Here is a 56,741-nt window from a genome sequence, read left to right as displayed (position 1 = left end):
CGACCGAGGCGTCCCCGGAGACCGTCCTGATCTGCACGGCGCCGCCGGTCGCGGCGCCGACGGTCGCGTCCCCGGACGCCGTGTTGATGGTGACGTGCTCGGCGGTCTGGTCCACCGAGGCGTCGCCGGAGGCGGTGCGCACCTGCAGGTCGCCGCGGGCCCGCCCGATCCGGACGTCGCCGGACGCGGACCCGACCGAGGCGCGGCCGTCGATCGTGCCGATCCGGGTGTTGCCGCTCGCGCTGCGCGCGTGCACGTCGACACCGTGCTCGACGTCGAGGTCGCCGCTGGCACTGGTGAGCTCGAGGTCGCCGAACCGGCCGGTCAGCTCGGCGTCGGCGGAGGCGACGGCGATCCGGGCCGCCGCCCGGGGAGGTGTGGTGATGCGGACCGCGAACGCCGGCGTGCGCAGCAGCCGGCGCTCGGGCACGACGACCCGCAGCCGGGTGGGGACGTCGTCGGACTCGGCGTCCCGCACGTCGATCTCCACGCGGTCGAGCAGTTCCTCGGCAGCGGCGTCCAGCGGCTCCACGCGCACCTCCAGCTGCTCGGCGCCCTCGACGGCGGCGACGGTGACCGAGCCGGCGTGGTTGCGGACCTCGATCCGTGGGGGCGGGCCGGGGACGGCGGCGACGTGCGTGCGAACGGGCATGGCGGTTCTCCTTCGGACGGGGGTGCGCGGTCAGCTGCGGGCAAATCCGGTGTAGCGGCGGGGCCCGCGGCCGGACGGCGGCGGGGCGGGCTCGCGCACGGCGGCGGTCACCGCGCGGATGAGCCAGGTGTTCAGCGAGCTGCCGGCGGTGGCCGCGGCGGCCTCGGCGCGGGCCTTGAGCCCGTCGGGCAGCCGGAGACTGATGCGGGCCGTCGACCCGTCGTCGGCGGCGTCGTCCGCGGGGTCGGGGGAGGCGCCCGTGGTGGGGTGCCGGCCCGGGTCGTGCTCGGCCGGGACGACGACGACCTCGGGGTCGCGACCACGCAGCCGGATGTCCACCAGCGGTCCGTCGAGCGCCGCCGTGACCTCCGCGGCCAGGGCAGAGAGCGCGTCGATCAGGGCGAGCCGCACCGCCGGCTCCATCGTGTCGGCGAGCAGCCGGGCCGTCTCCTGCGCCTGGGGGCCGCCGGCAGCCGCCGCCGTGGTGAGGGAGCCGCGGAGTGCGTCCACGTAGTCGCTGAGGTCCATGACACCACTGTGGCATCACGATGGTGTCAAATCAAGGCGTCAGATGACATCACGCTGAATCGCTGGGCGCGGGCGGCGCCTGCGGCCCGACGTAGGCTCGCCCCCGTGCCCGAGATCGTTCCGCTCCAGGTCCAGGTCATCGCCCAGACCCAGTTCACCCCGCCCGCCGACGTGCCGTGGGAGACCGATGTCGACGGCGGGCAGGCGCTCGCCGAGTTCGCTGGGCGGGCCTGTTACCAGTCGTGGAACAAGCCGAACCCGGCCACCGCCACCAACCAGGGGTATCTGCGGCACATCCTCGAGGTCGGTCATCTCTCCGTGCTCGAGCACGGCACGGTCACCATGTACCTCACCGGGGTCTCCCGGTCGCTCACCCACGAGCTGATCCGGCACCGGCACTTCTCCTACAGCCAGTTGTCGCAGCGGTACGTGCCCGAGCGGGACGCCGCCTTCGTCGAGCCCGCCGTCATCGCCGAGGACCCCGAGCTGCACGAGCGCTTCGTCGCCGCCACCGAGGCCGCGGCCGGCGCCTACACCGACCTGCTCGAGGGACTGGAGAAGCGCTTCGCCGACGTCCCCAACGCCACGCTCCGGCGCAAGCAGGCCCGGCAGGCCGCCCGGTCGGTGCTGCCCAACGCCACCGAGACGCGCATCGTCGTCACCGGCAACTATCGCGCCTGGCGGCACTTCGTGGCCATGCGGGCGAGCGAGCACGCCGACGTCGAGATCCGCGAGCTCGCCATCGCCTGCCTGCGCGAGCTGCACCGGGTGGCCGGCAACGTCTTCGACGACTTCCGGATCAGCACGCTCGCCGACGGCACCGAGGTCGCCGCGAGCCCGTTCGTCACCGAGGGCTGACCGATTCCGTCGGTCGCTCCCCGTACCCTCGGACCCGTGGACGGCGCACCGATCGACACCCAGTACGAGGACCTCCTCCGGCGCATTCTCGAGCAGGGGACGCCGAAGCAGGACCGCACCGGCACGGGCACCGTGAGCCTGTTCGGCGAACGGCTCCGGTACGACCTGTCCGAGCGATTCCCGCTGGTGACGACGAAGAAGGTGCACTTCCGCTCGATCGCCGTCGAGCTGCTGTGGTTCCTCCGCGGCGACAGCAACGTCGGCTGGCTGCAGGACAACGGCGTCACGATCTGGGACGAGTGGGCCTCGCCCGAGGGCGACCTCGGTCCGGTCTACGGCGTCCAGTGGCGGTCGTGGCCGGCGCCCGGCGGAGAGCAGATCGACCAGATCTCGTCGATCCTGTCGACGCTGCAGAAGGACCCCGACTCGCGCCGGATGATCGTCTCGGCCTGGAACGTGGCTGCGATCCCCGACATGGCCCTGGCGCCGTGTCACGCGTTGTTCCAGTTCTACGTCGCCGACGGCAAGCTCTCCTGCCAGCTCTACCAGCGCAGCGCCGACATGTTCCTCGGCGTCCCGTTCAACATCGCGAGCTACGCCCTGCTGACGCGGATGGTGGCCGATCAGGTCGGGCTCGCCCCGGGCGACTTCATCTGGGTCGGCGGCGACTGCCACGTCTACAGCAACCACACCGCGCAGGTGACCGAGCAGCTCTCCCGCGAGGTGCGGCCCTTCCCGACCCTGGAGCTGGCGCCCGCGCCGTCGTTGTTCGACTACACCTACGAGCACTTCACCGTGCACGACTACGACCCGCACCCGGCGATCCGGGCAGCCGTGGCGGTGTGATCGGGATGGTGTGGGCGCAGGCCCGCGACGGCGTGATCGGCGCCGAGGGAGCGCTGCCCTGGCACCTGCCGGAGGACCTGGCGCTCTTCCGCCGGCTGACCATGGGCTCCACCGTGGTCATGGGCCGGCGCACCTGGGACTCGCTGCCCGAGCGGTTCCGTCCCCTGCCCGGGCGGACCAACGTCGTCCTGACGTCGGACCGGCGGTGGTCCGCGGACGGCGCCACCCCGGCGGCGTCGGTGGCCGAGGTGCTCGCCGGGCACGAGTCCTTCTGGGTGATCGGCGGGGGAGCGGTCTACACCGCCTTCCTGCCGCACGCCCGGCAGCTCATGGTCACCGAGATCGACGCGCAGGTCGACGGCGACACGTGGGCGCCGCCGCTGGACGACGGGTGGCAGCTCGAGGCGCGCACACCGTCCGACGGGTGGACGACGTCGTCCTCGGGCCTGCGGTTCGCGGTGTCCCACCACGTGCGGTCGAACGGTGCGCGCTCGGACGCCGTCGGTCGGGCTCGGTAGATTCCTCCCATGACCACCACCGACCCCGCCCGGCCGTTCGGGCGTGTGCTGACGGCGATGGTCACCCCGCTGACGGAGGACGGCACCGTCGACCTCGCCGGCACGCAGGAACTGGCCGCACACCTGGTCGACCGGTGCGCGCACGACGGGCTCGTGATCGCCGGGACGACGGGGGAGTCGCCGACGCTGAGCGACGCCGAGCAGCGGTCCGTGCTCGAGGTCGTGCTCGACGCCGTCGGTGACCGTGCGACCGTCGTCGCCGGGGTGGGCACGAACGACACCGCGCACTCGATCGAGAAAGCCCGCGACGCCGAGCGCCTGGGCGCACACGGCCTGATGGTCGTGACGCCGTACTACAACAAGCCGCCGCAGGCCGGTCTGCTGCGCCACTTCACGTCGGTGGCCGACAGCACCGATCTGCCGGTGATGCTCTACGACATCCCCCCGCGCACCGTCGTCCCGATCGAGGTCGAGACCCTCGTGCGCGCGGCCGAGCACCCCCGGATCGTGGCGGTGAAGGACGCCAAGGGCGACCTCGGTGCCGTCGCCTGGACCCTCGCGCGCACCGACCTCGCGTACTACAGCGGCGAGGACATGCTGAACTTCCCGCTGCTCGCACTCGGGGCCGTCGGCGTCGTGAGCGTGGTGGGCCACGTCGTCGGCCCGCGGCTGGCCGAGCTGGTCGCCGCCGTGGAGTCCGGCGACCTGGTGAAGGCCCGGGCGGTCAACGAGAGCCTGCTGCCGATCTACACCGGCATCTTCCGCACCCAGGGCGTCATCCTCGTGAAGGCCGCCCTGCGCGAGCTGGGCCTGCCCTCGGGGCCGGTCCGCCCGCCGCTCGTCGACGCGACCCCCGAGGAGGTCGCGCAGCTGCGGATCGACCTCACCGCCGGCGGCGTCGCGCTGTGACCGCGCAGGTCACCCAGCCACATCTGGACCTGCAGGCGCCCCCGCCCCTCCCCGCGGGTGGCCTGCGCGTCATGGCGCTGGGCGGTCTGGGCGAGATCGGCCGGAACATGGCCGTGCTGGAGTTCGACGGCCGGCTGCTGGTCATCGACTGCGGCGTCCTGTTCCCCGAGGCCGAGCAGCCCGGCGTCGACCTGATCCTCCCGGACTTCGGGGTGATCGAGCACCGCCTGGGCGACATCGACGCCGTAATCCTGACCCACGGGCACGAGGACCACATCGGGGCGATCCCGTACCTGCTGCGGCTGCGGGAGGACATCCCGCTCGTCGGTTCCCGGTTCACCCTCGCGCTGGTCGCCGCCAAGCTCCGGGAGCACCGCCTCGATCCCCCGATGGTCGAGGTCGCCGCAGGCGACGAGCACCGGGCCGGGCCGTTCGACTGCGAGTTCATCTCGGTCAACCACTCGATCCCCGACGCCCTCGCCGTCGCCGTGCACACGCCCGCCGGCACCCTCGTGCACACCGGCGACTTCAAGATGGACCAGCTCCCGCTGGACGGCGTCCTGACCGACCTGGGCGCGTTCGCCCGCCTGGGCACGGCCGGCATCGACCTGCTCCTGTCGGACTCGACCAACGCCGAGGTGCCCGGCTTCGTCACGCCCGAACGGAGCATCGGCCCCGTCCTGGACGACGTCTTCGCACGGGCGTCCCAGCGGCTGATCGTCTCCAGCTTCGCCAGCCACGTGCACCGCATCCAGCAGGTGCTCGACTGCGCCGAGACGCACAAGCGGAAGGTCGCGTTCGTCGGACGCTCGATGGTCCGCAACATGGGGGTCGCCCGCGATCTCGGGCTGCTCCGGGTCGCGCCCGGCCTGATGGTCTCCCTCGACGAGGCGGCCGCGATGCCGCCCGAGCAGGTCGTGCTGGTGTCGACCGGGTCGCAGGGCGAGCCGCTGTCCGCGCTCGGTCGCATGGCCCGCGGGGACCACTCCCAGGTCACCATCACCGCCGGCGACACCGTCGTCCTCGCGTCGTCCCTCGTGCCGGGGAACGAGACTGCGGTGTACAAGGTGATCAACGGTCTGGCCCGGCTCGGGGCGACGGTCGTGCACAAGGAGACCGCCCGGGTGCACGTCTCCGGGCACGCGCCGGCGGGCGAGCTGCGCACGCTGCTCAACGTCGCCAAGCCGCGCTACCTGATGCCGGTGCACGGCGAGTGGCGGCACCTGCGGGCGCACGCCGCGCTGGCGGAGGAGACCGGCATGGCCCGCGACCGGGTGCTGCTCGCCGAGGACGGCGTGGTGGTCGACCTCGTCGACGGCAAGGCGTCCATCGTGGGCAGCGTGCCCATCGGCAACGTGTACGTGGACGGGCTCAACGTCGGCGACGTGGGGGAGGAGTCGCTGCAGGCGCGGCGGATCCTCGGCGACGAGGGCTTCGTGGCGCTCACCGTGGTCATCGAGCTGTCGACCCGGACGATCGTGCGGGACCTGCACCTGTCCACGCGCGGGTTCTCCGACGACCCGGCCGCCTTCGACGACGCGCTGCACCTGGTCGAGGAGAACCTCCGCCGTGCGCTGCAGGACGACGAGGTCGACCCGCACCGTCTGTCGCAGGTGATCCGCCGGACGATCGGCAAGTGGGTGTCCGACACCTACCGCCGGCGCCCGATGATCATCCCGACGGTCCTCGAGGTCTGAGCGGGTCGTCCTACGCGGCGGACGTCTCGCCCGGGGTGCACACCGTGTGCGCCTTCGCGATCGACAGGAGCGGGCCGGTCTCTGGAGGTCACGAGGTGATCCGCTGCTGAGCGGGCCGGGACGCCGCGCCCGGAACCGTCCCGCGAACGGCCTGGTCGGGCTAGCTTCCGCACGCCAGATGCGGCGCTCCGCCGACCCAGGGACCAGCGATGACCCAAGCACGGCGAAGCCTCGTCGCCTCGGCGGTGCTCGTGCTCGTGCTGTCGACGGCCGCGGTGATCTCCGCCGCCGCACCGGCGGCCGCCGCCCTGCCGGCGGGGTTCACCGAGGTCACCGCGTTCAGCGGGCTGGTGAATCCGACGGCGATCCGCTTCGCCCCTGACGGCCGGGTCTTCGTCGCCGAGAAGCGCGGCACGATCCAGATGTACGACTCGGTCGCCGACACGACCGCGACCCAGGTCGCCGACCTGCGCACCGAGGTGCACAACTTCTGGGACCGCGGCCTGCTGGGCCTGGCGATCGACCCCGGCTTCCCTCAGCAGCCCTACCTCTACGCCCTGTACACGTTCGACGGTCCGATCGTTCCGGTTCCCGGCGGCAGGGTGCCCACGTGGGGCACGGCGGACACCGACAGCGACCCGTGCCCCGACCCGCCCGGCGCGACGAGCGACGGCTGCGTGGTGAGCTCCAAGCTGGTCCGGCTCACCCTCACCGGGACGACGACGGTCAAGACGGACCTCGTCCACGACTGGTGCCAGCAGTACCCGAGCCACAGCACCGGTGACCTGGTGTTCGGCCGGGACGGGGCCCTGTACGCCTCGGCGGGGGACGGCGCCAGCTTCGAGTTCACCGACTACGGCCAGGACGGCGCGCCCGTGAACCCGTGCGGCGACCCCGGTGCGGTGAACGGCGTCATGAGCCCGCCCTCGGCCGAGGGCGGCTCGCTGCGCGCGCAGGACCTGCGGACCGCCGGCGATCCGGTGTCGCTGGACGGCACGGTCATCCGGGTGGACCCGGCCACCGGCAATGCCGCGCCGGGCAACCCGAACGCCGGCGCTGCGGACCCGAACGCCGCGCGGATCGTGGCCCACGGCATGCGGAACCCGTTCCGCATGGTCCTGCGCCCCGGCACCGACGAGGTCTGGGTGGGCGACGTCGGATTCGTGACCTGGGAGGAGATCAACCGTCTCCCGCTCCCCGGCCAGCCCGTTTCCAACTTCGGCTGGCCGTGTTTGGAGGGGAACGGCCGGACGAGCACCTTCGACTCGGCCGACCTGAAGATCTGCGAGGACCTCTATGCCCAGGGCGGCGACGCCAAGCCCTACTTCGTCTACCCGCACGGGCAGAAACTGAGCCCCTCGGACACGTGTGCCACCGCGGGCGGGGCATCGATCTCGGGCCTCTCCTTCCAGTTCTACGCAGGCGGCCCGTACCCGGCCGCGTACGACGGCGCGCTGTTCTTCTCCGACTACGCCCGCAACTGCATCTGGGTCGTGCCGAAGGGAGCCAACGGCCTGCCCGACCCGGCTCAGGTGACGTCGTTCGTGTCCGGCGCCGCGGGACCCGTGGACCTCGAACTGTCCCCGGCCGGGGAGGTCTTCTACGCGGACTTCAACGGGGGCACCGTCCGGCGCATCGTGTACACCGGCACCGGCCCGGTGTCGTGCCCGGCCGGCCAGTACCGGGCGGAGTACTTCCCGAACACCACCCTGGCCGGCACCCCCGCCGTCACCGCGTGCGAATCGACGCTCGACCACCAGTGGGGCGCGGGTGGCCCACCCGGGCTCGGGGCCGACAACTTCTCCGCCCGCTGGACGGGTGCCTTCGACTTCCCGACCGCGGGCACGTACACGTTCACCGCGGTGAGCGACGACGGCATCCGCGTGTGGGTGGACGACGTGCTGCTCATCGACCAGTGGCGGGCGCAGGCCGCGACGACCTTCACGGCCTCCCGGGCCCTGACGGCGGGGTCGCACACGGTGCGGGTCCAGTACTACGAGGCGGCCGGCTCGGCGGTCGCGCGGCTGAGCTGGACCGCGGGCGGGTCCCCGCCCCAGCCCCAGATCACCGCACCGGCGACCGGCACGACCTGGCAGGTCGGCACGCCGATCGCCTTCAGCGGGTCGGCGACCGATCCCGAGGACGGCGCTCTGCCGGCCGGCGCCCTGACCTGGGAGATGGTGCTGCAGCACTGTCCCGCGGCCTGCCACGCGCATTCGCTGCAGACCTGGACCGGGGTGTCCGGGGCCTCGATCACGGCGCCCGACCACGAGTACCCCGCCTATCTCGACCTGCGGCTGACCGCCCGGGACTCCAGCGGCCGGACGACGACGGTCACCCGCCGGCTGGATCCGCGGACCGTGCCCGTCACCGTCGCCTCCGAGCCGAGCGGCCTGTCGCTGGCGTTCGGTTCACGGACCGCGACGACGCCGTTCACCACCACGGTGATCGCGGGCTCGACGGCCACCCTCGCGGCGCCGTCCCCGCAGACCCTGTCCGGGGCTACGTACGCGTTCAGCCGGTGGTCCGACGGTGGCGCCGCCTCGCACAACGTCACGCAGGCGTCGACCGCGCGTACCTACACGGCCACCTTCGCCGGAGCGACCGGCTGCCCGGCGGGGCAGTACAGGGCGGAGTACTTCCCGAACTCCACGCTCGCCGGAACCGCCGTCCGGACCGCGTGCGAGGCCGCGCCGCTGGACCGCACCTGGGGCAACAGCGGGCCGACCGGCCTGCCCGTCGACTTCTTCTCCGCCCGCTGGACCGGCAGCTTCACGTTCCCGGCCGGCAGCCGGACCTTCACGGCGGCCACCGACGACGGAGTGCGCGTCTGGGTGGACGGGGTGCTGATCATCGACCGCTGGAGCACGCCCGGGACGACGCGAGCCACCCGGACGATGACCGCCGGCACGCACACCGTCCGGGTCGACTACGTCGAGCGGATCTCCTGGGCGTCGGCCCGGCTCACCTGGTAACCACCTCGATCGGGGTGATGCCCTCGTCTGCCGGCAGGTCGAAGCCCCACACCTGGGCGTAGAACGACAGTTCGCCGTCCAGGGCCGCGCGGATGTTCTCCGCCTTCCGGAAGCCGTGCTGCTCGCCGGGGAACAGCAGGTAGGCGTGCGGCACGCCCTTCTCCCGCAGCGCCGCGACGATGGCCTCGGCCTGGTCCGGCGGCACCACCTCGTCCTCGTCGCCCTGGAACACCGCGAGCGGGGTGCCGAGGGCGTCCACGTGGTTGATGGGCGACCGCTCGGCGTAGACGTCGGCGCCCGACGGCCCTGCATCTGAGTCACGGGGCGCGACCAGGCCGTCGAGGTACCGCGACTCGAACTTGTGCGTCTCGGCGGCGAGCGCCGCGAGGTCCGCGACGCCGTAGTGGCTGGCGCCGGCGGTGAAGACGCCCGGGCGCATCGTCAGCGCGGCCAGCGTCGTGTAGCCACCGGCCGAACCGCCGCTGATCGCCATGCGGGCCGGATCCACCCGGCCGCTGTCGGCGAGGTGCCGGGCGCACGCGACGACGTCGTCCAGGTCGAGGACGCCCCACCGGCCCTGCAGCGCGTCGCGGTAGCGGCGGCCGTAGCCGGTCGAGCCGCGGTAGTCCACGTCGGCCACGCAGAAGCCGCGGGAGGTCCAGTACTGGACCTCCACGTTCAGCACCGGGACGGCGCTCGCGGTCGGACCGCCGTGCACGAACACGATCAGCGGCGGCAGGTCGCCCTCGGGCGCGGCCGCCCCGGGGTTGGTCGGCGGGTAGACCAGCGCGTGCGCGACGTCGATCCCGGTGCCGCGGTCCTCGGTCGGGAACGTCACGTGCTCCGGCTGCGCGAACCACGTGGGATCCAGGCCGAGCTCGCGGGCCGGGCGGAGCACCTCCGGCTCCCCGCCGTCGACGTCGACCCGCAGCACCACCGGTTCGTGCGCCGGGCCGCCCGCCACGCAGACGACCGACGTGCCCTGCACGGTCACGTAGCGGTAGGCGGCGTAGGGCAGCGCCAGGTCCCGCAGCGGCTTCCCGATCTCCAGAACGGCGAGCCGGTCGGCGCCGGCGCGGCCGTAGGCGAGCACGATCCGGCCGTCGGCCAGCAGCGCGTAGCGGCTCTGCCCGAACACCCACTGGGGGCCGGCGATGTCGCTGCCCGCGTCCAGCACCAGCTGGATCTCCCCGCCGGGCGCCCGTCGGTACAGCGACCAGAAGTTCGTGCGGTCGCTGAGGAACCACAGGCTGCCGTCGGCGTCCCAGGTCGGCTGGACGACGGACTCGCCCGCGCCGCCGGCGACCACCGTCTCGGTGCCGTCGTCGGCCCGGATCACCAGCTGGGCGGCGTCCCAGGGCATGTCCGGGTGGTTCCACTGCAGCCAGGCCAGCGTCGTGCCGTCGGGGGAGAGGCGCGCATCGGAGACGAAGTCGGGACCGGAGACGAGCACCTCGGTGCCGTCGGGACCGACGCGGACGAGTTCGTTGACGACCTCGGCCGGCCGGTCTCCCTCGGCGTGCGTCTCGCGGACGGCGAGCAGTCCGCCGGGCACGACGCGGACGTCGGCGTGCCGCAGCCCGGCGGGCACCTCGGGCTCCGGGGTCACCGGCACCGGGGTGTCGCTGCCCGGGTCCAGTCGGTACAGCCGCTGGTCGCTGAACTCGGCGAACCAGAGCGTCCCGTCCGACACCGTCCAGGCGCCGCCGCCGTACTCGTGCACGCGGGTGCGGGAATTCCACGGTGCGGGCAGGACGTCGGTCACGGTGCCGTCGGCCGCGCGCCGGACGATCACCGACCGGCCGCCCTCGGCGGGCCGTGACTCCGACCACCAGACGTCGTCCCGGTCGATGATCACCTCGCCGAGGCGGGCGGCGGCCCGGACCACGCGCTCCGAGGTGATCGGGGTCGTCCAGCTGCCCGTCGGGGACGCAGAAGTCATGTCTGTGACGTTAGGGCCCCTACGTCCGGCGCGGGACACGAGCCTCGGCCTGCCCGATCCGCAGGCCTCGGGCGATTACCGTCCGACGCATGCCTGCCCGCTCCACGTCGACGCGACGGCCGGCGTCCTCCCGGGGGCGCTCCGGTTCGACGGCTGCGAGCAAGAAGCGGCCGGCCGCGAAGCGCTCCACCGGAAACCGTCGTCCCGCCGCCAAGAAGAAGAAGTCGCCCGGTCTCTTCGGGATCGTCGCCGGCGGCTGGAACCTGCTCGCCCGCGGCGCCGGCGGCCTGGCCCGGTCGGTCGCGCGCCCGGAGGAGGCCGAGCCCCTGGCCCCCGAGCACCGCAGGGACGGTGTCGGCCTGGCCGTGCTCGGGCTGGCGATCGTGATCGGCGCGGCCGCCTGGAGCAACGGCATCGGTCCCGTCGGGGCGGGCCTGGCCCAGGGCGTGCGCTGGATCATCGGCTCGCTGGTCATGGTCGCGCCGGTCGTCCTGTTCTTCGTCGCACTGCGGCTGCTGCGCCGTGGCCCCCGGCCCGAGGCGCGCGGTCGGCTGGTCATCGGCTGGGTGTGCACCGTCGCGTCGGTGCTGGGCATCGCCCAGATCGTCGGCGACGGCGCCGACCCGGAGGCCGGCATCCCGGGCTCGGGCGGTCTGCTCGGCTGGGCCGTCGGCACCCCGCTGAGCGCGGGAATCGGCGCGATCGTCACCGTCAGCCTGCTGGCTCTGCTGGCCTTCTTCGGACTGCTGGTCATCACGGCCACCCCGGTCCACCAGATCCCCGAGCGGCTGCGCGAGCTCACCGACCGGCTGCTGGGCCGCGACGACTACGACGAGTACGACGACGACGAGTACGACGACGAGGAAGCGGACGACGAGGAGGCGCCGCCGAAGGGGCGGCGGTTCGGCCGCAAGTCGCTGTCGGAGGACCTGCTCACGACCGGCCCGATCGACCTCGGCGCCGCCGACGCCGCCGTCGACGTCGCGATCATCACCCCGCCGGTGCACACGTCGCTGCGCCCGCCGGTGGTCGACCGGACCAACCCGCCGGAGGACCTGCCGCCGATCGACGAGCCGCAGCAGCTGACCATCCAGCCGGTCGCGGGCAACTACGTGCTGCCCTCGCTGACCGTGCTGCGGCCGGGTACCCCCCCGCGGGCGCGCTCGAAGTCCAACGACGTGGCCATCGAGGCGATCACCGGCGTCCTCGAGCAGTTCAACATCGACGCGGCCGTCACCGGCTTCACCCGTGGGCCCACGGTCACCCGCTACGAGGTGGAGCTCGGCCCCGCGGTGAAGGTCGAGAAGATCACCGCGCTGACCCGCAACCTGGCCTACGCCGTCGCCAACGACAACATCCGCATCCTGGCCCCGATCCCCGGCAAGTCCGCCGTCGGCATCGAGGTGCCCAACACCGACCGCGAGACCGTCAGCCTCGGCGACGTCATGCGCTCGACGGCGGCCAAGCAGGACCCGCACCCGATGCTGGTCGGCCTCGGCAAGGACATCGAGGGCGGCTTCGTCGTCGCCAACCTCGCCAAGATGCCGCACCTGCTGGTGGCCGGCGCGACCGGTGCCGGTAAGTCCAGCTGCATCAACTCGGTGCTGACCTCGCTGCTGCTGCGGGCCACGCCCGACCAGCTCCGGATGATCCTGATCGACCCGAAGATGGTCGAGCTGACGCCGTACGACGGCATCCCGCACCTGATCACGCCGATCATCACCGACCCCAAGAAGGCCGCCACCGCGCTGGCCTGGCTGGTCGAGGAGATGGAGCAGCGCTACCAGGACATGAAGTCCACGGGTGTGCGGCACATCGACGACTTCAACCGCAAGGTCGAGAAGGGCGAGATCACCGCCCCGCCCGGCAGCGAGCGGGTCTACACGCCCTACCCCTACATCCTCACGATCGTCGACGAGCTCGCCGACCTGATGATGGTCGCCCCGCGCGACGTCGAGGAGTCGATCGTCCGCATCACCCAGAAGGCGCGTGCGGCCGGCATCCACCTCCTGCTGGCCACCCAGCGTCCGTCGGTCGACGTCGTCACGGGCCTGATCAAGGCCAACGTGCCGTCCCGGCTGGCGTTCTCCACCTCCAGCCTCACCGACAGCCGGGTCATCCTCGACCAGCCGGGCGCGGAGAAGCTCATCGGCATGGGTGACGCCCTCTTCATGCCGATCGGGGCCGGCAAGCCGGTCCGCGTGCAGGGCGCCTTCGTCTCCGACACCGAGATCGAGGCGGTCGTCGAGTTCACCAAGCGGCAGGCCGAGCCCGAGTACCGGGAAGAGGTCTTCACCGCCGCGGCCGCGGAGAAGAAGGACGTCGACGAGGACATCGGCAACGACCTCGATCTGCTCCTGCAGGCCGTGGAACTCATCGTGACCAGCCAGTTCGGGTCCACGTCGATGCTGCAGCGCAAGCTGCGGGTCGGCTTCGCGAAGGCCGGCCGGCTGATGGACCTGATGGAGAGCCGTGGCATCGTCGGTCCCTCCGAGGGATCCAAGGCGCGCGACGTCCTGATCAAGCCCGACGAGCTCGAGAACACGCTGTTCAGTCTCCGCGGCGGACCGGGTCCCGAGGCCTAGGGGCGGGTCACACCCTCGAGCGGCCGACGTGAGGGGATCGGGCAACTACGATGGCCCGGTGACACCCGTGCCCCGCCCTGCCCAGCTCGTCCCCGACGGGGCAGTCCCCCGGGGACGGCGGGTGGCGATGGTCACCCTCGGGTGCGCGCGCAACGAGGTGGACTCCGAGGAGCTCGCCGGCCGGCTCGCCGCCGAGGGCTACGACCTGGTGGACGACGCCGACGACGCGGACGCCGTCCTAGTCAACACCTGCGGCTTCATCGAGACGGCCAAGAAGGACTCGGTGGACGCGATCCTCGCCGCCACCGACTCCGGGGCCTCCGTGGTCGCCGTCGGCTGCATGGCCGAGCGCTACGGCTCCGAGCTCGCGGGGGCATTGCCGGAGGCAACGGTCCTCGGCTTCGACGACTACGGGGCCATCGGCGACCGGCTCGACGACGTGCTGTCCGGCCGTCCGCTCGTCCCGCACACGCCCCGCGACCGGCGCACCCTGCTGCCGATCAGCCCCGTCCAGCGCACGGCCGCGACGGCGGCTGCGGACGCGCCGTCCATCCCCGGCCACGACTGGCTGCGCCGCAAGCGCCTGGCCTCCGGCCCGGTCGCCGCCCTGAAGCTGGCGTCCGGCTGCGACCGCCGCTGCGCGTTCTGCGCCATCCCGACCTTCCGCGGCGCGTTCGTCTCCCGCCCGCCGGCCGAGGTGCTCGGCGAGGCGCAGTGGCTGGCATCCCAGGGCGTCACCGAGCTCGTGCTGGTCAGTGAGAACTCGACCTCCTACGGCAAGGACCTCGGCGACCTCCGCTCGCTGGAGAAGCTGCTGCCGCAACTGGCCGCCGTCGAGGGCATCGCGCGCGTGCGGGTGGCCTACCTCCAGCCCGCCGAGCTGCGCCCGGGCCTGCTCGACGTCATCGCGGGCACCGAGCGGGTCGCCCCCTACTTCGACCTGTCCTTCCAGCACTCCTCGCCCACGCTGCTGCGTCGCATGCGCCGGTTCGGCGGCACCGAGGACTTCCTGGCCCTGATCGAGCGCGCCCGCTCGCTGGCCCCCGCGGCGGGGTTCCGGACCAACGTCATCCTCGGCTTCCCGGGCGAGACCGAGGACGACGTCGCCGAGCTCGAGCGCTTCCTCACCGCCGGCCGCCTGGACGCCGTGGGGGTGTTCGGCTACTCCGACGAGGAGGGCACCGAGGCGATCGGTCTGCCCGGCAAGCTCGACCAGGCCGAGATCGACGCGCGGGTCCGCCGGGTGACCGACCTGGTCGAGGAGCTCACCGCACAGCGTGCCGAGGACCGCGTCGGCGAGCGGGTCGAGGTCCTGCTCACCGAGGACCTCTCCGACATCGAGGGACCCGGCGTCTGGCTCGGCCACGCCGCGCACCAGGATCCGGACTCCGACGGCACCACGACGATCTCCGGCGTCCCGGTCGACGCCGTCCCCGGCGGGCTCCTGCACGCCGAGGTGGTCGGCACCGAGGGCATCGACCTGCTCGCACGGGCCTCCGTCCTGGCCCCGGCTCCGGCCGGGCGGTGACCGCCATGACCGACGTCGCCCCGGACCCGGCTGCCACGCCCCCGTCGTCGGTGAAGCTGCTCAACCTGCCGAACGCCCTGACGGTGCTGCGGCTGGCCGTCGTCCCGGTGTTCGCCGTGCTCCTCCTGCAGGACGGCGGGCTGGACGACAACGGCCGCTACTGGGCGACGCTGGTCTTCGCGCTGGCGATCATCACCGACCGCTACGACGGGATGATCGCTCGCCGGACGGGCCAGGTGACCGAGTTCGGCAAGCTGGCCGACCCGATCGCCGACAAGGCGCTCACCGGCACCGCCCTCATCGCGTTGTCGATCCTCGAGCTGCTGCCGTGGTGGGTGACGGTGGTGATCCTCGTCCGCGAGGTCGGCGTCACCGTGCTGCGCTTCTGGGTCATCCGGCACGGCGTCATCGCGGCCAGCCGCGGCGGGAAGGCGAAGACCGTCGTCCAGGCGCTGGCGATCGGCCTCTACATCCTGCCGCTGACGGGCTGGATGGCCTCCGGCCGCTGGTGGCTGATGGCCGTCGCCGTCGTCCTCACGGTGCTCACGGGGATCGACTACGTGTACCGCGCCCTCACCCTGCGCCAGACCAGCGCCCGGGCGATGAAGGCCGCCGCCGCGCGGCGGGCGGCGGGCCCCAGCGGGGGCAGCGGCGCACGCACCGACACCGCCGCCTAGGCGTTCACCGACGGCCGGTCCCCCGGGCGACCGCCGTCAGCTCGGGACTCGGTTCCACCCCGATCTCCCGCCGCAGGATGCTGCGGAACGCGTCGTACTGCCGCCGGGCCGCGAGCCAGTCGCCGGCCGCCTGGTGCGCCTCGATGAGCGCGAGCTGGCCGCTCTCGCGGAGCGGTTCCGCCAGCACCGCCACGTGCATGGCCTCCACGGCGGCGGCCGGCCGGCCGGCCCGGCGCAGGAGCCGGCTCAGCGCCTCGAGCGCGTGCAGCAGCCGAAGCTGCAGGCGTTCGCGCACGGTCAGGACCCAGTCGTCGTACCACCCGGGCAGCAGCTCGAGGTCGGCGATCGGCCCGGGATCGACGCCGAGGTCGCCCGGTGCGGGCGTGTGCGCCAGCACGCGGGTGGCCCACGCCTCCAGGCGGGCGAGGTCGACCTCGACGTCCTCGTTCAGGCCGAGCCACGACTGCTCGGCGGACACCAGCGGGCAACCGACCTGCTGCAGCCGCCAGAGCGCCGACCGCAGGTTCCCGGCGGCCCGGCAGTCCTCGACGTCGGGCCACAGGACGCCGGCAGCCACCCGCCGGTCGACGCCGTCGGGGTGCAGCGCCAGGAAGGCCAGCAGTCGACGGCTGCCCGGCGGGATCGGGATGCGACGTCCGTCGCAGCTCAGGGACAGGCCGCTGAGCACGCGGACGAGCGGGGTCGAGGGAGATGTCTCGACGTGCATCCCGCGCCTCCCCGATGGGGCTCGCTGCCGGAGGGATGTCCGAGCCGCACTCTAATGAGGGCGCGGGGGCCGAGGAAGGTACAGCTGCGCGGGGGTTGGATGGCCTGGTGCCGCACCTGCCCGAATCCGACGTCCCCGTCCGCCTGCACGACGCGCTCCTGGCACGCGGGGAGACCGTCGCGGCCGCCGAGTCACTGACCGCAGGGCTCTTCTGCGCCACCCTGGCGACCGTGCCGGGCGCGAGCGCGACCCTGCGCGGCGGCGTGGTCGTCTACGCGACCGAGCTCAAGACCGCGCTGGCCGGTGTCCCTGCCGAGCTGCTGGCGGAGCACGGCCCGGTCAGCCCCGAGACGGCCGGCGCGCTCGCCGACGGCGTCCGCGAGCGCTGCGGAGCCACCTGGGGCGTCGGCCTGACCGGGGTGGCCGGCCCCGACCCCGTCGACGGGCACGGCCCCGGCCGGGTCTACCTCGGCATCTCCGGCCGGGGACGGACCGACGTGGTCGAGCTCGACCTGCCCGGCGACCGGGCGGCAGTGCGGGCCGGGACGGTCACCACCGCCATGGAGGCCCTGCTGGCCCGGCTGGGCTGACCGTGGGAAGGCGCAGCCTGCTGACGGTGTTACGCCATCAGCGGACGCGCGCCGGTCGGTCGGACCTGGGCGCCGCGCGCCGCGTACCGTGAGCGCACGGCGCCGCCTGCGGCGCCCCGCTTCCCCGCTCGCAGGACAGGAGACGGCCATGACGCTGCTGCGCACCCAGCTCGGGAACACCTTGCGTGGCCACCGGCTGAGTCAGCGCCGGACGCTGCGCGACGTCTCCGGGGTCGCCCGGGTCAGCCTCGGCTACCTGTCGGAGGTGGAGCGGGGCCAGAAGGAAGCATCCTCGGAGCTGCTCGCCTCCATCTGCGACGCCCTAGACGTCGAGCTCGCCGACCTGCTCGCCGAGGTCAGCCTCGAACTCCGCGGCGCCACGGGGGGAGCGGTCCGCCCGCTCGCGCCGACGGCCGACGCCCCGGCCACCGATCCCCAGCCTGCCGTCGAGCAGCCCGCTGCCGAGCCGGTCGCCGAGCCGGCCCTCGCCCTCGTCGGGGCTCCCGCCCGGTCCGCGCTCCGTCGTGGTGAGGCCGTCTCCCTGGCGGCCTGAGCCACGACACGCCCGTCCCGGTCCTTGACCGGAGGCGGGCGGGGTGCAAGACAGGGGCATGCTCCCGTCGGTCGCAGGTACGTCCGCCGCTGGCGCGCCGATGATCGGGCGTGGCCCGGAGCACGTGCCCGGAGCGCACACCCGCTCCGGCAACGCCATGAACCGGACCCGGGCCGGCCTCCTCGCCGGCGCCGCCCGCGCCTTCGCCGAGCACGGACTGCGACGCAGCACCATGCAGTCGATCGCGGCGGCGGCCGGTGTCGCCAAGGCGACGCTCTACAACCACTTCCGGACCAAGGACGAGGTCGCCGCGGCCCTCCTGTCCGCCGAACTCGACCGGCTGACCGCGCTCGCCGGGACCCTCTCGCGGGATCAGGCGCTGGCCGCGCTCTCCGACGAGCTCGGGGCCCATCCGGTGCTGCGCCGGCTGGCGGGCAGCGAACCGGAGACGCTCACCGCGCTGCTCGCCGTCGACGGGGAGCGCTGGGCGGAGCTGACCGCGCGGCTGGGTGCGGCCCTCCGGGTGGACGGCGACGGCGCGGAGCTGGCCGGGCGATGGCTGCTGGGCGTCGTCCTCCAGCCCGGCCGGTCGACGACCCGCCACCGGCACGCCGGCCGCCTCGCCGCCGTGCTCGACTGACCCAGGTCGCTCACCGGTCGGCGCGGGCGGCGGTGAACTCTGCCCGCGTGGGCGGGTCGGCGCCCACCCGCGTGCAGTTGAGGGCGGCGATCAGCGCGGCGTCGTCCACCAGGCGCAGCAGCTCCTCGTCGGGCAGCGCCTCGAGTGCGGTCCGATCGGTGATCCCGGACGCCAGCAGCCCGGACAGCAGCCCGGCGGCGAGCGAGTCACCGGCGCCCACGGTGTCGACGACGGTCACCCGGGGGGTCCGCCAGTGCAGGACCGCGTGGCCCGGGCGGGCGATCCGCACCGGGGCACCGCCGTCGGTGACGAGCACCAGCGCGGGCCCGCGCTCCGCCCACCGCCGGGCAGCGGCGTCGAGTGCCTCGGCGGTCGTCGCCTCGGGCTCGAGCCACGCGAGGTCCTCGGCGCTCACCTTCACGACGTCGGCCTGTGCGACGAGCCGGTCCAGCCGTTCCCGGACGATCTCCGTCGTGTTGCCGAGGGCCGTGCCGACCGGCCCGTCGGCCAGCATCGGACGGATGTTGGGGTCGACGCTGATCAGCGCGCTGCCGTCGGCGGAGAGCCGCTCGACCAGGCGGGCGATGGCCTCGCAGCCGGGTGCGGTCCAGCTGGAGATCGAGCCGACGTGCAGGATCCCGGTCCGGCTCGGCAGCACGCTCCCCAGTTCGTCGTCCGTCCACTGCCAGTCGGCCGCGCCGAGGACGTGGAAGCCGTAGTCGGCAGAGCCGTCGGGGGCCAGCCCGACGACGGCGAGGCTCACCGGCTCGGCGGCCTCGATGAAGCCGCCCATGTCCACCCCGGAGAGCTCGGCGTGCCGGCGCAGGTTCGGCGCGAGCGGGCCGGTGCCCAGCCGGGCCATCAGGCGCACCGGGGCGTCCAGGCGACCGGCCGCGACGGCGACGTTCAGGGCGTTGCCGCCGGGCCGGGCGACGTAGGTCGGCGCCGTCCCCTCCGGGCCCGCGTCCGCCCCCGGGACGGGGATGAGGTCGACCACCAGTTCCCCGAGAACGCTGAGCATCTGCCCGTCGCTGTGCACGTCCGGAACCCTAGCCGCGTGAACCGGTGGTCCGCGTTGGCTCCGGGGGGCGATCACCTGGGACGATGGGGCGACGAGCATCACCGTGCCGGCAGCTGCGCCGGAGCAGGAGGACCCATGCCCAACCCGTTCGTGAAGCTGTGGAAGTACCTCACCGCCTCCGCCAACGCCCAGATCGACCAGCGGGCCGACCCGAAGATCCAGATCGCGCAGGCGATCGAGGCCGAGCAGCAGCGCCACCAGTCGCTGGCCAACCAGGCCGCGGCGGTGCTGGGCAACCAGCGGCAGCTGGAGATGCGGCTCAACCGCCAGCTCGGTGAGGTGGAGAAGCTGCAGGCCTCCGCCCGGCAGGCGCTCGTGCTCGCCGACAAGACCCGGGCCGGCGGGGACGCGAACAAGGCTGCCGAGTACGAGAACGCCGCGCAGGCGTTCGCCACGCAGCTCGTGGCCGCCGAGCAGTCGATGGAGGACCTCAAGCGCAGCCACGACGAGGCGCTGCAGGCCGCGGAACAGGCGCGCGGTGCGGTGGAGCAGAGCCGGATGCGGCTGCAGACGACGCTGGCCGAGCGGACCAAGCTGATGAGTCAGCTGGAGCAGGCCAAGATGCAGGAGCACGTCGCCGCGTCGATGCGCCAGGTCAACGAGCTGTCGGCGCCGGGCAACACCCCGAGCCTCGCGGAGGTCCGCGACAAGATCGAGGCGCGGTACGCCAACGCGCTCGGGCAGGCCGAGCTCGCGCAGAGCTCGGTCGAGGGCCGCATGCTCGAGGTGCAGAAGGCGACGCTCGACGTGGCCGGCGCCTCGCGGCTGGACCAGATCCGCGCCTCCATGTCGGGCGGTCCCGCAGCCGTCGAGGGCAGCCCGGCCGCCGCGGCGATCGAGCAGGGTTCGCCCGCGGTGGAGCAGCCGGGCGCCGAGCAGCGCGAGGCCCAGCCGGCCGAGCGTCCCGACCAGCCGGCCTGACCCGGCCGGCGCGATGTCGCTGCCCGAGTACCCGCCGCCGCGCTACACCGGCGAGGCGGGGGAAGTCACCGCGTGGGTGCGGCGTTCCGACGCCGCGCCCGAGCTCCCGATGGGCGGGGGCAGCGCGGCCCACTACCTCGCGACCGGCCGGACGACCGGCGGGGCCTTCGGGCTGTACCGGTGGGACATGGGGCCCACGCCGTCAGGGCCGTCCCCGCACTTCCATCGCAGCATCACCGAGTCGTTCTTCGTCCTGAGCGGCACGGTGCGGCGGCACGGCGGCGCCGGGTGGATCGACGCCGGGCCCGGGGACTTCCTGCACGTGCCGGAGGGCGGCGTCCACGGCTTCCGCAACGAGTCGGGTGAGCCCGCGTCGATGCTGCTGCTGTTCACTCCTGGGGCGCCGCGCGAGGACTACTTCGAGACCCTCGCCGACGCCGCGCGGCGCGAGACGATGGACGCCGACGACTGGACGGAGTTCTTCCTCCGGCACGACACGTTCTGGGTCGAGGGTGCCTAGTACGACGAGGGTGCCTAGTACGTCGAAGGTGCCTAGTAACTCGAAGGTGCCTAGTACAACGTGATCGGCTGCGGGTGGTCGGGCTCTCCGGTGCGGGCCTGCGGGTCGATGGGGGAGCGGGCCGCCTGACAGCGGGGGCACCACCAGGTCACCCGCTCCTGGGTGGGCGGGCCCTGCTCGCCCAGCAGGATCTTGGTGCCGCAGCGGAAGCAGGGCTTCCCGCGGCGGCCGAAGACCCAGTGGTCGCGGCCGCGCCGGGGATCGCCGGTGGTGTTCTGCTCGGGGTGGTGCAGATTGGCCCGCATCAGCGCCCGGGCGCGCTCGACCAGCGCCGCCAGATCGGGGACGTCGGCGACCCGGGTCCACGGGTGGACCCCCCGGATGAAGAGCGACTCGACCTTGTAGAGGTTGCCGACGCCGGCCAGGTTGCGCTGGTCGACCAGGGCGACGCCGATCTGCTCGTCGGGACGGGCGTCGAGCCGCCTCAGTGCTTCGTCGAGATCCCAGTCCGGGCCGAGGACGTCGGGTCCGAGGTGCCCGACCAGGCGGTCCTCCTCGGCGGTCGGCACCAGGTCGATGTCGTGCAGTCGGTAGCCGACGCACTCCCAGTCGTCGGTGGCCAGGATCATCCGCACGTCGTAGGACGGCCCGCCGTGCCACTTCGCGCCGGGCCGGTAGATGTGCCAGCTGCCGTCCATCCGGAAGTGCGTGCGGAGCGTGCGGCCGTCGCCCAGCCGGATCAGGAGGTGCTTGCCGCGGGGCACGACCTCGCGGACCTCTGCACCGGTCAGGTCGAGGGTGGCCAGCTGCGGGATGCGGAACTCGCCCCGGCGCAGCGTGCCACCGGCCAGCGCGGTGTTCATCCGCTGCGCGGCCAGCCACACGGTGTCTCCTTCGGGCACGGGACCAGTGTCCCCGTCCGGCATCCGGCCTGCTCACATGGTGTGAGCCCTCTGACAACCGGGATGACGACCGCGCCGTCCTGCGCTGTTCACCGGCGTGAGCGTTCCCCTGCGACTGCGTGCCCGGTTCGGCGCCGACGTGCCGACCCCTCCTGCCGAGCCGGTCACCGTGACCGTGGCCCGGGTGGTGCGACCGGACCAGCGCGAGGCCTTCGAGCGGTGGGCCGAGGACGTGCTGGAGGTGGCCGCGGGATTCGCGGGCAACCTCGGCGCCTCGCTGCTGCACCCGGGGCCGAACAGCTCCGAGTACCACCTCGTCTACCGCTTCGAGGACGACGCGTCGCTGGCCGCCTGGGAGCGGTCCCCGGAGCGCCGGTCGGCACTGGCGCACGTCGAGGAGATGGTGGACGACGCGCGGTACGCCCGGGTCGCCGGACTGGAGAGCTTCTTCACCCGCTCGGCCACCCCGGGCCCGCGCTGGCGGCTGACGCTGCTGACGGTGGCCGCCGTCTTCGCGATCACCTCACTGCTCCAGCAGTTCGTGATGCCGCACCTGGGGAGCTGGCCGCTGGAACTGCGGCTGCTCCTGTCGGCGGTCGTGGTGGTGCTGCTCCTGAGCCAGGTGCTGATGCCCGCCCTGACCCGGCTGTTCGCCCGCTGGTTGCATCCCGCCCGGGACTGACGCCACCGGGCGCCAGACGCGTCAGCCGCGCAGGCGGAGACCTCGCGGCGTGGCGGCGAACCCGGCGGCCTGCAGCGCCGCCGACAGCGGCGTCGACTCGTGCACCGATGCGCCGTCGGCCTTCTGGACCACCATCCGCCCCAGCGCACCGGCGGACACCGCGCTGGAGAGAGCTGTCGCCGCCTCCTTGAGGACGTGCTCGTCCTCGGTCCAGGAGAGCAGCGTCTTGCCGCCGCGCTCGACGTAGAGCACCAGGTCGCCGTCGACCAGCACCACGAGCGCCCCGGCCTTGCGGCCCGCGCGATGGCCTGACGCCTTGCGGCCGGCTCCGGTGCCCTCACCGACGTCGATCGCGTCGGGGTCGCCGGCCGCCGGCCGCTCGGGCCAGGGCAGTGCGCCGCCGTAGACGTTCGCCGGATCGGTCGCCGCCAGGACCACGGCGCCGCCCGGCACCCGGTCGGGCGAGGCGAAGGTGCGCAGCCGGTCGATCGACCCCGGGGTGCCGAACTGAGCTGCGCCGAGCGACTCCACGAAGTAGCCGCGCCGGGCGCGGTTGTTCTCCTCGAACGCCCGCAGCACCGGATAGACCGCCGAGAAGCCGCCGACCACCTGCTCGGCCATGACCGCGCCACGGGTCAGCACGCCGTGGCGCTCGAGCAGCGCTTCCGTGCGGGCCGTCGTCCGCCTGGTGGCGTTCGCCTCCCGGTCGGGCAGCCGGGACCACCGGCCGGCGACCGTGGGTGGCCCCGTGCGGGTGGGCATGGCCGGTCGGCCCAGGCGGCCGCGTCCGAAACGGGTTCCGGCGGTGCGGGCGCGCGGCGCGCTCGGCTTGCTCCGGTGCGTTCCGCCGCCGCCCAGCCGGGTGCGCAGCGGCGCGAGGGTGTCGTTGGTCAGCACCCCGGCCCACACGAGGTCCCAGACGAGCTCGGCCATCGCGGTGTCGTCGGTCGCGCCCACGAGATCGGACAGACCCCGGAAGAACAGCGCCTGGCCACCGGCGAGCTGTTCGAGGATCGGCGCGCCCTCCTCCGGCACCTCCAGTGACTCCGGCAGCAGCAGCGGGGCGAGGTCGGCGGGGACGAGGCTGATCCAGCCGTCGCCGCCGGACAGGCCGCCGGCCCCTGCCCACAGGACCTCGCCGGCGCTGGTGAGCTCGTCGAGCATCGCGGGGGAGTAGTCCCGGACCCGGGCCGGGAGCACGAGCGATTCCAGGGCACTTGCCGGTACCAGCGCACCGGCCAGCTGCTCCACGACGGCGAGGACGCCGTCCGTACCGCGCATCCGTCCGCCGACCCCCTGCCAGGACGGCGTGAATCGTGCGAGCGTGCCGATCGGGACCGGCTCGACCTCCTGACGCAGCTTCGCCAGGCTGCGCCGACGGATCGAGCGGAGCACTTCGGCGTCGCACCACTCCTGGCCGCTGCCGCCGGGGCGGAACTCTCCCGTGACCAGGCGTCCGGTGGCCGTGAGGCGCTGGACGGTCGCGACCACGACGGCGACGCCCAGGCCCAGCCGGGCGGCCGTCTCGGCGGGCTGGAAGGGTCCGTGCGTGCGTGCGTACCGGCCGACGATGTCGCCGAGCGGATCGGCGACGGGCTCGGTGAAGACCTCCGGCACCCCGACCGGCAGAGCCGTCCCCAGCGCGTCCCGCAGCCGGCCGGCGTCCTCGATGGCGACGTACCGCTCCTCGCCGGCGATGCGCACCACCAGGGCGCGCCGGGAGTCGACGAGCTCGGTCAGCCATTCCTGTGGGACCCCGCGGGCGGCGGCCTCGGCCGCCGTCAGGTCGCCGACGCCGCGCAACAGGTCCGAGGCACCGTCGATGTCACGGGGATGCCGCTGGACGGGGAGCCGCTGCAACTCGGCCTCGATCTCGGCCAACGCCTGCGCATCCAGCAGCTCGCGCAGCTCCGAACGGCCGAGCAGCTCGGCGAGCAGGCCGGTGTCCAGGGCCAGCGCCTGGGCCCGTCGCTCGGCCAGCGGCGCGTCGCCCTCGTAGAGGAACTGGCCGACGTAACCGAAGAGCAGCGACTGGGCGAAGGGCGAGGCGCTGTCGGTCTGCACGTCGACGACGCGGACCTTCCGGGAGCGCACGTCGCCCATCAGCTCGACCAGGCCGGGCACGTCGTAGACGTCCTGCAGCACCTCGCGGGCCGCCTCCAGCGTGATCGGGAACGAGGAGAACTCGCTGGCGACCGAGAGCAGCTGCGCCGCCCGCTGCCGCTGCTGCCACAGCGGCGTGCGCCGCCGCGGGTCGCGGCGGGGGAGCAGGAGGGCGCGGGCCGCGCACTCGCGGAACCGGCTGGCGAACAGCGCCGAGCCGCCGACCTCGGCGGTCACCTCCCGTTCGACGTCGTCGGGGTCGAGGACGGCCAGATCCGCCTCGGGCGGCTCGCCGGTGGTGTCGGGCAGCCGGAGCACGATGCCGTCGTCGGAGTGCATGGAGGCGACGTCCACCCCGTAGCGCTCCCGCAGCCGGGCGGCCAGCACCAGTGCCCAGGGCGCGTTGACCTGTGCTCCGAACGGCGAGTGCACGACCAGCCGCCAGTCGCCGAGCTCGTCGCGAAACCGCTCGACCAGCAGCGTCCGGTCGTCGGGGAGATGCCCGGTCGCCGCCTTCTGCTCGACGAGATACGCCTGCAGGTTCGCCGCGCCCCACTCGTCCAGGCCGGCGGCCCGCGCCCGTTCGAGCCCGGCCTCGGGCGTCGCCGCCCCGACCTCGCGGAGGAAGGCACCCAAGGCCCGCCCCAGCTCGAGCGGTCGGCCCTGCGAGTCGCCGTGCCAGAACGGCATCTTCCCGGGCTGGCCGGGGGCGGGGGTCACCAGCACGCGGTCGTGGGTGATGTCCTCGATCCGCCAGGACGACGACCCGAGCAGGAAGACGTCGCCCACCCGCGACTCGTAGACCATCTCCTCGTCCAGCTCGCCGACCCGCCGTCCGCCGGTGCCCTCGGCGCCGACGAGGAAGACGCCGAACAGGCCCCGGTCGGGGATCGTCCCGCCGCTGGTGACGGCCAGCCGCTGGGCGCCGGCGCGCGCGGTCAGGGTGTCGGTGACGCGGTCCCAGGTCAGCCGCGGCCGCAGCTCCGCGAAGGCGTCGGACGGATAGCGGCCGGCGAGCATGTCGAGGACGCCGTGCAGCGCGGAGTCGGGCAGCGCGGAGAAGGCCGCCGAGCGGCGCATCACCTCGGCCACCTCGTCCACGGTGCGCGGGCGCTCGGAGACCATGGCGACGATCTGCTGGGCGAGCACGTCGAGCGGGTTGCGCAGGTAGCGGATCGACTCGATCGCGCCGGCCTTCATCCGCTCGGCGATCAGCGCGCACTGCACGAGGTCGCCGCGGAACTTGGGGAACAGGACGCCGCGGCTGACTGCGCCGACCTGATGCCCGGCCCGGCCGATCCGCTGCAGGCCCGACGCGACGGTGGGCGGCGCCTCGACCTGGACGACGAGGTCGACCGCGCCCATGTCGATGCCGAGCTCGAGGCTGGAGGTGGCCACCACCGCGGGCAGCCGGCCGGACTTCAGCGCCTCCTCGACGATCGCCCGCTGCTCGCGCGACACCGAGCCGTGGTGCGCGGCCGCGACCGGCTGGATGCCCTCGGGGATGCCCCCGCCGGACCCCGCCTGCGCCATCAGGGCCGCCGCGTTCGTGCCCGGCGGCACGGGCTCCCCGGTGGCCCGCTCGTAGGCCAGTTCGTTGAGCCGGCTGGTCAGGCGTTCGGCCAGCCGGCGGGAGTTGGCGAAGACGATCGTGCTCCGGTGGGCCTCCACCAGGTCGAGCACCCGCTCCTCGACCGCCGGCCAGATCGACGTCCGTGGCTGGTTCCCGGCCGCCGACCCCTCGAGCTCGCCGGTCGGCTGACCGAGCTCGCTCATGTCCTCGACGGGGACGACGACGGAGAGATCCCACTCCTTGGTGGACGGGGGCGCGACGATCCGGACCGGCCGCCCGCCGGCCAGGTAAGTGGCGACCTCCTCGATCGGCCGCACCGTGGCCGACAGCCCGATCCGCTGGGCTGGGCGGTCGAGCAGCTCGTCGAGCCGGTCGAGGGACACGGCCAGGTGCGCGCCGCGCTTCGTGGCGGCCACGGCGTGCACCTCGTCGACGATCACCGTCTCGATCCCGCGCAGTGCCTCCCGCGCCGCGCTGGTCAGCAGCAGGAACAGCGACTCGGGGGTCGTGATGAGGATGTCGGTCGGCCGGCGGGCGAAGGCGCGGCGCTCGTCGGCCGGGGTGTCGCCGGACCGGATGCCCACCTTGATCTCGGGGCGGGCCAACCCGAGCCGGGCCGCGGCCTGACCGATGCCGGTCAGCGGGGCCCGCAGGTTGCGCTCGACGTCGACGGCCAGCGCCTTCAGCGGCGAGACGTACAGAACGCGGCACCGGAGCTTCTCGTCGGGCGGTGGGGGAGCGGCGGCCAGCCGGTCGAGCGACCACAGGAAGGCGGCCAGTGTCTTGCCCGACCCGGTGGGCGCCACGACCAGCGCGTGCTCGCCGCTGCTGATCGCGTCCCAGGCGCCGTCCTGAGCCGGCGTCGGTTGCACGAAGGCACCGGTGAACCACGCGCGGGTGGCCTCGGAGAACCGGTCGAGAGCGGGCACGTCGTCCAGTGTCCACGGGGGTACGACACTCCGCCGTGGCCAGCGGGCTCGCGGCGCTGCGACCCGCGCGCTCGGGCAGACTGCGGAGCATGCGCCACTCCCTCTACGAGCCCGAGCACGACGACTTCCGGGCGATGGTCCGGGCGTGGGCCGAGAAGACCGTCGCCCCGTTCCACGCGCAGTGGGAGAAGGACGGGATCGTGCCGCGCGACGTGTGGCTCTCCGGGGGCGAGCAGGGGCTGCTCGGGATGGACATCGACGAGCAGTACGGCGGCGGCGGCGTCCGCGACTTCCGCTACAACGCCGTCCTGGACGAGGAGATGACCCGCATCGGCGCCAGCGGCGTCGGCTTCGGCCTGCACAACGACGTCGTCGGGCCGTACCTGCGCGACCTCGCCACCGACGAGCAGAAGCAGCGCTGGCTGCCCGGGTTCACCAGCGGTGAGCTCATCACCGCGATCGCCATGACCGAGCCGGGCGCCGGCAGCGATCTCCAGGGCATCCAGACCACCGCACGCCGGGACGGCGACGGCTGGGTGCTGAGCGGCTCGAAGACGTTCATCACCAACGGCATCAACGCCGACCTGGTCATCGTCGTCGCGAAGACCGACCCGGAGGCCGCCGGCTCCAAGGGGATCAGCCTGCTCGTCGTCGAGCGGGACATGCCGGGCTTCAGCCGCGGGCGCAACCTCGAGAAGGTCGGCCTCAAGGCCCAGGACACCGCCGAGTTGTTCTTCGACGACGTGCGCGTGCCGGCCGAGAACCTCCTCGGCACCGAGAACCGCGGCTTCTACCACCTGATGGACAACCTGCCCCAGGAGCGGCTGTCGATCGCCGTGGGCGCCGTGGCGTCCGCCGAGACGGTGCTGGCGCACACCCGCGAGTACGTCACCGGCCGGACGGCGTTCGGCCGGCCGGTCTCCTCGTTCCAGAACACCCGCTTCGTCCTGGCCGAGCTGCACACCGAGACGACGATCGCCCGCACCTTCGTCGACGAGTGCGTCCGGCAGCTCGACACCGGCGAGCTCACGGCAGTGGACGCCTCGATGGCGAAGTACTGGACGACCGAGCTCCAGAACAAGGTCGCCGACCGCTGCCTGCAGCTGCACGGTGGCTACGGCTACATGGACGAGTACCCGGTGTCGAAGGCGTGGCGGGACGCGCGGGTCCAGTCGATCTACGGCGGCACGAACGAGATCATGAAGGAGATCATCGGCCGCTCCATGGGCCTGTGACGACCGGTCCGGCCGGCGTCCCGTCGGTCTCCGGCGTCGACCCGCTGGTCGTCCAGCGCCGCACCGTCGGCGTCCTCAGCGGGAGCGTGGCCCTCGCCGGGCTGGGGGTGACCGTCGGCATCACCGTCGGCGGCCTGCTCGCCCGGGACGTGGCCGGCACCGACTCCGCCTCCGGCCTCGGGCAGACCGCGGGGGTCCTCGGCGCGGCCGTGATCGCCGTCCCGCTGTCCCGGATCAGCGACCGGGCGGGCCGGCGGGCGGGGCTCGCCGCGGGGTACGCCGTCGCCGTCCTCGGTGCCCTGGTGGCCGTGGTCGCCGCCGCGGTGTCGTCCCTGCCGCTGCTCATGGTCGGGTTGTTCGGTTTCGGGGCGGCCACGGCCTGCGGGCTGCAGGCGCGCTACGCCGCCGCCGATCTCGCCGTCCCCGAGCGGCGGGGGCGTGACCTGTCGCTGGTCGTCTGGGCGACGACGGTGGGTTCGGTGATCGGGCCCAACCTCGCCGGACCGGGGGCCGACCTCGGCCGCTCCCTCGGTCTACCGGCGCTCGGCGGTGCGTTCGCCGTGTCGGCCGTGGTGTTCGGGCTCGTGGCCGTCGGCCTCCTGGCGCTGCTGCGACCCGACCCGCTGCTGCTCGCGCGGCGCCTGGGGAGCGGGGGAGCGGGTCCTCGGCGCCGCGGCGCGACCGGGGTGGCGGTGCGGGCGGTGTGGGCCTCCCCGGGTGGCCGGCTCGGCCTCACCGCTGTCGTCGTCGCCCACTCCGTCATGGTCGGCGTGATGGTGATGACGCCGGTCCACATGGGGCACGCCGGAGGACCGGCGGGGACGACGTTGCGGATCATCGGCCTGGTCATCAGCGTGCACGTGGCCGGCATGTACCTGTTCTCGCCGCTGGTGGGCCTGCTGGCCGACCGCGCCGGCCGACGGACGACGGTCGCGGTCGGCGGGGGACTGCTGCTCGCCGCGGCCGCGCTGGCCGGCACCGCCCCGCCGGGAGCCGCCGTCCAGCTGGGCGCCGGACTCCTGCTGCTCGGGCTGGGGTGGTCGTGCGGTCTCATCGCGGGCTCCACGCTGGTCACCGAGTCGGTGGGGGCGGACCTGCGGCCCATGGCGCAGGGCGGCACCGACCTGCTGATGGGGCTGGGCGCCGCGCTGGCGGGGGTGGTCGGCGGCCCGCTGCTCGCCGTCGGCGGCTTCGGTCTCGTCTCCGGGGTCTCGGCCGTGCTGGTCCTGCCGCTCGCGGTCGTGTGGCTCAGCGGCATGCGTCCGGAGGTTCAGCGACCGCGGTAGTTCTTGACCAGCAGGACGATGGTGACGAGCAGCCCCACGGCGATCGCGATCTGCAGCAGGACGTCGAGGCCGCCGAACCCCGTGCCGGGAATCATGGTCCGAGCCTAGGTGCGGCGGGGCGCGGGCGGACCCGCGCGGGTTAGCGTCGGGGCGTGCGCCTGCAGGAGTTCTGGTCCCGGCTCGACAGTCAGTTCGGGCCGATGCGTGCCCACAGCGTGGCCCGCGACCACGTCTTCGCCGCCCTGGGCGGCCGCAGCGCGATCGACGCGATCGACGCCGGCGTGGCCGTCCGGAAGGTGTGGCTGGCCATCTGCGAGGAGTACGAGGTGCCCGCCAAGGAGCGGTGAGGCGCTGCGCCGCAGGGTGCTCGTGTGCCGGTTGAGACGGACGGCGTGTCGGCCTGGCAGTCGAACAGGTGTTCGTCCTAGAGTGGCGTCCACAGGCAGGTCGGCTCTCCACAGACCCACCTGCGAAACGAAAACTGTCGGTGCCTCGTCCTAGCGTCGCTCCCGACCCGCTTCCCGCGAACCGAAGGTGAACACGATGGCAACGCTGGACCGCGACAAGGCCCTCGACATGGCCCTCGCCCAGATCGACAAGCAGTTCGGCAAGGGCTCCGTCATGCGCCTGGGCGACAGCCCCGAGGTGGCCATGAAGGTCATCCCGACCGGTTCGATCGCCCTTGACATCGCGCTGGGCATCGGTGGTCTGCCCCGCGGCCGGGTCGTCGAGGTCTACGGCCCGGAGTCCTCCGGCAAGACGACGGTCGCCCTGCACGCGGTGGCGAACGCGCAGGCTGCTGGCGGCATCGCGGCCTTCATCGACGCCGAGCACGCGCTCGACCCCGACTACGCCCGCGCCATCGGCGTCGACACCGACGCCCTGCTGGTCAGCCAGCCCGACACCGGTGAGCAGGCGCTCGAGATCGCCGACATGCTGATCCGTTCCGGGGCCCTCGACCTCATCGTCGTCGACTCGGTGGCGGCGCTCGTGCCCCGCGCCGAGATCGAGGGCGAGATGGGTGACAGCCACGTCGGCCTGCAGGCCCGCCTGATGAGCCAGGCGCTGCGCAAGATCACCGGTGCGCTGAGCAACTCCGGCACCACGATGATCTTCATCAACCAGCTGCGCGAGAAGGTCGGCGTCGTCTACGGCTCGCCCGAGGTCACCACCGGTGGCCGCGCGCTGAAGTTCTACTCCTCCGTCCGCCTCGACGTCCGGCGCATCGAGACCCTGAAGCAGGGCACCGACGCGGTCGGCAGCCGCACGCGCATCAAGGTCGTCAAGAACAAGGTGGCCGCGCCGTTCAAGCAGGCGGAGCTCGACATCCTCTGGGGCCAGGGCTTCAGCCGTGAGGGCGGCCTCATCGACGTCGGGGTCGAGCAGGGCTTCGTCAAGAAGTCCGGCGCTTGGTACACCTACGACGGTGACCAGCTCGGCCAGGGCAAGGAGAACTCCCGCAACTTCCTGAAGGACAACCCCGACCTCGCCGACGAGATCGAGAAGAAGATCAAGGAGAAGCTGGGGATCGGCGCCACGCTCGACGCGCCCGCGGCCCCCGCTGCGCCCACCGACTTCTGAGCCGCCCGATGACCGGCCGGCCGTCTCCCCGCCGTCAACGATCCAGCTTCGGCTCGGGTCCGCGGCGGGCAGCGGCCACCCCGGACGACGATCCCCTGAACCCGGACGTCGTACCGGGGTCGCCGGAGGACGAGATGGCCGACCCGGAGTCCGTTGCCCGCGGGATCTGCCTCCGGGCCCTCACCGGGACGCCGAAGACCCGCCAGCAACTGGCCGACCTGCTCGCCAAGAAGGGCGTGCCCGAGGAGGCGGCGGAGGCGGTCCTCGACCGCTACACCGAGGTGGGACTGATCGATGACGCCGCCTACGCCCGGGCCTGGGTGAGTTCGCGCCAGGCCGGCCGCGGGCTGGCCCGGCGCGCGCTCAGCTCCGAGCTGCGCGCCAAGGGGGTCGACGCGGAGGTCGCCGCAGCGGCCGTCGACACCGTCGACGACGAGGACGAGCGGGCTGCGGCTCAGCGGCTCGTCGAGCGCAAGGTGCCCGGCATGCGGCGCCTGGACCGCGCCACCGCCACCCGTCGGCTGATGGGCATGCTCGCCCGCAAGGGATACAACGGCGGGATGGCGGCCGCCGTCATCCGCGAGGCGCTCGACAGCGCCGCCGCGGACGACGCAGCGGTGCCCGAGTTCGACGACCTCGACGAGGACGCCCTGCTGCCCTAGGCCCCCTCCAGGGCACGGCCCCGAGCGTGCAGGGGGTGGGGAGGAGGGGGCCCTCGGTCAGGTCGGGTCGGGGTCCCGCGGGCCCTGACGCGGACCGCTCGAGGAGTCGACGACGTTGTCGGCGTAGGGGGTGTGCCCCTTGCCCGCATGGGCCTCCATCTGCAGCCGCTCCAGCAGGTGCGGGTAGTGCGCCTCGAAGGCGGGCCGCTCGGACCGGATCCGCGGGATCTCCAGGAAGTTGTGCCGCGGCGGCGGCGACGAGGTCGCCCATTCCAGCGAGTTCCCGTGCCCCCACGGGTCGTCGACCAGGGCCAGCCGACCGTACTTCCACGACTTCACCACGTTGTAGAGGAACGGCAGGATCGAAGCACCGAGCACGAACGCGAAGATCGTCGAGATCACGTTCAGCGTGGTGAAGCCGTCGTCCGGGCGGTAGTCGGCGTACCGCCGCGGCATGCCCTCGCTACCCAGCCAGTGCTGGATGAGGAAGGTGCCGTGGAACCCGATGAACGTCATCCAGAACTGCAGCTTCCCCAGCTTCTCGTCGAGCATCCGGCCGCAGATCTTCGGGAACCAGAACGCGACGCCGGCGTTGGCCGCGAAGACCACGGTGCCGAAGACGACGTAGTGGAAGTGCGCCACCACGAAGTACGTGTCCGAGACGTGCCAGTCCAGCGGGGGACTCGCGAGGAGCACGCCCGTGAGGCCGCCGAGAAGGAACGTGACCATGAAGCCGATCGACCACAGCATCGGCGTCTCGAAGCTCAGCTGGCCCCGCCACATCGTGCCGATCCAGTTGAAGAACTTCAGCCCCGTCGGCACGGCGATCAGATAGGTCAGGAACGCGAAGAACGGCAGCAGCACCGCGCCGGTCGCGTACATGTGGTGCGCCCAGACGGCCAGCGACAGGAAGCCGATCATCATCGTCGCGCCGACCATGCCCTTGTAGCCGAACAGGGGCTTGCGGCTGAACACCGGGATGATCTCGGTGATGATGCCGAAGAACGGCAGCGCGATGATGTAGACCTCGGGATGGCCGAAGAACCAGAAGAGGTGCTGCCACAGGAGCGCGCCCCCGTTCTCCCGGGAGTAGATGAGGGCCCCGAGGTTGCGGTCGGCCAGCAGGGCCAGCAGCGCGGCGGTGAGGATCGGGAAGGCCAGCAGAACCAGGACGCTGGTGATCAGGGTGTTCCAGACGAAGATCGGCATCCGGAACATGGTCATGCCGGGCGCGCGCAGGCAGACGATCGTGGTGATGAAGTTGACGCCACCGAGGATCGTGCCCAGGCCGCTGACGGCCAGGCCGGCGGCCCACAGGTTCCCGCCGACACCGGGGGAGTTGGTGACATCGGACAGCGGCGTGTAGGCCGTCCAGCCGAAGTCGGCCGCCCCGCCGGGGGTGAAGAACCCGGAGACGACCATCGTGCTGCCGAAGAGGAACAGCCAGAACGACAGCGCGTTCAGCCGCGGGAAGGCGACGTCGGGGGAGCCGATCTGCAGCGGCATGATCAGGTTGCCGAATGCGAAGAACAGCGGGGTCGCGAACATCAGCAGCATGAGCGTGCCGTGCATCGTGAACAGCTGGTTGTACTGCTCCGGCGACAGGAACTGCATGCCCGGCTGCCCCAGCTCGGCCCGCATGAGCATGGCCATCAGGCCGCCGAGGATGAAGAACACGAACGACGCGGTCAGGTACATCAGGCCGATCGTCTTGTGATCGGTCGTCCGCAGCAGGTTCGACAGCCGCGAGCCCTTGACGGCGATGTGCGCCGGGCTCGGCCGGCTGACGATGGGCTGCGGGGCGATCGCGGTCATGCCCGCGCCGCCGTCGACGCGCGAGCCATGTGCTGCCGAACTGTGGCGGACATCAGCGCCCCCGGTCCTCTCGCGCTGCGCGCGACTCTGCGGATCCCGTGCCGCCCCCAGAACTCCGAGCGGCACGCTCATCGTGGACCATCAGGAGCAGGAGGGAAACCCGACGGCGAACGCAGTCGGGGAGGGCGGGAACCCGCCGTGGCTCAGCTCGCGGCGACCCATGCGGTCACGTCGACCGCCACGCCGTCGCAGGAGTCCGGGTCGGCCACCAGCCAGGCGTCGTCGCGCCGCTGGCCGTCGCCCAGCCAGCGCCGGATCTGACGGTCCAGACCGTGCCGGGACGGGGACGGCTCGCCGGCCGGGCCGAGGAAGGTGACGTCGGCTTCCGTCCCGTCGGCGTAGCGCAGGACGACGCGGCACCGGGAGCGGCGGTGGCGGGCCGGCGGCACCGCCTCGCGCACGACCGCGGACTCCGCCCCGGCCGCGGTGGCGAAATCGGCCGCCGCCGAACGCAGGCGCTCCACGAACTGCTGCGCAGCGTCGGACTCGCGTGCGGCGGCGTCGACGGCAGCGACGTCCACGGGCCGGAAGCGGTCGGTCTCGGCCTCGTTGACCACCGGCTCGGCCGCGCGATCCGGGGCAGGCCGGGGCACGGGAGGCAGGGAGCGCCGCCCAGCGGCGTGCATCGTCTCCATGGTGGGGGTCAGTCTCGGATGAGGGAACGGCGTGTCGCGCGCGACGCGCCGGGATGGGGCGGGTGGTTCAGGGGGTGGCTATTCCGCCACCGCCACCCATCTGCACATCGGCGGGCAGTTCCACGTCCTCGGTGGCGGCCGTCTTCATGTTCCGGCGCGTCCGCCGTTCGACGTAGCGGGCCAGCGTCGACAGCAGCACGTTGACGACGATGTAGATGACAGCGGCGGCGACGTAGAGCTGGAACGTGTACAGGTCGCCGAAGCGGAAGTTGAAGAACTCCACCAGGCTGCGGGCCTGACGCAGCAGCTCGAAGTATCCGACGATGAAGCCGAGCGAGGAGTCCTTGAGCAGGACGACCAGCTGGGCGATGAGCACCGGGAGCATGCGCCGGACGGCCTGCGGCAGCAGGACCACGGTCATGACCTGCCACTTGCGCATGCCGATCGCGAAGGCCGCTTCCCGCTGCCCGCGGTCCACCGACAGGAGGCCGGCACGGAAGATCTCGGCCAGGACCGCCATGTTGTAGAGCGTCAGGCCCAGGGCCAGCGCACCGAAGGCGCCGATCCGCAGCCCGATCGTGGGCAGGTAGAGCAGGCAGAACAGGATCAGGATCAGCAGCGGGACGGCCCGGAAGAACTCGATGACCGCGGTGACCGGTACCCGGACCCAGGCGTGGTCCGACAGGCGCCCGAAGGCGAGGAGAGCCCCGAGGACGGTGGCGCCCACCATGCCGACGGCGGCGACCTTCAGCGTGTTGACCAGCGCGGTGCCCAGCGCCTGGGGCACGCCGCTGTTCGGGTCGAACAGGACCGACCAGCGCGCCGGGTCGAGCTGGCCGTTGGCGCCCAGCCGCCACAGCGCCACGCCGATCAGCGCGAGCACCACGAGGCCGCCGATGAGCGAACCGATCCGGTGACGCCGCCGTGCGCGCGGTCCGGGGACGTCGAAGAGGACGCTCGAGGTGGTCATCGGAGGATCGCCGTCCGTCGCTCGATGACGCCGATCAACCAGGCCGACGGCAGGGTGATGACCAGGTACGCGACCACGATCGCCAGGAAGACCAGCAGCAGCTGGTTCGCGTTCTCGTTCGTGAGCCGCTGCAGCGCGGCGGTCAGTTCCGTGACCGCGAAGCCGGCGGCGATCGAGGTGTTCTTCGCCAGGGCGATCCAGACGTTGCCCAGCGGCGGGACGACGGTCCGGAAGGCCTGCGGCAGGACGATGGTGCCCAGCGTCTGGCGGAAGTCCAGGCCGAGCGCCCGCGCGGCCTCCGCCTGACCCGGCGGCACCGAGTTGATGCCCGACCGCAGCGCCTCGGAGACGAACGCCGCCGTGTAGAGCGCCAGGGCCGCGACGGCGGTGATGAACCGCGTCGGGAACTGCAGGTCGATCTCGACGATTCCGAACGCGAGGAAGAAGAACACCACGGTCAGCGGGGTGTTGCGGAAGATCTCGACGTAGAAGGTGGCCGCCCCGCGCAGGGGAGCGACCGGGCTCACCCGCATCGCGGTCAGGAGCGTCCCGATGACGAGGGCGCAGATGCCGCTCACGACGGCCAGCGACAGGGTCGTCAGGAAGGCGTCCCGCAAGAGCGGGAAGTTGTCGGCCAGGAAGGACATGCCACCTCCTCTCGGGTCAGTTCACGGGCATCAGTTCAGGGGCGTGGTCCGGTGGGGAGCCGGGAGCACCCGACTCCCCACCGGACGGTTGCGTCAGTAGCGGTTGACCTTCGGCGGCTCGGGAGCCTCGGTGCCGCTGATGTCGCCGGCGGTCTTGTCCCACGCCTCGGCCCAGGCGCCGTCCTCGAAGGCCTCCTCGAGCACGTCGTTGATGAAGTTGCGGAACTCCGTGTCGCCCAGCTTCAGGCCGATGCCGTACGGCTCCTTGGTGAAGGTCTCGCCGACCAGCTCGAAGTCGTCGGGGCTCCCGGCGATCAGACCGGTGAGGATGACGTTGTCGGTGGTCACGGCCTGCACGTTGCCGTTGCGCAGGTCGTCGGCGCACTTGGAGTACACGTCGTAGGTGGTGAGCTGCGCCTGCGGGTAGTTGGTCCGGATGTTCTGGGCCGGGGTCGAGCCCTCGACCGAGCAGACCGTCTTGCCGGCGAGGTCGTCCGGTCCGGCGATGTCGTCCGGGTTGCCCTTGGCGACCATGATGTCCTGGCCGGCCTCGTAGTACGGGCCGGCGAAGTCGACGACCTGCTTGCGGGTGTCGTTGATCGTGTAGGTCGCCACGACGATGTCGACCTGACCGTTCTGGATGAACGGCTCACGGTTCGCCGACACGGTCTCGGTCCACGTGATGTCCTCGGCGTCGATCCCGAGCTTCGCCGCGACGAGCGTGGCGATCTCGACGTCGAAGCCCTCGGGGTTGCCGGTCTGCGGGTTCAGCAGGCCGAACCCGGGCTGGTCGAACTTCGTGCCGATCGTGATGGCGCCGGCCTCGTTCAGCCGAGCCATCGTGGTGCCGGCGTCGAAGCTGACGTCGGTCTCGACGGCGGCGGTGTTCTCGGCGGCGTCCTCGGCCTGGTTGCCGGCCTCGCTGGCACAGCCGGCCAGGAGCAGGCCGGCGGCCGCGGCCAGGGCGGCGTAGCGGGTGATGCGCATGGGGATTCCCTTCGGTCAGTGGTTGAGGATCTTGGACAGGAAGTCCTTGGCGCGGTCCGACGTCGGGTTGGTGAAGAACGTCTCCGGGTCGGCGGACTCGACGATCCGGCCGCCGTCCATGAAGACGACCCGGTTGGCCGCACGGCGGGCGAAGCCCATCTCGTGCGTGACGACGACCATCGTCATGCCGTCCCGGGCGAGCCCGATCATCACCTCGAGGACCTCGTTGATCATCTCGGGGTCGAGGGCGGACGTCGGCTCGTCGAACAGCATGACCTTCGGGTCCATCGCCAGTGCACGCGCGATGGCGACCCGCTGCTGCTGGCCGCCGGACAGCTGGGCCGGGTACTTGTCGGCCTGTGCGCTGACGCCGACGCGTTCGAGGAGTTCTCGCGCGCGCTTCTCGGCGTCGGCCTTCGACGTCCCCCGGACCTTGATGGGGCCGAGGGTGACGTTCTGCAGGATCGTCTTGTGGGCGAAAAGGTTGAAGCTCTGGAACACCATGCCGACGTCGCTGCGCAGGCGGGCGAGCTGCTTGCCCTCGTCGGGGAGCTTGACCCCGTCGATGGCGATCTCGCCCTTCTCGATCGACTCCAGGCGGTTGATCGTGCGGCAGAGCGTCGACTTCCCGGAGCCCGACGGCCCGATGACGACGACGACCTCTCCGCGGGCGATCTGCAGGTCGATGTCCTGCAGGACATGAAGTTCGCCGAACCACTTGTTGACGCCCGACAGCCGGACGAGAGGCTCTCCGTTCGAACTGGTCACCGGCAGACCCTATGGGCGGCGGGGGTCGCTCAGCGGTCCACCCCATCACGAAGGCGTAACGGATCGGCCCGGGATCGGCAGAGTTCCCGGTCAGGGCAACGGTTCGACAACGTTCGGCGGCCGGAGTGCGCCGGAGGCGGCGCCGTACTCTCGGTGCTGACATGAGCAGCTTCCCCTCGGCCCCGGCGCGCACCTATCGGGTGCGTACCTATGGGTGCCAGATGAACGTGCACGACAGCGAGCGCCTGTCCGGCCTGCTGGAACAGGCCGGCTACACCGCCGCGCCGGAGGGGGACGACGCGGACGTCGTCGTCCTCAACACCTGCGCGGTCCGGGAGAACGCGGACAACCGCCTCTACGGCAACCTCGGGCACCTGCGGCCGGTGAAGGACGCCCGCCCCGGCATGCAGATCGCGGTCGGCGGGTGCCTGGCGCAGAAGGACCGCGGCGAGATCGTCCGTCGCGCCCCTTGGGTCGACGTCGTCTTCGGCACGCACAACGTCGGCTCACTGCCGGCCCTGCTCGACCGCGCCCGCCACAACGCCGAGGCCCAGGTGGAGATCGTCGAGTCCCTCGAGGTCTTCCCGTCGACCCTGCCGGCCAAGCGCGACTCCGCCTACTCGGGCTGGGTCTCGATCAGTGTCGGTTGCAACAACACGTGCACGTTCTGCATCGTCCCGTCGCTGCGCGGCACGGAGAAGGACCGCCGTCCCGGCGAGATCCTGGCCGAGGTGCAGGCGCTGGTCGACCAGGGCGTGCTCGAGGTGACCCTGCTCGGCCAGAACGTGAACGCCTACGGCGTGGAGTTCCGCGACCGCGGCGCGTTCGCCGACCTGCTCCGCGCAGCCGGTGCCATCGACGGCCTCGAGCGCGTCCGGTTCACCAGCCCGCATCCCCGCGAGTTCACCGACGACGTCATCGCGGCGATGGCCGAGACGCCGGCGGTCTGCCACCAGCTGCACATGCCGCTGCAGTCGGGATCGGACGACGTGCTGCGCCGGATGCGTCGCGGCTACCGGCAGGAGCGCTACCTCGGGATCGTCGACCGGGTCCGGGCAGCGATGCCCGACGCCGCGATCACCACCGACATCATCGTGGGCTTCCCCGGCGAGACCGAGGCCGACTTCCAGCAGACCATCGACGTCGTCCGGCAGGCGCGGTTCGCCAGCGCCTTCACCTTCCAGTACTCCAAGCGTCCCGGGACCCCGGCCGCCGAGATGGACGGGCAGCTGCCCAAGGACGTCGTCCAGGAGCGCTACCTGCGGCTGACCGCGCTGCAGGACGAGATCAGCTGGTCGGAGAACCGGGCGCTCGTCGGCCGGCAGGTCGAACTGCTGGTCGCCGCGGGCGAGGGCAGCAAGGACAAGGCCACCGGCCGGCTGTCCGGCCGAGCCCGGGACGGCCGGCTCGTGCACTTCACGGGTGCGGACGGCGTCCGTCCGGGCGACGTCGTCGAGACCGTGGTGACCGAGGCGAAGCCGCACTTCCTGGTCGCCGACGGCGCGCTCCTCGCGCACCGCCGGACCCGGGCCGGGGACGCCTCGGAGGCGGGCACCCGCCCCTCGACGCCCGGCATCCTGCTCGGGATGCCGCAGGTCGGCGCCCCCGCCTGACTCAGCGCCGGGAGGCGGACTTCTCGGCCTCGGCCAGCCACTCGCGCCGGGTGGCGAGGTTGGCCTGCGCCTCCTCGATCCGCCGCTCGTCGCCCGCGGTCTCGGCCTTGGTGAGCTGTTCCTCGGCCTTGGTGACGGCGGCGCGCATCGAGGTCACCATCGGGTTCTCGGGGGCGGACCGGGCGCGAGAGTTGTCGGTGGCGCCACGGACCTTCTGCTCCACGGCCTGCATGCGGTCCTCGAGCGAGCGCATGGCACCGCGCGGCACGTGACCGATCGCGTCGTAGCGCTCCTGGATCTTGCGCAGCGCGTTCTGGGCGCCCCGCAGATCGGTGGTGGGATCGAGCCGCTCGGCCTCGGCCAGCAGCTCTTCCTTCTGCTGCTGGTTGGACTGCTCCTCACCCGTGCGCTTCTTGTCCGAGTCGGTGCGGGCGGCGAAGAAGACGTCCTGCGCGGCGCGGAACTCCTTCCACAGGTCGTCGTCGCCGTCGCGCCCGGTGCGCGGCACGGCCTTCCAGCGGTCCATGAGCGCCCGCATGGCGGCACTGGTCGGGCCCCAGTCGGTGGAGGTGGCCAGTTTCTGGGCCTCCTTGATGAGGTCCTGCTTGGCCGAGCGTGCCTCGCCACGCTGGGCGTCGAGCGAGGCGAAGTGCGCACCCCGCCGGCGACCGAACGCGTCGCGGGCCGCGGCGAACCGGGTCCACAGCGCCTCGTCGGTCTTGCGGTCGATCCCGCGGATCGTCTTCCACTCCTCGACGATCGTCTTGAGCCGGTCTCCGGCCGCCTTCCACGCCGTGGACTCCGCGGCGATCTGCTCGGCCTCGGCGGCGAGCGCCTCCTTGCGGGCGATCTGCCCCGCGCGCGCCGCCTGCTTCTCCGCGCGGGACTCGGCGGCCGCGGAGTCGGCCGTGTCGACCATGGCCCGGGCCCGGGCGGCGAGACCGTCGAGGTCACCGACGGCGGCCGCCGTGGGGATCGACTCCGCGAGCACCTGCGCCTTGTTCTTGATCTCGCCGGGGTTGCCGGTGTGCGCCTTCAGCCGCGCCTCGAGCAGGGACACCTCGGTGGCGAGGTCGTCGTAGCGGCGGCCGTAGTGCGCCAGCCCGGCAGCGGGCTCGCCTGCCTGCCAGTTGCCGACGGCCCGTTCGCCCTCGGCCGTGCGGACGTAGACGGTGCCCTCCTCGTCGACCCGGCCCCAGAGCGACGGGTCGCTCACCTCGGCCGCGGGGACCTCGACCGGGGCAGCGGGGGCGGCGGCCGGGGCTGGGGACGGCACCGGCGGCCGGGGCGCCATCGGGCGCGGGACGGGCCTGGGGGTGGCGAGCGCGGGAGCGGGAGCGCCGGCGGGGGCCTCGTGCTTCCCGCTCGGGCTCTCCGGCATCGCGACCGGTGTCTCGTGCTCCGCGTCAGGGGCTGCGTGCTTCCCGGTCGGTGCCTCGGGCTCAGCGGCAGGCTCTGCGGCCGGCTCTGGGATGGGTTCTGCGACGGGCTCTGCGACGGGCTCTGCGACGGGCTCTGCGACGGGCTCTGCCACGGAGGCTGCCGCCGGCTCTGGCACGACCGCGTCCGTGGTGGGGTCGGCCAGTTCGGCGTCGCCGGGGGACGGCGCCGCCGGAGTGCCCGCGTCCGGCGTGACCGCTTCGGGGCCGGCGACCCCGGGGGCGGGTGTTTCCTCGTTCACCGCCTCCGGGCTGCTTGCGTCCTGGTTCTCCACAATCGGCGGAGAGGCCTGCTGCGCCCCCCAGAGGGGGTTGTCCGTGCTCGACACGTCCGGCAGTGTCCCACGTCGCATCCGGGAGACTGCTGCTGTGATCGCCGTTCCCTCAGGGCTGCCGGCGCGGGATGCCCGCGCGACGGTCGCCGTCGCCTTCTGTCCGTCGCCCCCTCTGCTCCTTCCCGGCGTCGAGGGGCGGGCGGCGCCCGAGACCGCGGAGCTGAGGCGGGCATGCGCCGAGGCGGTCGGCCGGATGCTGGCGGCGCGGCCCGAGGTGGTGGTCGTGGTCGGCGGCGGGCCGGCTCCCGGGGTCCGCTTCGGGGCCGGTGACAGAGGCGACCTGCGGGGATTCGGCGTCGATCTGGAGATCGCGTTCGCCGAGCGGGTGCGGCCTGGCGGGCGCAACCTTGCCCTCGCGCACACCATCGGCGCCTGGCTGCTCGACGAGGCCGGCTTCGCCGGCACCCGCGTCGGCGTCGGCCCGGCGGACCTCGGTCAGCTGGTCCGGGATCTGCCCGGTCCGCTCGGGATCCTCGCCATGGGCGACGGCTCGGCCCGGCGCACGGTGAAGGCCCCCGGATATCTGGACGACGCCGCCGCGCCCTTCGACGCCACGGTGGCCGCGGCCCTCGCCTCCGGGGACGCGGCTGCGCTGGCGGCACTCGACCTCGGCGAGGGGGAGCGACTCCTCGCGGCGGGGACCCGGACCTGGCAGGCGGTCGGCGCCGCGCTGACCGGCCGGGCCGTGACCGCCCACCTCCTCCTGGACGCCGCACCGTTCGGGGTGGGCTACCTGGTCGCCGACTGGACCGCCGCATGAGCTCCCCGCCCCCGGTCGTCGCCGTCGTCGGCCCGACCGCCACCGGCAAGACCGCGCTCGCGGTCGCCCTGGCCCGGCGCCTCGGCGGCGAGGTGGTCAACGCCGACTCGATGCAGCTCTACCGCGGCATGGACATCGGGACGGCGAAGCCCGACGCCGCCGAGCGGGGCGGCGTGCCGCACCACCTCCTCGACCTCTGGCACGTCCGCGAGGCCGCCTCCGTCGCCGGGTACCGGGACCTGGCCCGCGCCGAGATCGACCGGCTGCGGACGGCCGGGACGATCCCGCTCCTGGTGGGCGGGTCCGGCCTGTACGTGCGCGCGGTCCTCGACGAGCTGGACTTCCCCGGCACCGACGCGGCGCTCCGGGCGCGGCTGGAGGAGGAGCTCACCGCCGTCGGCCCGGCCTCGATGCACGACCGGCTGGCCCGGCTCGACCCGGCCGCCGCGGCCGCCGTCCTGCCGAGCAACGGACGGCGGATCGTGCGAGCACTGGAGGTCATCGAGCTCACCGGCGAGCCCTTCCGTGCCCAGCTGCCCGCGCCCCGGCCGCACTATCCGTCCGTCGTCGTCGGCCTGGACCGCGAACCCGCCGAGCTCGACGAGCGGATCGCGCTCCGCGTGGACCGCATGTGGGCGGCCGGCTTCGTCGACGAGGTCGCCGCGCTGGCAGCCGACGGCCTGCGCGAGGGCCCCACCGCGTCCCGCGCGCTCGGCTACGCCCAGGTGCTGGCCCAGTTCGACGGCACCCTCACCGCCGACGAGGCGCGCGAGCGGACCGTGAGCACCACCCGCCGGTTCGTCCGCCGCCAGCGGTCCTGGTTCCGGCGCGATCCGGCGCTCACCTGGTTCGACGCGGGCCGCACCGCCCTCGTCGACGCCGTCACCTCGATGATCACCGACCGTACGATTCAGGCGTGAACTCCCAGACCGGTCCGCGGGTGCTCCTCGGGCACGGCACCGAGAACGACTTCGTCGTGCTGCCCGACCCCGACGGTGACGTGTGGCCGGATTCCCGGCTCGACGCGGCGATGGTCCGCCGGCTGTGCGACCGCCGCGCGGGACTCGGCGGCGACGGCGTCCTGCGCGTCGTCCGCTCGGTCCATGTGCCCGACGCCCCGGAGGTCCTGGGCGAGACCCTCGACCGCTGCGAGTGGTTCATGGACCACCGGAACGCCGACGGGTCGCACGCGGAGATGTGCGGCAACGGCATCCGGCTCTTCCTGCACGTCCTCGTCACCGAGGGACTGCTGGACCGGTCCGCCTGCGAGGCCGGCGTCCTGGTCGGGACCCGCGGCGGTCCCCGGCGCGTGGGTGCGACCCCCGACGGTGCCTACTGGGTCGACATGGGCCCGACCCGTCCGTTCGGCGAGGGCGAGGCGCGCCTGTCGGGCCGGGCCTTCGCCGGCCTGGCGGTGTCGATGGGCAACCCGCACCTGGCCTGCCTGACCGAGGTCGACGTCGACTCGCTCGACCTCTCGGCGGCACCCTCCTTCGACGCGGCGCTCTTCCCCGAGGGGGTGAACGTCGAGGTGATCAACGTGGTGGAGCCCGGCGAGCACATCCGGCTCCGGGTGTTCGAGCGCGGGGTGGGGGAGACCCGCTCCTGCGGGACCGGCGCCTGCGCGGCGGCCTACGCGGGCCTGGTGGCCGACGGCCGGACCTCGGGGACCGTCATCGTCGACGTCCCCGGCGGCCGCTTGTCGGTGCGGGTCGACGAGGGGACGACGGTCCTCACGGGCCCGGCCGTGATCGTCTCGACCGGTGCGCTGTGCGCGGAGTGGCTCGCCGGCTGACCGTCAGGCGCGGTCGTCGTCCTCGGTCGGCGCCTCCGGCATCATCGACTGGCCCTCGGTCCCCGGGCTGCCCTTCGGCTCACCGCGGCCGCTGTCCTGGTCGGGCCCGCCGCCGAAGGGATTGCGCGGCGGATCGAGGCCCTTGGGGTCGCGACCCGGGTCATCCATCTCCTCGTCGGAGCTCCGACTGCTGGATCCGGACTCGCTCATGGAACCTCCTCGTCGAGTGGATGCGTCCGTGTGCACCTACCCGTACGAATGCGGGATGCACTCGGACGTGGGATGCGTTGCACCCGGTGATGACAACTCAGGTGCCCCAGCCGCTGGGGCGTGCAACTCTGGAGACGATGACGACCGCCCCCGATCCCGTGCCGTTCGACGAGAAGACCCGCCCTGCCCCGACCGGGCAGTGGGACGAGCCCGACGACACCAGCGGTTCCTATGACCTGGAGGCCCGCGGGGCGCTGCGGCGCGTGAACGGACTCTCCACCGAGCTCGCCGACGTCACCGAGGTCGAGTACCGCCAGCTCCGACTGGAGCGCGTCGTGCTCGTCGGGGTGTGGACCGAGGGCACGCAGCTCGACGCCGACCGATCGCTCGCCGAGCTCGCCGCGCTGGCGGAGACCGCCGGCTCGGAGGTGCTCGAGGCGGTCAGCCAGCGCCGGGACCGGCCCGATGCAGCGACCTACGTGGGCTCGGGCAAGGCGATCGAGATCCGCGACATCGTCGCGGCGACCGGCGCCGACACGGTGATCTGCGACGGCGAGCTGACGCCGGGCCAGCTCAACCAGCTGGAGAAGGTCCTCAAGGTCAAGGTCGTCGACCGGACGGCGCTGATCCTCGACATCTTCGCCCAGCACGCCAGCAGCCGGGAGGGCAAGGCCCAGGTCGAGCTCGCGCAGATGCAGTACATGCTGCCGCGACTGCGCGGCTGGGGTGAGTCGCTGTCCCGCCAGGCCGGTGGCCGCGTCGCCGGGGGTGGCGGCATCGGAACCCGCGGTCCGGGTGAGACGAAGATCGAGACCGACCGGCGCCGGATCCGCTCGCGCGTGAGCAAGCTGCGCCGCGAGATCGCCGGCATGGCGACCGCACGGGCGACCCAGCGGTCGAGCCGTGACCGCAACGCCGTGCCCAGCGTGGCGATCGCCGGCTACACCAACGCCGGCAAGTCCAGCCTGCTGAACGCGCTGACCGGCGCGGGCGTGCTGGTGGAGAACGCCCTGTTCGCCACACTGGACCCCACCGTGCGCCGGGCGGAGTCGCCCGACGGCCGCGAGTACACGCTGACCGACACCGTCGGCTTCGTCCGTCACCTGCCCCACCAGCTGGTGGACGCGTTCCGCTCCACCCTGGAGGAGGTCGCGGCGTCGGACCTGCTGCTGCACGTCGTCGACGGATCCGATCCCGACCCGCTGGGCCAGATCGACGCCGTCCGGGTGGTGCTCGGCGAGATCGACGCGGCGAGCGTCCCCGAGGTCATCGTCGTCAACAAGGTCGACGCCATGACCGAGGACGACGTGCTGTCGCTTCGCCAGGCACTCCCCGGCGCGGTGTGGATATCGGCCAAGACCGGCGTCGGCATCGACACCCTCCGCGACCTGATCGCCAGCCGCCTGCCGCACCCGGACGTCGACGTCGACGTGCTCGTCCCTTACGACCGGGGCGATCTCGTGGCGCGGGTCCACCGCGACGGCGAGGTGCTCGAGGAGCGGCACGAGGAGTCGGGTACGCGGCTGACCGCCCGGGTGGACGGCGCGCTGGCGGCCACCCTCGAGGAGTTCGCCGTCCCGGTCGGGTGACGCCGGGTGTCCACCCCGTCGCTCCGATCACGGTCAGGTCACGGCCCGGTACGGTGACCCGGTGACGAGCGGCGTGATCAGGGACGCCGGCACGCCCGAGAAGACCTCCGTGGTCTCGGCCGGTCGGCCGGCCTGGTGGGCAATGGCCCTCGCCCTCGTGGTCGGCTCCCTGGTCACCGCCGACCTGCTGACCCGCGGCTGGCTCGAGCAGATGGATCTGCAGGTCTCCGAGGTGATCAGCGACTGGGACCTGCAGAACTCCGTCGCATTCCCGGTCGTGTGGGTGCTGACCCAACTGGGCGGCCGCGTGGCGATCCTGGCCGTGCTCGCGGTCCTCGTCGGCTACCTCGCCTGGCGCCGCCACACCCGGTTGCCGCTGGTGCGGGTCCTGCTCGCGCTCGCCCTGCTCACGCTGGTGGTCTACGCGATCAAGCACGGCACCGGCCGTACGGCACCCGGGTTCCCGGGCTCCTTCTTCTTCCACGACGACGGCGCGTCGTTCCCGTCGGGGCACGTCGCCAACGCGGTCCTGATGTGGGGGGTCGCGCGCTGGCAGGCCGTCGAGTACGGACTGCCCGTGCGCGTGCAGCGGGCGTTCTGGTTCCTGAGCATCGCCGGGCCGGTCATCACCGGGCTGGCCATGATCTCCCTGGACTACCACTGGGTCACCGACGCCGTGGTGGGCGCCTGTGTCGGTGTCCTGCTGTTGGGCGTGGTTCACGCACTGGACGCAGCCGTTCTGTCACGCTGGGTACGTGCCCGAGCAGGCCGGCAGACCGCGTAGCGGCTCGCGGGGGCGACTGCTGGCGTCGGGGAGTGTCCTCGGTGCCGCCCTCGTCCTCGGCTGCCCCGTGCCCGCGTCCGCCGAGGTCGCCGGGCCGACGGCGCAGTGCCAGGTCACCGATCCCCGGCTGGCGGAGCTCTCCGGCCTCGTCGCCGTCGACGACCAGATGGTCGCGATCAACGACGGCGGGGAGCAGGTGTCGGTCTTCCTCCTGGACGCCGCCTGTCAGGTCGGCGACGTGCACACCGCAGCGGTCGACCCGTACGACCCCGAGGACCTGGCCGTCGCCGCGGACGGCACCGTGTGGCTGGCCGACACCGGAGACAACAACGCGAACCGCCCGACGGTCGCGCTGATAGCGCTGCGGCCCGACGGCACGACCAGCGTCTACCGGCTCACCTATCCCGACGGCCCGCACGACGCCGAGGCGCTCCTGCTGGCGCCGGACGGGACGCCGTACCTCGTCACCAAGGAGATCCTGGGCGCGAGTGGCGTGTACACGCCGGCGTCCCCCCTGGTGGACGGCGGAACGGTGGCGCTGGCTCGGGCGGCCGCGGTGAACATGACGTTCACCGGAACCGCCGGCGGTCCCGTCGGGCAGGCCGGCCAGCTCCTCGTCACCGGGGGAGCGGTCGCCCGGGACGGCAGCGCCTTCGCCCTGCGCACGTACACCGACGCCTACGTCTGGACGCTGAGCGGATCCGACATCCCCACGGCGTTCGCCGCGGCGCCGGTGCGGATCCCGCTCCCGGACTCCCCGCAGGGGGAGGCGATCAGCTTCGCGGCGGACAACCGGAACCTGCTCGTGGCCAGCGAGGGACTGCCGAGCGAGGTGACCGTCGTCCCGCTCGCGGCCGAGACCGTGGCTTCGATGACCACACCCGTCGAGGGGCCGGCGCCGAGCCTGACCGACCTCGGCCGGTCAGGGCTCTCGCCGATCACCAATGCGCTGATAGCGGCCGCAGTGGCTACCGTCGTCGTCTGGATCGGCGGGAAGTTGCGACGAGATTCCTCGCACCGCCGCCCCGCGGAGCGCCGTCCCTGAGTCGGTGACTCGAGGGACGGCGACCCGCGTCTCGGGTGGTCTCAGATCCGCCGCAGCACGCTGACGACCCGGCCGAGCACCGACGCATCGTCGCCCGGGATGGGGTCGTACGCGGCGTTGTGGGGCATCAGCCACACGTGGCCGTCGCGCCGCTTGTAGGTCTTCACCGTCGCCTCGCCGTCGATCATCGCGGCGACGATCTCGCCGTTCTCGGCGGTGGGCTGCTGCCGGACGACCACCCAGTCGCCGTCGCAGATCGCGGCGTCGACCATCGAGTCACCGACGACCTTGAGCATGAACAAAGTGCCCTCGCCGACGAGCTCGCGGGGGAGCGGGAAGACGTCCTCCACGGCCTGCTCGGCGAGCACCGGGCCACCGGCGGCGATCCGGCCGACCAGCGGCACGTACGTCGGCGCTGATCCCTGGTTCTCCGCGCCGGCCGCGAGGTCCGACACGGCGGCGGCGTGCGGGCTGTCGCCCGGCAGACGCACGTCGAGGGCCCGGGGGCGGTTGGGGTCGCGCCGCAGCCAGCCCTTCTTCTGCAGCACCGACAGCTGGTGGGCGACCGAGGACGCGGACGACAGCCCGACAGCCTCACCGATCTCCCGGACGGAGGGGGGATACCCGCGGCGCTCGATCGAGTCGCGGATGACCTCCAGCACGCGGCGCTGCCGCTGGGTGAGGCCGTCGCCGTCGGCCTCCCGATCCGGGAACGAGCGCACGGTGGCCGACTCGGTGCCCGCGGTGGCGTCCCCGGCTGCCCTGCGGCCGCCCGCCTTCCCGCTCTTCTCCGCCACGTCGCCTCCTTCTCCGCTGCTCGCGCAGCGTCTGTGTCCGTCGGACGGACGGTAGCGCGCCGGAGCCCTTCGATCAAACACATGTTCGAAGTGGGGACGTGTCCTGTGGCTTTCGTCGGACGTCTCCGGTAGACATCGAACAGCAGTTCGAATCGAACGCATGTTCGACGAGTCCACGCCAAGGAACGGGAGGACAGGTCATGGGGTGTGTGCAGCAGGAGGTGCTGGACTTCGACGAGGAGATCCAGCGGCCGTGGCGCCCTCGGCTGGTAGCTGTGGCCGGCGGCAGCGACGACCCCGGGGTCCGTCCGCTGCGGGCACACTCCTCCGGGCGGAGCTCCTCCCGGGTGGGTGTGTGCCGCCCGCCCGAGCCTCTTACTGAGTCGGCGGCTCCGGCGCGGCGGGCCGCCGGCACCTCCGCCGCACGTACCGACGCGCTCCGTGCGCGTGTCGCGCCGCCCGGCGCGTCATCGGGCCGGGCCCCGAGCAGTCGTCGTCCCGGCACCATCCGTCCGGGCGCCCGAGGGGTGCGGCTGACCCGGCGGGCGCGCCGGCTGGCAGTGGTGCTGACCCTCGCTGCCGGCGTCGCCGTCGGCTCGTGGCTCGGGCCACTCCTCGCCGGGAGCGGGGGAGACCTCCACCTCGCCGGAGTCCAGAGCGTGGTCGTGCAGCCCGGTGACACGTTGTGGTCGATCGCGTCCGTCGCCGCAGGGTCCGGTGACGTGCGGGAGGTGGTCGACCACATCCAGGAGCTCAACGGCCTCCAGGGCACGGTGCTGCTGCCCGGTCAGGTGCTCGAGCTGCCGTGACCAGGGGAGATGTCCGCGATGCGCCGACCCAGCGACCGGCGCTACGCCTCGTCGGGACGGGCGTCACGGCAAGAGACGCACAACGTCGCGCCCCGACTTCGTCAACCCTCAGTACGGGCGCGTTCACAGTCTGTGGTCGCTCGAACGCTTACGGTCGTCACGTGTCAGGCGCCATGGAGAACCGAGCAGCTGTGTTCACCAGTCAACCTCAGGCCATCGAGGTCTACCAGGCCGGAGCGTGGTGGGCGGGTGAACTGCTCGGCTGGCGGCACGCCGACGACGGGTCCTGCCAGGTGTGGGTCCGCGTGGTCCTCGGCGGGGTCGAGGAGACGGCCTGGACCGACCTCACCACGCTGCGCCTCCCGGAGCGCCACCTCTCCGTCGCCCAGCCCAGTGCGTCGACCCGCGGTCCGGCCACCCAGGAGATGTCGGTGGCGCGCCACCCCTCCGGCCGGCGAGCCCGCTCGGCCGATGGGGACCCCCAGGCGACCGCCGGGATGCCGATGGTCCGCGATCTCGCCGTCGTACCGGACTCCCCGTCCGCCGGGGGTCGCCGCACCGCCGACGAGACGGCTCAGTTCGCGTCCGTGGGTCGCCGCCGCGCTCCCGAGGGCGGGGAGCCGCCCGTGGGACGCCGCCGCGCTCCCGAGAACTCGGCCCCGCTCGCGGGTGCTGCCCCCGCCCCCTCTCCCGGTCGGCATCGCGCCCCTGGTGACCTCGGCCGCCATCGCACTGCCGACACCGGCCTGTTCCCCGCCGTGTCGCCGCGCGCTGCGTCGCCGGCTCCCCGCCCCGCGCAGCCACAGAAGGCCGCCTCCGTGGCCAGCCCGGAGGGCTGGACCGACCCGACGGGTACGGACGCCGACCTCCTGACGCGTCCGCTGCGCCTGAGCGACCACGTGCCGCACTCGCGTCGTCCCCGTGTGGGCGGCACGCGCAACGGCTGATCCCGTCGGCAGCCCCTCCTGGGGCGTGCCCGCCGTGCTTGTCCGGCCTCTTGCGGTGCCGGACCGCCCTGCCTCCGCATGCGGTCCGGGCGGTCCTTCGACGGCCTCGCGTGGCGCCGTGGCCCGCGTCCCGGGCCTCGGTCCGAGCGTCCACCGGCGCGTCCCCGCGGCGTGTCGTGTGACTCGTGGGAAGGGATGGCTCCCCTGGTCACGGCAGTGTCTGGGCGGAACACGCCGACCGACGAATTGCTTGCACATCTTGTGGAACCCGGCCTAGGGTTCCCCTACATCTAGTAGTTACAGAGTTGTAAGCCCGTCCACAGGTCGATCCTCAGGTTCTCCCCCGGACATCCACCGGATGTCCCCAGGAGGGTCCACAGGAAGGCCCGGACGGAACCCCGGGGAGGAGGTGAACCGACATGCGCTGCCCGTTCTGCCACAACGCAGACAGCAGGGTCATCGATTCGCGCGAAGCCGACGAAGGGGCGACCACCCGTCGCCGTCGTTCCTGCCCGAAGTGCAATCGACGGTTCACCACCGTCGAGGAGGCGGTGCTCGCTGTGGTCAAGCGCAGCGGGGTGAGCGAGCCGTTCAACCGCTCCAAGGTGGTCGCGGGAGTGCGGCGGGCGTGCCAGGGCCGGCCGGTCGACGAGGACCAGCTCCAGTTGCTCGCCCAGCAGGTCGAGGACGCCATCCGCGCGACCGGTGCGGCCGAGGTCCCGAGCCCCGAGGTCGGGCTAGCCATCCTGCGACCGCTCCGGGAGCTCGACGAGGTCGCCTACCTGCGCTTCGCGAGCGTCTACCGGTCGTTCACCTCCGTAGCGGACTTCGAGAAGGAGATCGCCGAACTGAAGGCCCGGCAGACCACCGCCGGCGCCCCCGAGCCAGTACCCACCGGCACCCCCGCACCAAGGACCGCCGGCACCTGAGAACTGTCAGTAGCACCCGCTAGACACAGGACAAGAGCACCACCGATCGCGGCTCTTCCCCAGCCTCCCGATCCACCCACCGCGCAGCACCGCACAGCGCACACAGAGCACATGACGACCAGGGAGAGCTCCACACCATGACCGAGACCGACGACCGCCTGGCCGGTTCCCGCGCCCGACGCAGCGCCAAGGCGCCGAGCCGGGGCAAGGGCCTCAAGATCAAGCGCGTCTTCACCACCGCCGGTGTGCACCCCTACGACGAGGTGACCTGGGAGCGCCGCGACGTCGTCATGACCAACTGGCGCGACGGCTCGATCAACTTCGAGCAGCGCGGCGTGGAGTTCCCCTCCGAGTGGAGCATCAACGCCACCAACATCGTGACGACGAAGTACTTCCGCGGCGCCGTCGGCCAGCCTCAGCGCGAGAGCAGCCTGCGTCAGCTCATCGACCGGGTGGTGCTCACCTACGGTGCGGCCGGCCGCGAGCACGGGTACTTCGCCACCGAGAGCGACGCCGAGATCTTCGAGCACGAGATGACCTGGATGCTCATGCACCAGGTGTTCAGCTTCAACTCTCCGGTCTGGTTCAACGTCGGCACGAGTGCTCCGCAGCAGGTCAGCGCCTGCTTCATCCTCGCCGTCGACGACCAGATGGACTCGATCCTGAACTGGTACCGCGAGGAGGGCCTGATCTTCAAGGGCGGCTCCGGTGCCGGCCTCAACCTCTCCCGCATCCGCTCCTCCAAGGAGCTGCTGTCCTCCGGCGGCACCGCCTCCGGCCCGGTCAGCTTCATGCGCGGTGCCGATGCCTCCGCCGGCACCATCAAGTCCGGTGGCGCCACCCGCCGCGCGGCGAAGATGGTCGTCCTCGACATCGACCACCCCGACATCGAGGAGTTCATCGAGACCAAGGCGCGCGAGGAGAACAAGATCCGCGCGCTGCGCGACGCCGGCTACGACATGGACCTCGGTGGCAAGGACATCACCAGCGTCCAGTACCAGAACGCGAACAACTCCGTCCGTGTCTCGGACGAGTTCATGCGCGCGGTCGAGGACGGCGCCGAGTTCGGTCTGCGTGCCCGCATCGACGGCTCGGTGATCGAGACCGTCGATGCCAAGACCCTGTTCAACAAGGTCACCCAGGCTGCCTGGGAGTGCGCGGACCCGGGCATCCAGTACGACGACACGATCAACGACTGGCACACCAACCCCGAGACCGGCCGGATCAACGCGTCCAACCCGTGCTCGGAGTACATGAGCCTGGACAACAGCTCGTGCAACCTGGCGTCGCTGAACCTCATGAAGTTCCTCAAGTCCGACGGCACGTTCGACTCGAAGACCTTCGTGAAGTCCGTCGAGCTGGTCATCACCGCGATGGACATCTCGATCTGCTTCGCCGACTTCCCGACCGCGCCGATCGGCGAGACCACCCGCGCCTACCGCCAGCTGGGCATCGGCTACGCCAACCTCGGCGCGCTGCTCATGGCGACCGGGCACGCCTACGACTCCCGTGGTGGCCAGACCCTCGCCGCGGCGATCACCTCGCTCATGACCGGAACGGCCTACCGCCGTTCGGCCGAGCTGGCCGGCATCGTCGGTGCCTACGACGGATACGCCCGCAACGCCGACGCCCACGCCCGGGTCATGCGCAAGCACTCGGCCGCCAACGACGCGATCCGTCCGGTCGGCGCCGACGACGCCGACGTGCTCAAGGCCGCGACCGCCCAGTGGCAGGAGTGCCTCGAGATCGGCGCCGACAACGGCTGGCGCAACGCCCAGGCCTCGGTGCTGGCCCCGACCGGGACCATCGGGTTCATGATGGACTGCGACACGACCGGCATCGAGCCGGACTTCTCGCTGGTCAAGTTCAAGAAGCTGGTCGGCGGCGGCTCCATGCAGATCGTCAACCAGACGGTGCCGCGGGCGCTCAAGAGCCTGGGCTACCAGGACGAGCAGATCGAGGCGATCATCGAGTTCATCGCCGAGCACGGCCACGTCGTCAACGCCCCGACTCTGCGGCCGGAGCACTACGAGGTGTTCGACTGCGCCATGGGCGAGCGGGCCATCTCCCCGATGGGCCACGTGCGCATGATGGCCGCGGTCCAGCCGTTCATCTCCGGTGCGATCAGCAAGACGGTCAACATGCCGGAGACGGCGACCGTCGAGGACGTCGCGAACATCTACTTCCAGGGCTGGAAGTTCGGTCTCAAGGCACTGGCGATCTACCGCGACAACTGCAAGGTCGGCCAGCCGCTGTCCGGTGGCAAGGGCAAGAACGACGGCACGAAGGAGGAGGCGACGGTCCAGTCCGCTGCCCCCGCTGCGCTGTCCCACCCGGTGCGCAAGCGCCTGCCGAAGAAGCGGACGAGCGTCACGACGTCCTTCAGCGTCGCCGGCGCCGAGGGCTACATGACTGCCGGCATGTACGACGACGGCAGCCTCGGTGAGGTGTTTCTGAAGCTCGGCAAGCAGGGCTCGACCCTGGCCGGTGTGATGGACGCCTTCTCGATCGGCATCTCGATCGCGCTGCAGCACGGTGTGCCGCTGGAGACCTACATCCAGAAGTTCACCAACATGCGCTTCGAGCCGGCCGGCATGACCGACGACCCGGACATCCGCCTCGCCCAGTCGGTGATGGACTACATCTTCCGTCGCCTGGCGCTGGACCACCTGCCCGTCGAGACGCGGGCCGGGCTGGGCATCTTCTCCGCCGAGGAGCGGGCCGCCCAGGTCTCCGGTTACGGCACCTCGGCCGCGACCGCCGAGGTCATCGAGGAGGACGTCGACCTGGAGGAGCTCCGCAGCTCCGCGCCGATCGCGACCGCCAAGGTGGAGGAGAAGGTCACCCCGGAGGGCCCGAAGTCGGTCAAGGAGGCCCACTCCTCGGCCGAGCTCCTCGAGCTCGTCACCGGGACCGCCACCGACGCGCCGCTGTGCATGACCTGCGGCACGAAGATGCGCCCGGCCGGTAGCTGCTACGTCTGCGAGGGCTGCGGCTCCACCAGCGGCTGCAGCTGACAGCAAGCATCAGGATCCTGTCTCTGATGTTCTGAGCAATCTGACACCAGTGACGGAGTGCGAGTAAGAGGGGCGGGCGACCACGTGGTCGCCCGCCCCTCCGACGTTGCTGGCGGCTGTCTATTGAAGAAGGGCAACCACCATGGCACTTCAGCGGCTGGACCACGTGAGCGTCGTCGTCGACGACCTCGAGGCCGCCATCGCGTTCTTCGCCGAACTCGGGATGGAGCTGGAGGGCCGGGCGCCGATCGAGGGACCTTCGGTGGACCGTCTCAACGGGCTCGACGGCGTTCGAGTCGACATCGCGATGATGCGGACCGCGGACGACCACGGTCGGCTCGAGCTGACGAAGTTCCACACCCCCGCGGCGGTCAGCACTCAGCCGGACAATGCACTGGGCAACACACTGGGCCTGCGCAGCATCATGTTCACCGTCGACGACATCGACGCCGCTGTCGCCGGCCTGCGAGCCCACGGAGCGGAGCTCATCGGAGAGGTAGTGCAGTACCAGGACAGCTACCGGCTCTGCTACGTCCGCGGCCCCGTCGGGATCATCGTCGCGTTGGCCGAGCAGCTCAGCTAGGTGTACCCGACCGTCAGGTTGGTGCCAGGCGGCTGGTCGCGAACTCCTCGGGGCCCGGCGCCGCCGCCGGATCCATCCAGGCGGCAGTCTCGTCGGTGAAGTTCGGGTTGAAGCTGAAGCCGAGCGTCGCGAAGAACGCCTTGCTGCGCTCCAGGTCCGCTACGGGCATGTTCACGAACAGCGTGCGGCCGGGGTGGGCGGGCGTGGTCACGGGAGGTCTCCAGGTCGGTAAGGCGACGGGTACGTCCTGCTCGACCGGGCGGGCCGGCGGGACTCATCGGTGGAGTTCGGGGACGGGGGTCAGCCCCGCTCGGCCGCCTCCGCGATGTCGCCCAGGTCCTGCTCCAGAGCCTTGGTCACGGCGCGTCGGGCCAGCGGGGCGGTGACCGCGCCGAGGACTCGCGCCACCGTGCTGGTCGGCCGGCCGCCGAAGGTCGTCGTCACGTCGGTTCCGCCGTCCGCGGACGGCGCGAACGCGAAGGTCGACACGTAGTGGGCGCCTGAACTCGTCGCCTCGACGGTGTAGGACCGCTGCGGTTCCACCGCGGTCACCGTCATCTCCTCGGTCGCCGACCGGCCCATCATCGTGCGCGTCTCCCGCCAGCGCGTCCCGAGGCCGAAGGGCCCCGGCGTGAGCACCTCAACGGCGTCGACCCCCTGGATCACCTGCGGTGCGCCCGCGAGGTCGGTCGCCACGTCCCATACCCGCTGCACGGGTGCCGCCGTGTGCCGGCGGACCTCCACGTCCTGCATGCTGCCTCGCTCCGTCGACTGCCCGCGCCGCCGTCCAGCGGCACGGTCAGCCTCCCACCAGGCGACGACAGGGACGAGCCCCTCGCGCGTCGACACGAGGGGTGCGGAGACCGGGTCTCCGCACCCCTCGTGTGCTGTCTGTCGCCCTCAGCGGTTCGGCTATCGAACGATCTGCGCCTGGCGGCGCGGGAGCACCCAGTCGGGCCGCACGAAGTGGCAGGTGTAGCCGTAGGGGATCTTCTGCAGGTAGTCCTGGTGCTCCTCCTCGGCCTCCCAGAACGGCCCGGCCGCGGTCACCTCGGTGACGACCGTGCCGGGCCACAGGCCCGACGCGTCGACGTCGGCGATCGTGTCCAGAGCGACGCGCTTCTGCTCCTCGCTCGTGTAGAAGATCGCCGAGCGGTAGCTGCGGCCCACGTCGTTGCCCTGCCGGTTCGCGGTCGACGGGTCATGGATCTGGAAGAAGAACTCCAGCACGTCCCGGAACGAGATGACGTCGGGGTCGAAGACGATCTCGACCGCCTCCGCGTGATCGCCGTGATTCTGGTAGGTCGCGTTCGGGGTGTCGCCTCCGGAATACCCGACACGGGTCGAGATCACCCCCGCACGCTTCCGCAGCAACTCCTGGGCGCCCCAGAAGCAACCGCCGGCGAGGATGGCTGTCTCAGTGGTCATCGTGTGCCTCCTTCTGATCGAGCACACCCCTCACAACACCTCGACCGATGCCTCTGTTTCCGACCCGAGCCGCAACTCCGGCGCTCAGCCCGGTTGCTAGCGTCCGCCGCATGCCCGAGCTGTCGCGAACTGCCCGTGTCGACGTCCTCGTCGAGGGCTACGTGCGCATGCCGCACGTCGCGGGCACGGTGAGCCTCGTGCGCGACGCCGACCGCGTCGTCGTCGTGGATCCGGGCATGGTGGCCGACCGCGACCTCATCCTCCGGCCGCTGCGCGAGCTCGGCGTCCGACCTGAGGACGTGACGGACGTCGTCGTCAGCCACCACCACCTCGACCACACCCTCAACGTCGCCCTCTTCCCCGTGGTCCCGGTGCACGACTTCCAGTCCGTCATCGAGGGCCACACGTTCACCCGCCGCCCCGCCGACGGCGTGCAGCTCTCGCCCAGCATCCGGTTGCTGGCCACCCCCGGGCACACGCCGCAGGACATCACCACGCTCGTGGGCACACCCGACGACGTCGTCGCCCTGACGCACCTGTGGTGGACGGAGCAGGGGCCGGCCGACGACCCCTACTGCACCGACCGGGAGCAGTTGCGGCAGCAGCGCGAGCGCGTGCTCGACCTGGCCACGCTCGTCGTCTGCGCGCACGGGCCGGCCTTCCGGCCGAGCCCGTCCACGCCCCGTTGAGGTCCGGCTGGCCCGGCCCCGGGGGACCTAGCCACCGACACGCGTGTCCGGCAGTGCCCCGGCCCCCGGCCGCCGCTCATCTAGCCTTCCGCGGATGAAGCAGCTGCTGCGGTTCGCCTGGATCGAGGCGCAGTGCTGCCTGTTCGCCGTCCTGTTCTTCCTCGGTCTGGCTCTCGTCCGGGTCGTGCCGCTGCCGATCGACCCCGCCGACGCGCTGCTGATCTGGTGCCTCGGGGTCACGCTGGTGCTCTGGCTGACACGCTGGGAGACCGGCCGCGAGGTCGCCGTCATCTTCGGCTTCCACCTCGTCGGCCTGGCGCTCGAGGTGTTCAAGGTCCGCCAGGGGTCGTGGTCCTATCCCGACACCGGCCTCGCCACGATCGGCGGTGT

53 protein-coding genes (2 of these 53 cut by a window edge) are annotated in these 56,741 nt (G+C 72.4%); 34 read left to right on the top strand and 19 right to left on the bottom strand.

All coding sequences use genetic code 11. The features are described 5' to 3' along the window. Together E4P38_RS16045 and E4P38_RS16040 are read right to left on the bottom strand one after the other, a co-directional pair. Nucleotides 1-652 carry the 5' portion of a DUF4097 family beta strand repeat-containing protein gene (locus E4P38_RS16045; protein WP_135132948.1) on the bottom strand. Its footprint begins 176 nt before the window's first position, so only the first 652 of its 828 coding nucleotides appear in the window; the start codon lies at nt 650-652; the stop codon falls past the left edge of the window. Nucleotides 653-682: 30 nt separating this feature from the next. After that, complete coding sequence (locus tag E4P38_RS16040; RefSeq protein ID WP_135132947.1) at nt 683-1,180, bottom strand: toxin-antitoxin system HicB family antitoxin; 498 nt, start codon at nt 1,178-1,180, stop codon at nt 683-685. 105 nt (nt 1,181-1,285) lie between these two features. Here E4P38_RS16040 and thyX point away from each other — a divergent pair, with 105 nt between their 5' ends. From thyX to E4P38_RS16010, 6 genes are all read left to right on the top strand, one after another. Further along, nucleotides 1,286-2,038, top strand: a complete 753-nt coding sequence (thyX, locus tag E4P38_RS16035) for an FAD-dependent thymidylate synthase (RefSeq protein ID WP_135132946.1) — start codon at nt 1,286-1,288, stop codon at nt 2,036-2,038. A gap of 36 nt (nt 2,039-2,074) precedes the next feature. Then, a complete protein-coding gene (locus E4P38_RS16030) occupies nt 2,075-2,884 on the top strand; it encodes a thymidylate synthase (RefSeq protein ID WP_348633795.1) in 810 nt (269 codons plus the stop codon). A gap of 5 nt (nt 2,885-2,889) precedes the next feature. Then, entirely contained in the window at nt 2,890-3,402 is a 513-nt protein-coding gene (locus tag E4P38_RS16025) for a dihydrofolate reductase (protein WP_135132962.1), read from the top strand. Between the two features lie 9 nt (nt 3,403-3,411). Beyond that, nucleotides 3,412-4,311, top strand: a complete 900-nt coding sequence (gene dapA / locus E4P38_RS16020) for a 4-hydroxy-tetrahydrodipicolinate synthase (RefSeq protein WP_135132945.1) — start codon at nt 3,412-3,414, stop codon at nt 4,309-4,311. Further along, nucleotides 4,308-6,008: a ribonuclease J gene (locus tag E4P38_RS16015; RefSeq protein WP_135132944.1), complete on the top strand. Its 1,701-nt coding sequence runs from the start codon at nt 4,308-4,310 to the stop codon at nt 6,006-6,008. The genes dapA and E4P38_RS16015 overlap by 4 nt, the downstream gene beginning before the upstream one ends. A 209-nt stretch (nt 6,009-6,217) precedes the next feature. Beyond that, on the top strand, nt 6,218-8,983 hold the full coding sequence (locus E4P38_RS16010; RefSeq protein ID WP_135132943.1) for a PA14 domain-containing protein: 2,766 nt from the start codon (nt 6,218-6,220) through the stop codon (nt 8,981-8,983). On the opposite strand, the gene E4P38_RS16005 is transcribed toward E4P38_RS16010, so the two are convergent. Beyond that, entirely contained in the window at nt 8,973-10,925 is a 1,953-nt protein-coding gene (locus E4P38_RS16005; RefSeq protein ID WP_135132942.1) for a S9 family peptidase, read from the bottom strand. The genes E4P38_RS16010 and E4P38_RS16005 overlap by 11 nt on opposite strands. 89 nt (nt 10,926-11,014) lie before the next feature. Between E4P38_RS16005 and E4P38_RS16000 the strand changes: the two genes are divergently transcribed. From E4P38_RS16000 to pgsA, 3 genes are read left to right on the top strand one after another with little or no spacing between them, the layout of a single operon-like run. After that, nucleotides 11,015-13,510 (top strand): DNA translocase FtsK, encoded by a 2,496-nt coding sequence (locus E4P38_RS16000; RefSeq protein ID WP_135132941.1) that lies wholly within the window; start codon nt 11,015-11,017, stop codon nt 13,508-13,510. Nucleotides 13,511-13,568: 58 nt separating this feature from the next. Next, on the top strand, nt 13,569-15,038 hold the full coding sequence (gene rimO, locus E4P38_RS15995; protein ID WP_245161069.1) for a 30S ribosomal protein S12 methylthiotransferase RimO: 1,470 nt from the start codon (nt 13,569-13,571) through the stop codon (nt 15,036-15,038). A gap of 5 nt (nt 15,039-15,043) precedes the next feature. Then, nucleotides 15,044-15,715 (top strand): CDP-diacylglycerol--glycerol-3-phosphate 3-phosphatidyltransferase, encoded by a 672-nt coding sequence (gene pgsA / locus E4P38_RS15990; protein ID WP_135132940.1) that lies wholly within the window; start codon nt 15,044-15,046, stop codon nt 15,713-15,715. 4 nt (nt 15,716-15,719) lie between these two features. On the opposite strand, the gene E4P38_RS15985 is transcribed toward pgsA, so the two are convergent. Continuing rightward, nucleotides 15,720-16,442 (bottom strand): BTAD domain-containing putative transcriptional regulator, encoded by a 723-nt coding sequence (locus E4P38_RS15985; protein WP_135132939.1) that lies wholly within the window; start codon nt 16,440-16,442, stop codon nt 15,720-15,722. Nucleotides 16,443-16,549: 107 nt separating this feature from the next. Here E4P38_RS15985 and E4P38_RS15980 point away from each other — a divergent pair, with 107 nt between their 5' ends. From E4P38_RS15980 to E4P38_RS15970, 3 genes are all read left to right on the top strand, one after another. Continuing rightward, the gene (locus E4P38_RS15980; protein ID WP_245161068.1) at nt 16,550-17,032 is read left to right on the top strand and encodes a nicotinamide-nucleotide amidohydrolase family protein; all 483 of its coding nucleotides are present in this window, start codon (nt 16,550-16,552) and stop codon (nt 17,030-17,032) included. A 148-nt stretch (nt 17,033-17,180) separates the two neighbouring features. After that, nucleotides 17,181-17,585 (top strand): helix-turn-helix transcriptional regulator, encoded by a 405-nt coding sequence (locus E4P38_RS15975; RefSeq protein WP_135132937.1) that lies wholly within the window; start codon nt 17,181-17,183, stop codon nt 17,583-17,585. A gap of 100 nt (nt 17,586-17,685) precedes the next feature. After that, a complete protein-coding gene (locus E4P38_RS15970) occupies nt 17,686-18,225 on the top strand; it encodes a TetR family transcriptional regulator (protein ID WP_245161067.1) in 540 nt (179 codons plus the stop codon). Nucleotides 18,226-18,235: 10 nt separating this feature from the next. Here the strand turns inward: E4P38_RS15970 and E4P38_RS15965 are convergent, their stop codons facing one another. Next, entirely contained in the window at nt 18,236-19,264 is a 1,029-nt protein-coding gene (locus tag E4P38_RS15965; RefSeq protein WP_135132936.1) for a PfkB family carbohydrate kinase, read from the bottom strand. 117 nt (nt 19,265-19,381) lie between these two features. Between E4P38_RS15965 and E4P38_RS15960 the strand changes: the two genes are divergently transcribed. Together E4P38_RS15960 and E4P38_RS15955 are read left to right on the top strand one after the other, a co-directional pair. Beyond that, the gene (locus E4P38_RS15960) at nt 19,382-20,227 is read left to right on the top strand and encodes a PspA/IM30 family protein (RefSeq protein WP_135132935.1); all 846 of its coding nucleotides are present in this window, start codon (nt 19,382-19,384) and stop codon (nt 20,225-20,227) included. A 13-nt stretch (nt 20,228-20,240) separates the two neighbouring features. Further along, the gene (locus E4P38_RS15955; RefSeq protein WP_135132934.1) at nt 20,241-20,747 is read left to right on the top strand and encodes a cupin domain-containing protein; all 507 of its coding nucleotides are present in this window, start codon (nt 20,241-20,243) and stop codon (nt 20,745-20,747) included. A 50-nt stretch (nt 20,748-20,797) separates the two neighbouring features. Here the strand turns inward: E4P38_RS15955 and E4P38_RS15950 are convergent, their stop codons facing one another. After that, on the bottom strand, nt 20,798-21,649 hold the full coding sequence (locus tag E4P38_RS15950; RefSeq protein WP_135132933.1) for a DNA-formamidopyrimidine glycosylase family protein: 852 nt from the start codon (nt 21,647-21,649) through the stop codon (nt 20,798-20,800). Between the two features lie 97 nt (nt 21,650-21,746). On the opposite strand from E4P38_RS15950, the gene E4P38_RS15945 reads away from it, so the two are divergent. Beyond that, a complete protein-coding gene (locus E4P38_RS15945) occupies nt 21,747-22,331 on the top strand; it encodes an antibiotic biosynthesis monooxygenase (protein WP_135132932.1) in 585 nt (194 codons plus the stop codon). Nucleotides 22,332-22,352: 21 nt separating this feature from the next. Here the strand turns inward: E4P38_RS15945 and E4P38_RS15940 are convergent, their stop codons facing one another. Then, nucleotides 22,353-26,936 carry an ATP-dependent helicase gene (locus E4P38_RS15940; protein ID WP_135132931.1) on the bottom strand — a complete coding sequence of 1,528 codons (4,584 nt, stop codon included), beginning with the start codon at nt 26,934-26,936 and terminating at the stop codon, nt 22,353-22,355. Between the two features lie 89 nt (nt 26,937-27,025). Between E4P38_RS15940 and E4P38_RS15935 the strand changes: the two genes are divergently transcribed. The 5 genes from E4P38_RS15935 (at nt 27,026) to E4P38_RS15915 (ending at nt 31,700) form a co-directional block, all read left to right on the top strand. Continuing rightward, nucleotides 27,026-28,171: an acyl-CoA dehydrogenase family protein gene (locus tag E4P38_RS15935; RefSeq protein ID WP_135132930.1), complete on the top strand. Its 1,146-nt coding sequence runs from the start codon at nt 27,026-27,028 to the stop codon at nt 28,169-28,171. Further along, entirely contained in the window at nt 28,168-29,457 is a 1,290-nt protein-coding gene (locus E4P38_RS15930; protein ID WP_135132929.1) for an MFS transporter, read from the top strand. Before E4P38_RS15935 ends, E4P38_RS15930 begins: the two co-directional genes overlap by 4 nt. A gap of 152 nt (nt 29,458-29,609) precedes the next feature. After that, a complete protein-coding gene (locus E4P38_RS15925; protein ID WP_135132928.1) occupies nt 29,610-29,804 on the top strand; it encodes a DUF3046 domain-containing protein in 195 nt (64 codons plus the stop codon). A 205-nt stretch (nt 29,805-30,009) separates the two neighbouring features. Next, nucleotides 30,010-31,038, top strand: a complete 1,029-nt coding sequence (gene recA / locus E4P38_RS15920; protein WP_348633796.1) for a recombinase RecA — start codon at nt 30,010-30,012, stop codon at nt 31,036-31,038. Between the two features lie 134 nt (nt 31,039-31,172). Beyond that, nucleotides 31,173-31,700 (top strand): regulatory protein RecX, encoded by a 528-nt coding sequence (locus E4P38_RS15915; RefSeq protein ID WP_245161066.1) that lies wholly within the window; start codon nt 31,173-31,175, stop codon nt 31,698-31,700. Nucleotides 31,701-31,757: 57 nt separating this feature from the next. Here E4P38_RS15915 and ctaD read toward each other — a convergent pair whose 3' ends face one another. The 6 genes from ctaD to E4P38_RS15885 form a co-directional block, all read right to left on the bottom strand. Next, a complete protein-coding gene (gene ctaD / locus E4P38_RS15910) occupies nt 31,758-33,515 on the bottom strand; it encodes a cytochrome c oxidase subunit I (protein WP_135132925.1) in 1,758 nt (585 codons plus the stop codon). 203 nt (nt 33,516-33,718) lie between these two features. Then, nucleotides 33,719-34,168 carry a hypothetical protein gene (locus E4P38_RS15905; protein WP_135132924.1) on the bottom strand — a complete coding sequence of 150 codons (450 nt, stop codon included), beginning with the start codon at nt 34,166-34,168 and terminating at the stop codon, nt 33,719-33,721. 109 nt (nt 34,169-34,277) lie between these two features. Beyond that, nucleotides 34,278-35,180, bottom strand: coding sequence for an amino acid ABC transporter permease (locus E4P38_RS15900; RefSeq protein ID WP_135132923.1), 903 nt, complete (start codon nt 35,178-35,180; stop codon nt 34,278-34,280). Next, nucleotides 35,177-35,827 carry an amino acid ABC transporter permease gene (locus E4P38_RS15895; protein WP_135132922.1) on the bottom strand — a complete coding sequence of 217 codons (651 nt, stop codon included), beginning with the start codon at nt 35,825-35,827 and terminating at the stop codon, nt 35,177-35,179. The genes E4P38_RS15900 and E4P38_RS15895 overlap by 4 nt, the downstream gene beginning before the upstream one ends. 93 nt (nt 35,828-35,920) lie before the next feature. Then, entirely contained in the window at nt 35,921-36,814 is an 894-nt protein-coding gene (locus E4P38_RS15890; RefSeq protein ID WP_135132921.1) for a glutamate ABC transporter substrate-binding protein, read from the bottom strand. Nucleotides 36,815-36,829: 15 nt separating this feature from the next. Next, entirely contained in the window at nt 36,830-37,582 is a 753-nt protein-coding gene (locus E4P38_RS15885; RefSeq protein ID WP_209309138.1) for an amino acid ABC transporter ATP-binding protein, read from the bottom strand. A gap of 161 nt (nt 37,583-37,743) precedes the next feature. Between E4P38_RS15885 and miaB the strand changes: the two genes are divergently transcribed. Further along, on the top strand, nt 37,744-39,195 hold the full coding sequence (gene miaB / locus E4P38_RS15880; protein ID WP_135132919.1) for a tRNA (N6-isopentenyl adenosine(37)-C2)-methylthiotransferase MiaB: 1,452 nt from the start codon (nt 37,744-37,746) through the stop codon (nt 39,193-39,195). Between the two features lies 1 nt (nt 39,196). On the opposite strand, the gene E4P38_RS15875 is transcribed toward miaB, so the two are convergent. Continuing rightward, nucleotides 39,197-40,576 carry a DUF349 domain-containing protein gene (locus E4P38_RS15875; protein WP_245161065.1) on the bottom strand — a complete coding sequence of 460 codons (1,380 nt, stop codon included), beginning with the start codon at nt 40,574-40,576 and terminating at the stop codon, nt 39,197-39,199. A 427-nt stretch (nt 40,577-41,003) separates the two neighbouring features. Here E4P38_RS15875 and E4P38_RS15870 point away from each other — a divergent pair, with 427 nt between their 5' ends. From E4P38_RS15870 to dapF, 3 genes are read left to right on the top strand one after another with little or no spacing between them, the layout of a single operon-like run. Then, a complete protein-coding gene (locus tag E4P38_RS15870) occupies nt 41,004-41,729 on the top strand; it encodes a hypothetical protein (protein ID WP_135132917.1) in 726 nt (241 codons plus the stop codon). Continuing rightward, nucleotides 41,726-42,649 (top strand): tRNA (adenosine(37)-N6)-dimethylallyltransferase MiaA, encoded by a 924-nt coding sequence (miaA, locus tag E4P38_RS15865; protein ID WP_135132916.1) that lies wholly within the window; start codon nt 41,726-41,728, stop codon nt 42,647-42,649. Before E4P38_RS15870 ends, miaA begins: the two co-directional genes overlap by 4 nt. Continuing rightward, the gene (gene dapF, locus E4P38_RS15860; RefSeq protein WP_245161064.1) at nt 42,646-43,524 is read left to right on the top strand and encodes a diaminopimelate epimerase; all 879 of its coding nucleotides are present in this window, start codon (nt 42,646-42,648) and stop codon (nt 43,522-43,524) included. The genes miaA and dapF overlap by 4 nt, the downstream gene beginning before the upstream one ends. Before the next feature lie 3 nt (nt 43,525-43,527). Here the strand turns inward: dapF and E4P38_RS15855 are convergent, their stop codons facing one another. Further along, nucleotides 43,528-43,734 carry a hypothetical protein gene (locus E4P38_RS15855; RefSeq protein ID WP_135132915.1) on the bottom strand — a complete coding sequence of 69 codons (207 nt, stop codon included), beginning with the start codon at nt 43,732-43,734 and terminating at the stop codon, nt 43,528-43,530. A 137-nt stretch (nt 43,735-43,871) separates the two neighbouring features. Here E4P38_RS15855 and hflX point away from each other — a divergent pair, with 137 nt between their 5' ends. The 3 genes from hflX to E4P38_RS15840 all read left to right on the top strand — a co-directional run bounded on the left by hflX (nt 43,872) and on the right by E4P38_RS15840 (nt 47,152). Next, nucleotides 43,872-45,323 carry a GTPase HflX gene (gene hflX, locus E4P38_RS15850; RefSeq protein WP_245161063.1) on the top strand — a complete coding sequence of 484 codons (1,452 nt, stop codon included), beginning with the start codon at nt 43,872-43,874 and terminating at the stop codon, nt 45,321-45,323. Nucleotides 45,324-45,384: 61 nt separating this feature from the next. Next, nucleotides 45,385-46,107, top strand: coding sequence for a phosphatase PAP2 family protein (locus E4P38_RS15845; RefSeq protein WP_245161062.1), 723 nt, complete (start codon nt 45,385-45,387; stop codon nt 46,105-46,107). Further along, complete coding sequence (locus E4P38_RS15840) at nt 46,079-47,152, top strand: hypothetical protein (protein ID WP_135132913.1); 1,074 nt, start codon at nt 46,079-46,081, stop codon at nt 47,150-47,152. The genes E4P38_RS15845 and E4P38_RS15840 overlap by 29 nt, the downstream gene beginning before the upstream one ends. A 41-nt stretch (nt 47,153-47,193) precedes the next feature. Here E4P38_RS15840 and lexA read toward each other — a convergent pair whose 3' ends face one another. After that, nucleotides 47,194-47,949 carry a transcriptional repressor LexA gene (lexA, locus tag E4P38_RS15835; RefSeq protein ID WP_135132912.1) on the bottom strand — a complete coding sequence of 252 codons (756 nt, stop codon included), beginning with the start codon at nt 47,947-47,949 and terminating at the stop codon, nt 47,194-47,196. 200 nt (nt 47,950-48,149) lie between these two features. Here lexA and E4P38_RS15830 point away from each other — a divergent pair, with 200 nt between their 5' ends. The 5 genes from E4P38_RS15830 to E4P38_RS15810 all read left to right on the top strand — a co-directional run bounded on the left by E4P38_RS15830 (nt 48,150) and on the right by E4P38_RS15810 (nt 54,234). Next, on the top strand, nt 48,150-48,758 hold the full coding sequence (locus E4P38_RS15830) for a LysM peptidoglycan-binding domain-containing protein (protein ID WP_135132911.1): 609 nt from the start codon (nt 48,150-48,152) through the stop codon (nt 48,756-48,758). Between the two features lie 161 nt (nt 48,759-48,919). Next, nucleotides 48,920-49,705, top strand: coding sequence for a hypothetical protein (locus tag E4P38_RS15825; protein WP_135132910.1), 786 nt, complete (start codon nt 48,920-48,922; stop codon nt 49,703-49,705). Between the two features lie 419 nt (nt 49,706-50,124). Continuing rightward, a complete protein-coding gene (gene nrdR, locus E4P38_RS15820; RefSeq protein ID WP_135132909.1) occupies nt 50,125-50,634 on the top strand; it encodes a transcriptional regulator NrdR in 510 nt (169 codons plus the stop codon). 137 nt (nt 50,635-50,771) lie between these two features. Continuing rightward, complete coding sequence (locus E4P38_RS15815; RefSeq protein WP_135132908.1) at nt 50,772-53,651, top strand: vitamin B12-dependent ribonucleotide reductase; 2,880 nt, start codon at nt 50,772-50,774, stop codon at nt 53,649-53,651. A 142-nt stretch (nt 53,652-53,793) separates the two neighbouring features. Continuing rightward, a complete protein-coding gene (locus E4P38_RS15810) occupies nt 53,794-54,234 on the top strand; it encodes a VOC family protein (RefSeq protein ID WP_135132907.1) in 441 nt (146 codons plus the stop codon). A 13-nt stretch (nt 54,235-54,247) separates the two neighbouring features. Here E4P38_RS15810 and E4P38_RS23245 read toward each other — a convergent pair whose 3' ends face one another. The 3 genes from E4P38_RS23245 to msrA all read right to left on the bottom strand — a co-directional run bounded on the left by E4P38_RS23245 (nt 54,248) and on the right by msrA (nt 55,662). Next, nucleotides 54,248-54,445, bottom strand: coding sequence for a hypothetical protein (locus tag E4P38_RS23245; RefSeq protein WP_209309137.1), 198 nt, complete (start codon nt 54,443-54,445; stop codon nt 54,248-54,250). 89 nt (nt 54,446-54,534) lie between these two features. Then, nucleotides 54,535-54,987 (bottom strand): SRPBCC family protein, encoded by a 453-nt coding sequence (locus tag E4P38_RS15800; RefSeq protein WP_135132906.1) that lies wholly within the window; start codon nt 54,985-54,987, stop codon nt 54,535-54,537. Nucleotides 54,988-55,146: 159 nt separating this feature from the next. Further along, nucleotides 55,147-55,662 (bottom strand): peptide-methionine (S)-S-oxide reductase MsrA, encoded by a 516-nt coding sequence (msrA, locus tag E4P38_RS15795; protein ID WP_135132905.1) that lies wholly within the window; start codon nt 55,660-55,662, stop codon nt 55,147-55,149. A 110-nt stretch (nt 55,663-55,772) separates the two neighbouring features. Here msrA and E4P38_RS15790 point away from each other — a divergent pair, with 110 nt between their 5' ends. Together E4P38_RS15790 and E4P38_RS15785 are read left to right on the top strand one after the other, a co-directional pair. Continuing rightward, nucleotides 55,773-56,351 (top strand): MBL fold metallo-hydrolase, encoded by a 579-nt coding sequence (locus E4P38_RS15790; RefSeq protein ID WP_135132904.1) that lies wholly within the window; start codon nt 55,773-55,775, stop codon nt 56,349-56,351. A gap of 94 nt (nt 56,352-56,445) precedes the next feature. Then, nucleotides 56,446-56,741, top strand: the 5' end (the start) of a protein-coding gene (locus E4P38_RS15785) for a DUF817 domain-containing protein (protein ID WP_135132903.1). 553 nt of this gene lie beyond the right edge of the window; 296 of the gene's 849 nt are visible here — the first part of the coding sequence; the start codon lies at nt 56,446-56,448; its stop codon lies off the right edge, out of view.

The sequence above is a fragment of the Blastococcus sp. CT_GayMR16 genome (assembly GCF_004570875.1).
Classification (GTDB): domain Bacteria; phylum Actinomycetota; class Actinomycetes; order Mycobacteriales; family Geodermatophilaceae; genus Blastococcus_B.
The sequence above is the reverse complement of the archived record's forward strand: the minus strand, read 5'-3'. Positions and strand labels throughout refer to the sequence as shown.

Bases quoted from the DNA above. Each gene is read 5' to 3' on its own strand.
- E4P38_RS16040 (WP_135132947.1), bottom strand. From the start codon at position 1,180: ATGGACCTCAGCGACTACGTGGACGCACTCCGCGGCTCCCTCACCACG.
- E4P38_RS16025 (WP_135132962.1), top strand. From the start codon at position 2,890: ATGGTGTGGGCGCAGGCCCGCGACGGCGTGATCGGCGCCGAGGGAGCG.
- dapA (WP_135132945.1), top strand. From the start codon at position 3,412: ATGACCACCACCGACCCCGCCCGGCCGTTCGGGCGTGTGCTGACGGCG.
- E4P38_RS16010 (WP_135132943.1), top strand. From the start codon at position 6,218: ATGACCCAAGCACGGCGAAGCCTCGTCGCCTCGGCGGTGCTCGTGCTC.
- E4P38_RS16005 (WP_135132942.1), bottom strand. From the start codon at position 10,925: ATGACTTCTGCGTCCCCGACGGGCAGCTGGACGACCCCGATCACCTCG.
- E4P38_RS16000 (WP_135132941.1), top strand. From the start codon at position 11,015: ATGCCTGCCCGCTCCACGTCGACGCGACGGCCGGCGTCCTCCCGGGGG.
- pgsA (WP_135132940.1), top strand. From the start codon at position 15,044: ATGACCGACGTCGCCCCGGACCCGGCTGCCACGCCCCCGTCGTCGGTG.
- E4P38_RS15985 (WP_135132939.1), bottom strand. From the start codon at position 16,442: ATGCACGTCGAGACATCTCCCTCGACCCCGCTCGTCCGCGTGCTCAGC.
- E4P38_RS15975 (WP_135132937.1), top strand. From the start codon at position 17,181: ATGACGCTGCTGCGCACCCAGCTCGGGAACACCTTGCGTGGCCACCGG.
- E4P38_RS15970 (WP_245161067.1), top strand. From the start codon at position 17,686: ATGATCGGGCGTGGCCCGGAGCACGTGCCCGGAGCGCACACCCGCTCC.
- E4P38_RS15960 (WP_135132935.1), top strand. From the start codon at position 19,382: ATGCCCAACCCGTTCGTGAAGCTGTGGAAGTACCTCACCGCCTCCGCC.
- E4P38_RS15955 (WP_135132934.1), top strand. From the start codon at position 20,241: ATGTCGCTGCCCGAGTACCCGCCGCCGCGCTACACCGGCGAGGCGGGG.
- E4P38_RS15935 (WP_135132930.1), top strand. From the start codon at position 27,026: ATGCGCCACTCCCTCTACGAGCCCGAGCACGACGACTTCCGGGCGATG.
- E4P38_RS15915 (WP_245161066.1), top strand. From the start codon at position 31,173: ATGGCCGACCCGGAGTCCGTTGCCCGCGGGATCTGCCTCCGGGCCCTC.
- ctaD (WP_135132925.1), bottom strand. From the start codon at position 33,515: ATGACCGCGATCGCCCCGCAGCCCATCGTCAGCCGGCCGAGCCCGGCG.
- E4P38_RS15900 (WP_135132923.1), bottom strand. From the start codon at position 35,180: ATGACCACCTCGAGCGTCCTCTTCGACGTCCCCGGACCGCGCGCACGG.
- E4P38_RS15895 (WP_135132922.1), bottom strand. From the start codon at position 35,827: ATGTCCTTCCTGGCCGACAACTTCCCGCTCTTGCGGGACGCCTTCCTG.
- E4P38_RS15890 (WP_135132921.1), bottom strand. From the start codon at position 36,814: ATGCGCATCACCCGCTACGCCGCCCTGGCCGCGGCCGCCGGCCTGCTC.
- miaB (WP_135132919.1), top strand. From the start codon at position 37,744: ATGAGCAGCTTCCCCTCGGCCCCGGCGCGCACCTATCGGGTGCGTACC.
- E4P38_RS15875 (WP_245161065.1), bottom strand. From the start codon at position 40,576: ATGCCGGAGAGCCCGAGCGGGAAGCACGAGGCCCCCGCCGGCGCTCCC.
- miaA (WP_135132916.1), top strand. From the start codon at position 41,726: ATGAGCTCCCCGCCCCCGGTCGTCGCCGTCGTCGGCCCGACCGCCACC.
- E4P38_RS15855 (WP_135132915.1), bottom strand. From the start codon at position 43,734: ATGAGCGAGTCCGGATCCAGCAGTCGGAGCTCCGACGAGGAGATGGAT.
- hflX (WP_245161063.1), top strand. From the start codon at position 43,872: ATGACGACCGCCCCCGATCCCGTGCCGTTCGACGAGAAGACCCGCCCT.
- E4P38_RS15830 (WP_135132911.1), top strand. From the start codon at position 48,150: ATGGGGTGTGTGCAGCAGGAGGTGCTGGACTTCGACGAGGAGATCCAG.
- nrdR (WP_135132909.1), top strand. From the start codon at position 50,125: ATGCGCTGCCCGTTCTGCCACAACGCAGACAGCAGGGTCATCGATTCG.
- E4P38_RS15815 (WP_135132908.1), top strand. From the start codon at position 50,772: ATGACCGAGACCGACGACCGCCTGGCCGGTTCCCGCGCCCGACGCAGC.
- E4P38_RS15810 (WP_135132907.1), top strand. From the start codon at position 53,794: ATGGCACTTCAGCGGCTGGACCACGTGAGCGTCGTCGTCGACGACCTC.
- E4P38_RS15800 (WP_135132906.1), bottom strand. From the start codon at position 54,987: ATGCAGGACGTGGAGGTCCGCCGGCACACGGCGGCACCCGTGCAGCGG.
- msrA (WP_135132905.1), bottom strand. From the start codon at position 55,662: ATGACCACTGAGACAGCCATCCTCGCCGGCGGTTGCTTCTGGGGCGCC.
- E4P38_RS15790 (WP_135132904.1), top strand. From the start codon at position 55,773: ATGCCCGAGCTGTCGCGAACTGCCCGTGTCGACGTCCTCGTCGAGGGC.